This is a genomic window from Micromonospora sp. NPDC004540 (assembly GCF_040610095.1).
GTDB lineage: Bacteria > Actinomycetota > Actinomycetes > Mycobacteriales > Micromonosporaceae > Micromonospora.
The window spans coordinates 1-57,671 of record NZ_JBEXLR010000005.1 but is presented as its reverse complement, the minus strand read 5'-3'; the positions used below and the strand labels follow the sequence as shown (position 1 = coordinate 57,671).

The following is a 57,671-nucleotide window of genomic DNA, read 5'->3' as shown; positions in this document are numbered from 1 at the left end:
GGCCGTCAGGTCGGCGGACGTGACCTTCGGGGCTGCCGCGGTCAGGCCTGCGCCGGCGGGCAGCTGCAGCCGATGGGCCAGTCCGCGCAACCGGGCCCGGAGCGGATCGTGGACATCCGCCGGCGGCACCAGCGTGTGCCGGTCACCACGTGCGTCCACGAGGACGGCGTGGCGCTGCCCGACGAGCAGGCACGCCGAGCCGCCGAGGCGCCAGCCGATCTCCCAGTCCGTGTCGAGATCCGGGGCTCGCTGCGGCCGGGCGCAGCTGCCGCAGAGGGGACCACCGGAGCGGCACGTCCGGCAGGCGTCCCGACCGCAGCCGCGACACGCCCGCACCGCGCGCTTGGGCCCGCAGGCGTCACACCAGTGGGTGTCGCAGGTTTCACACAACGACAACGCCGAGGTGTCGACGACGTGGGCGTCACCGCACAGGGCCAGCGTGCGAAGCGGTTGCCCGGTGGCCTCACAGGTCAGGCCGTGCTGGGCCAGGTTGCCGCTCCAGGGGTAGCGAAGCTCGCGGATGGTGCCGCTGGTGTGCTCCCAGCGTTCCACCACGACGAGCCGATCGGAGCCGTGCATCTCCAGGGTCAGCAGCTCGGCGCGCAGTTCGGTGTCGACGATCTTCGGCGCGGGTCGGCTGGCGGCCTCGATCGCTCGGGTGAGCTGGCGTTCCCGCTCGTAAATCTCGAGGTAGGCCTCGGAGTCGCCGCGCTTGCGGTAGGCCTTCTGCGCCGAGGCGAGCTGCTTTTCCAGGTTGGCGACGAGGGCTTCCTGGGCTTCCTGCTGCCGGCGCTGCTCGGCTTCCCGCGCTTCCCGGAGGGTCTGCCGCAGTTGCACGGCGGCCTGCTTGTCGACGACGTCGAGGACATCTTTCTCCGGCAGGGCCGCCGGCATGGCGGCCCCGTCGGGCAGCGGCACGCGGCGTCGCTTGGTGTCGACCGCCGGTCCGACGGCGACGGTCACCAGCTGCTGGTTGCCGCTTGTGGCGCCCTCCTGCACCCGGTAGGTGGCCCGGGCGGCCCACTCGTCCGCCGGCTCGATGTGGCGTTTCACCAGCTGCACGTCGGGGCTGTGCCCGAGGGCGGGCTTCTGGTGCACGTCGGGGATGGTGGCCACCGTGCCCGCCAGGTCGCCGCGTTCGCGCAGCACCTCCAGCAGTTCGTCGAAGAGCTCGGATCCGACGACGCAGAGCTCCGCTTCCGGATGGTGATCCAGAGCGGCGTTGGTGAAGGCCAGGAACAGTTCCCGGCGGCCGCCCAGGGCGGCCGCGAGGTCGTCCGGCAGGGTGGCGACGGTGAGCCCTTCGGAGGGTTGAGTGAGCGTCGCCCCTGCCGAGGTCAGGAATCGGCCGACGAACCGCTCGAGGTCCTTCTGCCGGCGGCGCGGGCGCTTGGACGCCTGCGGCAGCAGTTCCCGCGCCTCCGGCTGCGCCGCGCGCTTGCGCCGCTCCTCCTGCCGTTGGGCGAGCCAGTCGCTGAGCCCGGCGTCCGCGGTCATCATGGTCATGGCCCGGCTGCGGGCCTGCTCCAGCTGCGTTCCCAACTCGTCGAGCCGGCGCTGCATGGTGGCGTCGCTCTTGGCGTAGAGGGCTTCGAGGACCCGGTTCTCCATGCTGGAGTCCTGGGTGCCCTCCAGCTCGCCGAGGACCGTCACGACCTGACCGAAGAGCAGCTCGAACATGGCCAGCTTGTCGTGCAGCAGCCGGTAGACGGCCTCGTCGAGGGTGTTCCGGGCGAAGAGGTTCGCGATGTGCACGTCGCGGGTCTGGGTGAGCCGGTGCACCCGGCCGATGCGCTGTTCGACCCGCATCGGGTTCCACGGCAGGTCGTAGTTGAGCACACAGTTGCTGACCTGGAGGTTTTGCCCCTCGGCGCCGGCGTCGGTGGAGACGAGCACCTGAGCGCGGCCGGAGCGGAAGTCGGCGACGGACGTGCTCCGGGCGGCGTGGGTCATGCCGCCGTGGAACGGGGCGGCGTTGATGCCGGCGCCGTCGAGCAGCCGCAGGATGCCGGTGAGGGTGTCGGTGTGCTGGGTGAACATGAGCACCCGCCCGTGTTCGTCGAGCCAGCGCTGGACGACCTTCAGCGCTGTCTGCTCCCGGGACGTGTGCCGGATGTCCCCGGCCAGGTGACCGATCTCGGTTAGGACCTGCCGCAGCTGCCGGTCCGATTCCCGCTCGGCCATCCGCAGGGCGCTGCGCGACACCGCCTGCGGGGACGCGGTCAGGCGCAGCGCGAGCTGCCGGCGACGCATGGTGTCGGCCGGCCCGGTCATCCGGTGGCGCAGCGTGTCCAGCAGGAGGTCATAAAGCTGGCGCTCCGGCGGGGTCAGCACCACACCGTGGTCCTGCGGGGGCATCCGGTGCACCCGATCGACCCCGGCCTGCTGCCGGGTCGTCCGCACCACCACGCTGCTGATCAGCTTGCGCAGCTCGACGGCGTTGACCGGCCGGCGCGGATCCTGCCGGTCAACGAAGCGGCGGGAGAAGTCGTACTCGGAATCGAAGGTGCCGGGCCGCAGGAGTTCCACCAGCCGGTACAACTCCAGCAGGTTGTTCTGCACCGGGGTGGCCGAAAGGAACAGTGCCCGGGGCGCCTTGGCGATGAGATCGCCGACGGTCTCGCGGGTGCGTTTCGCGCCGGCACCGGACAGCCGGTGGGCCTCGTCGACGATGACCAGGTCGAACCGCTTGCGGAACCGCTCCGCGTTGCGCAGCACCAACTGCAAGGTCATGATCAGCCGGTCCTGCTCGAAGGCCCTGGCGTCCAGCCCGCTGGCCACCACGGTGAAGTCCTCGTCGAACTTGTCGCGCAGCTCGTCACGCCACTGGTCCCGCAGCGGCGCCGGGCAGATGATCAGAACGCGCTGCGCGAGGCCGCGCAGCATCAGCTCCTTGAGAACCAGACCCGCCTCGACGGTTTTGCCGAGACCGACCTCGTCCGCGAGGATGCCACGCCCGCCCATCCGGGTCAGCACGGTCCGGGCCGCCGCCTCCTGGTGCGGCATGTGCTCGATGTGCGCGGCGTCGATGGCCAGCAGCTCGTCGAACTGGTCGAGGGTGGCCAGGCGTTCCCCCTCCAACCGCATCTCGACCGCGTCGGCCGGATCCCAGCCGCGATTCTTCAGCGCGCCCACGGCGTGCTTGCGGGCGCTCTTGAGGAAGCCGATCTCCCCTTGCCAGGCGTACTCCTCGCGCTTCCGCAACCGGTAGCGACCGCCGGTGCTCGCGCGGCGCTGCGACCGGGCGGCGGCCGCCGTGGCGGCGGCGCCCTTGGCGACCGGGGCAACCGGCGTCGGGACGACGACGCCGGGCAGCCGGGTGGCGGTCGACAGCTGCGCCCCCGGGGCGGTGACCACGAGCCGCAGCGCATCCTCGCCGCGACGCTCCAGCCGCAGCAGACCACCCACCCGGGCCGTGTCCTGCAGGTACTCGGCCAGCGCCTCTCCGTGCAGGCGCCGCCGGCCGGCGATCCACGCCACGGGGAGCGACTCGTCGTTCACTACGACAGTCAGGTCGGCGGAGTGGCTGGGTAGCCCGAGGCGGGTGTGTTCCACAGGTCCCAGGGAGATCTCCCCGGTCTCCAGCAGCTGTTCGGTGATGACCCGCTCGACGCTGACCAACTCACCCACGACGGCCCCCCAACCGTTCCCGCCCGGCATCCGTGATCGCCAGGCTCATGTAGCTCCTGCTGTCCCTGCTGACCTCGTCCCGCACCAGCAGCCCTTCGGCGACCAGGCGAGCAGACGCCTGGTCCCACCGCCGCTCGGCACCACGCACGTGCCGGAGCGCCCCGAACTGCGGGCACCGGCGCAGCCCGGCACCGATCGGGTGTCCCCCGGCCAGCACCTCCGCCCCCAGCACGGCCGCCTTCAACCCGACCGCGCCGTAGCGGCCCGTACGCAGCGTGGACGCCCACGCCACGGCCTGCAGGACGGTGAGCTCGACGTTCACGAGGTTTTCCGGATCCGGCACCGCTGAAGCGGGAAGATCATGCCACGCCGACCGTCCCCCACAGGCGTCGCACGGCTCGCATTGATCACCACAGGTGTACGGGGGAAATCCGAAGTACCGCACGATCGCGGCGCGGCGGCACTCCATGCCGCCGACGTAGGAGATGACGGCGTCGAGCTGCTCGCGCTGCCAGGCGTTCCACCGACGGATCTCCCGGCTCAGCAGTGCCGTGTCCACCTCGCGCGCCCGCAGTCGCAGCCGGCGGTAGCGCTGCGACGAGGAGAAGGTGATGAGTCGGTCCAGCGACCAGGCGACCAGATCGTTCTCCAGTTCGTCCGGGTCGATGCCCTGCTCCTGTTCCAGCCGGTCGAAGTCGATGCGGCTGCCGACCTGCGGCCGCATTCGCAGCAGCACGGACATGTGCCGGAACCGGCGCCGCTGCTGCTCGTCCTCCGGCTCCCGCACGCCCACGTGCACGGTCCCGCGGGCCGAGCAGTCCGGCAGTTGTTCCACCGCGCCGGCGCGTTCCAGCCAGCCCAGCAGGACGTTGAGCTCGTCCGCCTCGACACCGGCGGCCTCGGCCAGCTCCTCCGGGTGGAACACCACGTCCCCGCCGCGGCGGCGCTGCTCGCGCAGCAGCGTCAGCACCCGCTGCGCCTGGGAGCGTCGGTCGCCTTCCGCCGTGTTGGCCACCTGGGCGCGGCGGCGGGCGATGTCGCCGCCGCTGTAGAGCAGGACGCAGTCGCCGCGCAGCTGAGCGGCGCGCGCCGCCCGACCGGCCTCCTGCACGTACGCGTCGAGCGACTCGGGCAGGTCGTAGTGCACCACCCAGCCGACGTCCGGCTTGTTCACGCCCATGCCGAATGCCTTGGTCGCCACGATGATCTGGGTGGTGCCGGCGAGGAAGTCGTCCTGGACGGCCTCGCGCTGTTCCGGCACCATGCCCGCGTGATAGTGGCGGGCCGCCAGCCCGGCGCGCCGCAGCAGCGCCGCGATCTCCTCGGTGACCGCCCTCCGCGACGCGTACACGATGCCGGGCGTGGTTCCCATGGCGGTGGCGATACGCAGCAGCTCCCGGGCCCGCTCCCGTTCGTCGGCCACCTTGGTGACCCGGAAGCGCAGGTTCGGACGGTCGGAGGGCCGGGTGACCGTGACTGGGTCGCGCAGCTCGAGGGTGGCCACGATGTCCTGCACCACGGGACGCGTGGCGGTGGCGGTCAACGCCATCCGCGGGGCACGGTCGAGGTGGGCGACAGCGCGTGACACCTGGCGGAACTCCGGTCGGAAGTCGTGCCCCCAGTCGCTGACGCAGTGCGCCTCGTCGACCACCAGGCCGGCCAGGTCCTGACGCTCCAGCGCCACCCGCAGCACCGGATCGCGCACCAGCCGCTCCGGGGACACGTACAGCAGCCGTACCTTGCCCTCGGCCAGATCCCGCAGGATCTCGTTGCGGACGGCCGCCGGCGTGCTGCCCGTGATGCCCTGGACACCGCGCAGGCCCCGACGACCCCGAAGGTCGTCCAACTGGTCCTTGATGAGCGCGACGAGAGGACTGACGACCACCGTCGCGCGATCCTGCGCGCGCAGCAACGCCGGCAGTTGGAAGCACAGCGACTTGCCGGTGCCCGTGGGCAGCACACCGACCGTGTCGAGGCCGGCGAGGTGGGCCAGCATCAGCTGCAGCTGCTCCTCCCGCAGCTCCTGCACCCCGAACAGCAGGCGCGCACCCTCGCGTAGCTTAGGCTCCGGGTCCTCCCCCGGCGTCAGCCGAAGCCGCTGCACGATCGCATCGACCTCGCTACCCGCCAACGCCAACGCTGCGCTCAGGTCCGGCTCCTCACCGGTGACGAAGCGAAGGGCGTAGCGCCAGGCGTCGTCCCGATCGACTGCGTAGTGAAGCTCCGGACCGGGAAGCGTGGACAGCAGCAGGCGGTTCGCGCTGCTCGGCGACTGCATCCGCCGATCGCAGACCAACGCCACACCGCGGTCCGACTCCCTGCGGATCAGCCGCCCGAAGCCCTGCGCGAGCAGGACGGCCGTCTTGGGGACCACGTACTCCAGGAAGGGGTCACCGCCGCGGTCGGCGATGGCGCGAGCCCGGGCGCCGACCACGGCGTCGTCGGGGTGGGGATAGGGCGGCTTCTCGATGACCAGATAGCTCAGCGTGTCGCCGGGGGCATCAAAGCCCTGCCAGTAGGAACGCAGCCCGTACACGACGGTGCCGGGATCGGCCCGGAACCGGTCGGCGATCTCCGTACGGCCCGCCTCACCCTGCACCAGCAGGCGCACTCCACGGTCGGCGAGGGCGTCACCCTGTTGCCGCACCAGCTGCGCGACCGCCTCCATGCGTCGGCGTGCCGCGAACAGGGTCATGGATCTGCCGCCGGTCAGGGAAAGCAGCCCCACCTGGTCACGGGCGAGGTCCTCGACGAACTCCCGCTCCTGGCTGGGTACCGGGACCGGTAGGTGACTGGTGAGCACCACGGCCGACTGCGCGGCGTAGTCGAAGGGGCTGGGCAGCTGACGGCCGTCGAATACCCCGGGCTGGCTGCTGCCGGGCTCGACCCGGATCCCCAGGCGGGACGCGACGTAGTCGAACGTGCCGCCGGTGGTGAGGGTGGCGCTGGTCAGCGTGACGCTTCTGGCGGGGCGCACGACGGCGTCCGCGAAAGCCGGACCGACATCGACGGGGATGCACTCGAAGGTCCAGTCCGGCTGCGGGTCAGCGGCCTCGGGGCTGGCCGGGGAGTCAGACGGCGGGTCGGCGGAGAGCCGGTACACCCACAGGTGTTCGTCGGGCAGGTCCCGCAGCCGCCCCAGCACCTCCGCGGCATCGGTCACCGCGTGGGTCAGCCCGCCGAGGCGGGACACGACGCTTCGCAGCAGCGGATGGCCGTCGCCCAGCTCCGCGAGGCGGGCTCGCGCGGCCGTTTCCACCGCCGTCAGTTCGGTCAGCAACTCCCGCAGGCCACGGCCGGTCTGGCGGACCTCTTCGACGAGCTGTCGATACTCGTGGCGCCCGTGCACCACTCCGCTGCGGGGCACGGCCGAGCGACTCGGCCCGCCGTACTCGTGCAGGTAGCGCAGGACGGCCGACGTGAGGCTGTCGCAGTCCCGCCGCAACGATCGGGCCATCGCGGGAAACCGGCGGCCGGCACGTAGGTCAATGCCCGAGACCACCAGTCGGCGCAGTTGACGGTCGAGGCCGGACCGCCCGTCCAGCCGGGTGGCCAGAGCGAGCAGCTCCCGACGGCCGACGGCCTCCGTCCAGGCCGCCGTCAGGGAGTCCTCCAGCTCGTGGGCCTCGTCGAAGACCAGGTCGCCCGCGCCGTCGGCAAGCACGTCGCCGGGACTGCGCACCCCCTGCTGAGCGAGCCGCGCCCAGGCGGCGATCAGAGCGTGATTGACGGCCAGGACGCCCGGACGCTCGGCCATGCCGGCGAGCCGCTTGAACAACGGACAGGTCGCCACCCACGCGCACCGCTGCCGCTCGCAGGATCGGGCATCAGTGCGCAGCACGTCACGCGCCGTGGCGTAGGCCGGACGGCCGCGGCTGAACGCACGGTCGGAGATGTCGTCCCACACCCCGATCTGGCTGACGGCGAGACCCCGGATCGCGACGGCGAGCGCCAGCCACTGATCCGGATCCGTCTCGTCATCCCCTGCGTCGAGAGCAGCGGCGATCTCCCGCGGGCAGATGTAGTTGGAGACGCCGAAGAGCTGGCGCAGCGGGACGGAGAAGAGCCCTTGCTCCCGCAACCGCGTCACGTCACGGCGCAGTTGCTGTTGCAGGACCTTGGTGGCGGTGGCGACCACGACGGGACGGCGCGCACCACCGGCACGGCCGGCACTCGGCGTGAGGTAGGCGAGCGACTTGCCGGTGCCGGTGGGTGCCTCGACGGCGAGCAGTCCGCCGGCGTCCAAGACCTCGCCGACCGCCGTGGACATCTCGCGCTGGGACGGCCGCGCGGCGTAGCCCTGGTCCGTCAGCCGGCCGAACACCTGACGCACCGCCTCGAGCGCCGACCGGTGACCCTCGCCTGAGGAATCGAGCAGCGGATCCGGTGCGCAGGTCAGTCCGTCACGCGCCCGCTCCGGCAGCGGCCCGTCCGGAAGCAGGCGTGCCACCGGTGAACCCGCCGCCGCCAGGCACACGCGGGCGAGCTGCCAGGACGGCTCCGAGTCGTCGATCTGCTCCAGGATCAGGCGCAGGCAGGCAGCCGCGGCACGAGCGCCGGCGGCAAGGTCGTCACCGTCGCGGACGACCCCCCAGCTCTCGCACAGCTCGGCCAGCCGCCCGCCGTGCCGCGTCGGCTCCTGGAGCAACGCCAACAGGCGCAGGTCGATGTGCAGGTCGGGCAGACACTCCGCGACGCGCTGCGGCAGCCGCGACCAGTCGTCGTCGTGCGTCACCACACACGCCGCCTCGGCGGTGAACAGGCGTAGCTGATTGCCCTGCTCCGCCCCGCTGGGAAAGACGAGGCACTTCCCGTCGTTCATCCGCACGGCTGCCAGCGTCACCTCCCCCCGCGGATCCGGCAGTGACACGGCGAGGACGACACAGTCGGCCACCGAGAGGGTGGCGGGGAGCGGCGTTCGACGCCATGCCGGAACCCGCGAAGGGCGGCGCTCGATCGGCGGATCGGCCGCATCCGCGGAGGTCTGGGAGGGAACGCCGAGACGGCCCTGCTCGTCGAGAACGAAGGCCTCCGGGAAACGCTCCGGCAGTTTCGCCAGCCGGGCCGCCGTGAGCACGATGCCGCTAGCCCGCAGGAGGGTCACGACCTCCTCCGGAGGCAGAGGTCCCCGCTGCAGCAGCAGATCGTTGGCCGCCGTCAGATTCGGCGGCATCACCCGCGACGCCATGTGCTTCTGATCTCCCCCGTACTGCCCGACGTGCGGCAGCGGTGGATCGGAGACAGTGGCTGGCGGACCCGAGCGGGGTCTCCGCCCAGGCTTCGGCCGTTGTCCGAGCCCTACTGCCGACTTCCACCTGGCCGACGAGGCGGAGCCGCGAGCAGCCTCAACGTAGCTGACGACCCGTGAGCCGACACCCTCCGGATGGACCTTGTTCAGGTCCTTCATGAGGTTGGCGTCGCCGTGGTGCGGCAGCAGCTTCCCGAGCAACGCGACCAGGGCCGCTCGGCGGCCGAGACCGGGGTGAGCAGTTCGTCCTGAACAGTGTCGAGCACGCGGTCCAGCCGTCGGAGCTGTACGGCGTACACCGTCAAGAGGCGCTATCGTGTGGCCACCGCTTCCTGGGAAGGCGGCGCCGGGTCCTGACCAGGGAGGCAACCCGCCGATGTTCAACACCGCACGCCTGCAGGTCATCCTGGAGATCGCCCGCCACGGCACCATCGTCGCCGCCGCGGAGCGGCTTGCACTGAGCCCGTCCGCGGTCTCCCACCAGCTCGCCGCGTTGGAGCAGGAGGCCGGGGTGGCGCTGGTGGACCGGGGGCCGCGCAGTCTGCGGCTCACCGTCGCGGGCCAGCGCCTTGCGGACTACGCGCAGCAGATCTCCGATCTGATGTCGGCCGCCCGCGACGAACTGTCCGCCCACGGCGAGGGCCGCCAGGGACTGCTGCGGATCGGGTTCTTCGCCACCGCCGGCACCGAACTGCTGCCGCGCGCGCTGTCGAGCTTCACCCGGGAACATCCGCAGGTCGAGCTGGCGCTGATCCTGGGGCAGCCGCAGGAACTGCTCCCCCGCCTCCATCAGGGTGAGCTGGACCTGGTGGTGGTCTTCGACCATCCGCTGAGCCCGGCCCAGGAGTCGCCCTACGCGAAGGTCGAGCCGCTGATGGTGGACCCCCAGCTGGTGGTGCTTCCTCCGGATCATCCGCTCGCCCGCCGGCGGCGGCTGCGGCTCGCCGACCTTGCCGCCGAGCCGTGGATCACCACCCTCGGCGTGCAGGGCGAGGTGTCGGTGCTGGAGCTGGCGGCGCGGGCGGAGGGCTTCGCGCCACGGATCCGCTGCCGCAGTGACCATTACGAGGTGGTGCTGGGCCTGGTTCGGGCCGGTGTCGGGGTGGCGCTGGTGCCGTCGCTCGGCCTGCGCAACCCGGGCGGGGTGGCGGTGCGGCAGCTCGCCCACGCCAGGCTGTACCGGGAGATCGGTGTGGCGCTGCGGTCCGGCAACCCCAACCCGGTGGTCGGCAGCTTCGTCGAGCGGCTGCGCGACGCGGCGGCGGCGCTCAGTCAGGAGTTGTCGGAGCGATGGGGTTCGGCGAGCCGGTCGACCGCCGTACCCCAGCGGCGCAGTTCGGCGACGGCGGCCCGCTCCTCCCCCGGCGGGAACGCGGCGATCACGGCGTAGACGACGGTGTGCCGGCCGGACACGATGCCGGTGTCGGCGCGTACCCCGGTGTCGGTTCCGGTCTTGTTCTCCACCCGGACGCCGTCGCCCGACCAGGGGTCGTGGCCGATCGAGTCGGCGACCATCGTGCGGTCGGTGTTCCCGGCGAGCCAGCCGCGCAGCAGCTTGCACGCCTGCGGGCTCTGCCAGGTCCCCTGAGCCACGTCGGCGAGGAAGGCGCAGAGTTCGCGGGCGGTGCCGGTGGCGAAGGTTTCCGGTACGCCGGGGCCGCGTTCGGCGCGGATCCGGTCGTGCACGGTGGTGTCCCACATCCCGGTGCCGCGGGCCAGGTCCCGCACGGCGTCCAGGGTCACCAGCCGCAGCAGGGCGTTGGTGGCGGCGTTGTCGCTGACCGTGGCGACCGCCGTGACCAGGTCGGCGATCGTCCACCATCGGGGCGACAGTTGGCCGAGCAGGCCGGTGCCGCCGAGCTCCCGGTCGGTGTCGAGCAGCTCGATCGGCTGGCCTGCGGCAAGGGTCCGGTCGGCGAGCCGGCGGGCGACCTCGCCGAGGAGCAGCACCTTGCCGACGCTGGCCAGCGGCAGGACCAGGTCGGGGTCGGTGGAGAGGGTGTGGCCGTCGTCCAGCCGCCACACCATCGCCCCGATCCGCACTGCCGGGCTCATCGCGGTCTCTGCACGGCGGGCTGCCGATCCGGTACGGCCAGCACCCGGCCCGGCCGCGCGTCGGTGACCGCATCGGCGTCCACGACGACCCGGCCGCTGACGAGCACGCACCGCACCCCGTGTGGTGGGGCCAGCGGGTCGTCGTAGGTGGCGCCGTCGGCGACGCGCTGCGGGTCGAGGACGACCAGGTCGGCGGCGTACCCGTCGGCGAGCAGCCCGCGGTCCCGCAGGCCGAAGCGGGCCGCGGGCATCCCGGTCATCTTGTGCACCGCCTCCGCCAGATCCAGCAGTCCCACCTCGCGAACGTAGTACCCGAGCACCCGGGCGAAGCTGCCCGCCCACCGCGGGTGGGGACGGCCCCCCTTCGGTACGCCGTCCGAGCACAGCATGGTCAGCGGGCTGGCCAGCACCCGGCGTACGTCGTCCTCGTGCATGGAGTGGCTGAGGATGGTGACGTCGCCGTGCTCCGCTGCAAGGAGGTCGCAGGCGTAGTCGACGGGGTCGACGCCGCGCGCGGCGGCCAGGTCGGCGATGGTGTGCCCTTGCGCGTCGGGGTTGTTCGGGGCGGACGCGACGCGGATCAGGTCCCAGCCGCCGTTGCCGACGGTGTTCTCCCAGCCGGGCACGCCGGCGACCAGGTCGTGGCGGATCCGGTCGCGGACCGCAGGCTCGGCGGCGGCGGTGAGCATCGCCGGTACGCCGTCGGCGATCAGCCACGGCGGCAACATGGCGTGCAGGGCCGTGCTGCCCGCGGTGTACGGGTAGACGTCGCAGGTGACGTCCAGCCCGTCGGCGCGCGCCTGTTCGAGTCGGGTGAGGGTGCGGACGGTGGCGCCCCAGGCGCGCCGGCCCGCGGTCTTGTGGTGGGAGACCTGCAGCGCTGACCCGGCCGCGGTGGCGATCTCGATGGCCTCCTCGAGTGCGGCTTCGACCTGGGACATCTCGTCACGCAGGTGCGTCACGTACGGCTTGCCGTGTGCGGCCGCGACCCGGGCCAGCGCGATGACCTCGTCGGTGCCGGCGTTGACGCCCGGGGAGTAGATCAGGCCGGTCGACAGGCCGGCCGCGCCCGCAGCGAGGGCCTCGTCGAGCAGGTGGCACATCGCCTGGATCTCCGCGGGGGTAGCCCGCCGCTGGGCGAAGCCGACCACCGCGGCGCGCAGCGTGCCGTGGCCGACGAGGGCGGCGAGGTGGTTGCGCCGGGCCACGCCCTGGGCGTCGGCGAACTCGGCGAACGACCCGTGCGCCGACGCGGGTGGCCCGAACGTCGCGGCGATCAGTTCCCGCACCGGTTCGGCGCGCTCGGGCGGGACCGGGAAGGGGCTGATGCCGCAGTTGCCGCAGATCTCCGTGGTGACGCCCTGCAGCAGCGGCGCCCGCCGCAGCACCTCCCGCTGCTCGTCGTCTCCGGCAAGCAGGTCGGAGTGGGTGTGCACGTCGATGAAGCCGGGCGTGACGGTGAGGCCGGTCGCGTCGATGACCTCGGCGGCGGGGGTGCGGCTGGCCGGTGGCAGCAGCACGAGCCGCCCTTCGCGGACGCCCACGTCGGCGGGTCGGGACGGCGAGCCGGTGCCGTCGACCACGTCCCCGCCGGTGACCAGCAGGTCCAGCTGGGCCATCAGAGCACCTTGGACAGGAAGGCGCGGGTACGGTCGTGCCGCGGCGCGGAGAGCACCTCCCGTGGCGGGCCCTGCTCCACGATCAGGCCCTCGTCCATGAAGACGAGGTGGTCGCCGACCTCGCGGGCGAAGCCCATCTCGTGGGTGACCACGATCATGGTCATGCCGCTCGCCGCGAGGTCCTTCATCACCTCCAGCACCTCGCCGACCAGTTCCGGGTCGAGCGCCGAGGTCGGCTCGTCGAAGAGCATCAGCTTCGGTGACATGGCCAGCGAGCGGGCGATGGCCACCCGCTGCTGCTGGCCGCCGGACAGCTGCGCCGGGTAGTGGTGGGCGCGGTCGGCCAGTCCGACCCGGTCGAGCAGGTCTGCGGCGCGCCGCCGCGCGGCGGCGGCCGGGACGCCCTTCACCGCGACCAGGCCCTCCATCACGTTTCCCAGCGCGGTGCGGTGCGGGAACAGGTGGAAGCGCTGGAAGACCATGCCGATCGACTCGCGCTGGCGGCGCAGCCGCGCGTCCGGCAGGGGCCGCAGCCGGCCGCCGCGCTCTTCGTACCCGATCAGTTCGCCGTCGACGTAGACGCGGCCCGCCTGCGGCTCCTCGAGGTGGTTGAGGCAGCGCAGCAGGGTGGACTTGCCGGAGCCGGACGGGCCGACCACGCAGACCACCCGGCCGCGTTCGATGGTCAGGTCGATGCCGCGCAGCACCTCCAGCCGGCCGAAGCTCTTGCGCAGGGCCCGGCACTGCACCATCGGCGGGGTCATCGGGCGCTCCCGGTGAAGCGCAGGTTGCGGGCGACCCGCCCGCGCAGGGTTCCCGGGGCGGTGGCGCCGAAGCCGCGGCTGAACCGGCGTTCGACGTAGTACTGGCCGATGCTGGCGACGGTGGTGAGGACCAGGTACCACAGGGACGCGACGATCAGCAGTGCGATCACCTCGAAGTTGGTCAGGTAGAGCCGCTGGGCGACGGTGAGCAGGTCGGCGCCGGCGATCACCGAGACGAGCGAGGTCGTCTTCAGCATGGAGATGAGCTGGTTGCCGGTCGGCGGCACGATGATCCGCATCGCCTGGGGCAGCACGACCCGCCTCATGATCTTCATGCGGGACATGCCCAACGCCGCCGCGGCCTCCTGCTGGCCGGGGTCGACCGCGCGCAGGCCGGCCCGGACGATCTCGCTCATGTAGGCACCCTCGTTGATGCTGAGCCCGAGCAGCGCCGCGACGAATCCGGTGACCAGGGTGTTCGTCTCCCAGGTCATCAGCTTCGGGCCGCCGAACGGCACGCCCAGCCCGACCTCGGGGAAGATCAGCGCGATGTTGAACCAGAAGATCAGCTGCACCAGCAGCGGCGTGCCGCGGAAGAACCACACGTAGGCCATGGCGCCGGTGCGCAGGACGCGGCTGTCGGAGACCTGCATCAGCGCCACGACGACGCCGAGCACCACACCGATCGCCATGGACGCGACCGTGAGCTGAACGGTGACCCACAGCCCTTCCAGGATGACCCGGTCGAACTGGTACCTGACGACGATGTCCCAGTGCAGGTTCGGGTTGATGGCGATGGTCCAGGCCAGCCAGGCCAGGATCAGGGCGGTCACCCCGGCGGCCAGCCAGCGCCCCGGCCGCAGCGGGTGGCTGATCCGGTTCACCTCCGGGCTGGCGGGCCCGGCCGTAGCCGGACCCGTTGCGGTCGTGTCCACCGGTGTGCTCACTTCTTGTCGTTGACCGTCGCGGTCTGCACACCGCTGCCCTGCACGCCCCACTTCTCCAGGAGCTTCGTGTAGTCACCCGAGTCGATCAGCTCCTGGAGGGCCCGCTGGACGGCGTCGCGCAGCTGGCTGTCCTTCTTGTCGATCGCGATGCCCCACGGGCCGGCCTCGTACTGGGCCTCCAGCACCTCGTACTTGCCGCTCTGCGTGGCCAGCATCTTGGCCACCGGGTAGTCGACGATGGTGGCCACCGCGCGCCCGGCGTCGATCTGCAGCAGGCCGGTCGGGGCGTCCTCGCTCTGCGAGATGGTCATCTTCTTGGCGCACGAGGTGTTCTGCTTCTCGCCGATGGCGAGGTTGGAGCTGCCCTTGGCGAGCACCACGGCGCGGCCGCACAGGTCCGCCAGGTCTTTCACCCCGGCCGGGTTGCCCTTGGCCACCATGATGGCGCCGCCGGCCTGGAAGTAGTCGACGAAGTCGACGGCCTTGCGGCGCTCCTCGGTGTCGCTCATCGAGGACATCGCCAGGTCCCACCGGTCGGCCTGCAGACCCGGGATCAGACCGGGGAAGCTGGCGTTGGTCATCTCCAGCTTCAGGCCGAGCCGCCCGGCGATCGCCGCCGCCAGCTCCGGGTCGACACCGATCAGGTCCTGGGTCCCCTCCTTGTACATCTCCATCGGCGGGTAGCCCTCGGCGGTGGCGACCCGCAGGACGCCCTTCTCCTTGAGTGCGGCCGGGACCATGTCGGCCGCCTTGGCGTCGGCGGCCACCGAGGCGGAGGCACCGGCCTGCGGCGTCTGGCCACTGGTCGAGCGGCCGCAGCCGGCGACGGCGAGTGAGAGTGCGGCGAGACCGACGACAATGCGAAGCGCACGCTTCCTGACCACCGGAAACCTCCTGCCTGAGACGATGGCGGGGACCCTATCCGGGATCGGTCAGCATGAACAGCCAGAATGCTTTGCGGGGTGAGCATCCAAATACTCGATGCTCACCAGTGGAGTGAGAGATGGCAATCCGGCCGTCCGCTCCCCGGCCGCTCGGCCAGCGGCTGGTTGGCAGCGTGGGAAGCCGGCGGCCAGTTAGGGACGGCGAGGTGGAACGCCCTCCGGGATCTTGCTGTTGACGTTGCCGGACACCGGCATGCACCGCTAACCCCAGGGGCTTCGACATGGCGCAGATCCGAGAGGTCTACCTGACTGTGGCGTCGTCGGCGGCGAAGCTGCTCGCTACTCCGCAGGTAGCCGCTGCCTGGCATGAGCCGGTGGAGGGCGAGGCGGGGATCGGGAAGAGCCGACAGCTGCGGGAGTGGTTGGCCGCGCCGGACCAGCACACCGCCTTGGTCTCGGTGTGCCCACCGCTTCGCGAGTCGCTGACGTTGGGGCCGATCGTCGACGCGTTCCGTCGGATCGACCGGCCGCTGTCCCGATTGCGGCTCACCGAGCTTGCGGGTGCGTTACGACCCCTGTTCCCTGAATGATCGTCGGACCTGCCGCCCGCCTTGCCGCCCTTGCGACTGGAACAGGGCGTCGTACCTTCGATCCCGGCCCGCGTGGAGGCGACCTTCGTCTTCCCCTCGTAGCCCTACGCCCCCTTGTCGGCTGCCGCTGACCCAGCCGTCGGCGAGCCGGCCCGCCCGGCGCAGCGCTGCGGGCGCCTGGCCGCCGAGCAGGATCGGCGGGTGCGGGCGCTGCACCGGCTTCGGCGCGAGACGCGTCGGCGGGACCTGATGGAACTCGCCGTGATGCTCGGCGACATCCTGCTGCCACAGCGCGCGCAGGACCGCGAGGAACTCATCGGCCCGCCGGCCCCGCCGATGCTTGCTCACGCCCGTCGCCTGGTTTTCCTCGTCTGCCCGGCCGAGACCGAGCCCGAGGTCGAACCGGCCGCCGGCGAGGATGTCGAGGGTCGCCGCCCGCTTGGCCAGCACACGAGATGCCCCGCTGCGTCGTTGAGCTCAGCCAGCAGGTTAAGGCGTCGCCGGGGCCAGCTGACCGAACGGGCGTACGATCAGCGGCGCAACATCCGGCGGATCCGGTTGCCGACCGCCTTGCCGAGCCGCTCGCGCAAGTGGTCAGCGCGCCGCGACTCAGCGGCCTGCTGGAGCTTCCGGTTCTCGTCTCGCAGCCACTGTATGCGCGGCAGCAGCTCCTCGGGGGTGTACGCGGTGACCGGGCGAACTGCCGGTGGGTAGACGGTCTCGCGGACCTGCTGGTCGAAGCGGGTGGCGCTGTCTCCGTCGGCGAACGAATGAGCGAGGTCGTGCTTGGCGAGGAACGCGGCGAGCGTCGCGAAGCGCGCCTTGTGGCCCTCGTTGAGCGCCGTGTAGTCGGCTTCCTCGTAGAGCTGGGCGGCGTCGATGTCGGCCGGCACGTCCCGCATGATCCGGTGCGGGATGCCGAAGTAGCGGGCGAGCTCCAGGGTGCGTGAGTCGTGCGCGAAGAGGTAGCCGGGGGTGCCGGAGATCAGCGCGGTGATGGTGCCGTGGATCCGGGTGCCGAAGGCGAAGTCGAACCCGGACAGGTATTCCATCCAGGTCCACGGGTCGACGAACATCCGCACCTTGTCCTCGACGAAGAGCGGGTGTGAGGTGTGGACGGGGATGTCGTGGCTTTTGCCGCGCAGGTGCGGGGCGTCGCCGTAGAGCAGGGTGCCGAGGGTGTTCAGGTCCTGCACCACGTAGCGCAGGTTCGGGTAGCGCTGGTGGTGGTGGCGGACGATCGCGGCCATCGAGGTGACGTAGGGCGAGAGGGTGAGCGCGATCCGGTCGTCCGGTCTCAGCGTCGCCTTCGCCTTATCAATTTGGAGGCTGTCGCCGTGCAGGAACATCGACGGGCAGCCGATCTGCTCGACCGCGGAGAAGCCGAGGGTGCGCAGGTAGCTCTCGGTGACCTCGCCGCGTACGCCGATGCTGTGCGAGCGGTCGAGCACCGCCCGGCAGAAGGCGGTGACCGCCTCGTCGATCGGCCGCAGGAACTCCCGGTTGCCGTCGACGTCGGTCTGCACGCCGACGCCGAGGACCACCACCGGGATCTTCAGCCGCTCGATCAGCCGGGTCATCGACACCAACCGGTCCGCGAAGCTGCGGCGGAACGCGTTGGCCAGCGGAATCACGAAGACGTCGTACTTCTCGTTGATCTCGTCGGCGTCGCGCGCGTTGGTCCGGAGCCGCGACGGTGTGATCTCCGCGGTCGAGGTCGCCAGCAGCTTGTGCGCGGCGTGGCTGAAGACCAGGTTTCCGCTGTTCTTGCCGATCCAATCCCGCTCGTAGGTTTCCTCGTGGGAGATGACGTGGAACGGGCCCTTGCGGGCGCGCAGCAGGATCCGCTGATGCATCCCAGTTTCCACCTTCCGTAGCGGGCATGGTGTGCCCCGACGGGACCCAGCCAGCGAAGATCGCCGCCCCATACAAGGGTGAGAAGTTTAGGTCATCGGGATGCACGACGGGTGCCCTCAGGGTGGCCCGCCGGTGGAGGGTTTCCGGGGTGCCAGCGGGTAGGGCGAGCACGAGCGTCGACGGGGCGCTGTCGCGGCCGACCGCCAGTCGCGAGCCGACGAGTGGCCCGAGAACGAGTGGCGCGGGCTCCTGACCCTGCTAACGGTCGCGCTGCGACACGACGAGACCCTCTGGGCTAGGCAGTGTCTTCAGGATCTTGGTGTCGGATGAGGTAGCGCCTGAGTCGTCGCTACGGCTCCTGGCAGTCGATCTATACGAGAGTTCGACAAGCAGCATGTCTCACGCCTTCGCGGCGTCCATGAGGGCGTCGATCAGCGCGCGCAGTGCGGGCTGATCGAGTGAGATCTCCCGGAAAGCGGCGTAGATCGTCCTTACCGGCTCGGGTCGGCGGACCGGGCGGATGATGACTCCTGGGTGACGGGTGCTCAGTCCGAGTCGAGGGACCAGGCTGATGCCGAGGCCAGCTGCGACGAATCCCTGAGCCGTGGCGTAGTCCTCCGATTTCGCCACGAAGTCCGGGGTGAAGCCCGCCGCGGCGCAGGCGTCGAGTATTGGCTCCAGGCAGGGGCCGGGCGGTTCGCTGCCGACCCAGGGTTCGCCGGCGAGGTCAGCCAGGTCGATCACCCGTTGCGCGGCGAGCGGGTGACTGGTGGGCAGCACGGCCTGGTACGCGTCGTCGAGCAGGTGCATCAGGCGGATGCCCTGACGGCTTTCGCCGCTCGTTGGGCGGACCACGATGGCCAGGTCGGCGGTTCCTTGCTCCACGTCTGGCAGTGGATCATTGGGATCGGTCAACTTGGGGTCGATCGTCACGCCCGGGTGCTCGCGCCGGAGTCGGGCGAGGGCGGGTGCCAGCAGGGTCGGGCCGACCGAGGCGAAATAGCGGATCGTCAGCCGGCCCGTACGCCCGGCGCGCAGGTCGGCCAGCGCGGTCTCGGCCTCGGCGACTTGCTGGCTGATGATGGCCGCGTGCCCGGTGAGTAGTCGTCCCGCCGCAGTGGGCCGCACGCCCCGGCCGACCCGTTCGAGCAGCGCGATCCCGGCCTCCTTCTCCAGCGCCGCCACCTGCTGGCTGACGGCTGAGGGGGTGTAGCCGAGGTGCGCCGCCGCTGCGGTCACCGACCCGCTGGCGACCACCGCCCGCAGCACCTGCATCCGTCTCACGTCAAGCATGTAGCAGAACTTAACGTACGTGCAGAACCTTTTGCTTGTCCTTCCAGGTTGGGTTCGGCACCGTTCATGGGGACGGATCGAGGAGATCAAGGTGAACGGTGTAGTGGGCAGGACATGGGCGTGGGCGCGGGTGGGCGTGCTCGCCCTGCTGTGGGGATCGACCTTCCTCTGGATCGAACTGGCCCTGGCCGCATTGACTCCGGTCCAGGTCACCCTCAGCCGGTGCGTACTCGGATCGGCCGCCCTGCTGGTCGCATGCCTCGGCTCGGGTCGACGGCTGCCTACGGATCGAGCGACCTGGGGTCACATCGTCGTGGCCGCCTTCTTCTGCAACGCCCTGCCGTTCGCCATGTTCAGCATCGGCCAGCAGACCATCGACTCCGGGGTGGCCGGCGTGCTGAACGCGACGACCCCGCTGTGGTCCGTGCTGATCGGGGTCGCTATTGGCTCCGAGCGCGGACTCCGGCCGGTCCGGCTGGGCGGACTCCTGCTCGGGTTCGCCGGGGTCGTGCTGATCTTCGCTCCGTGGCAGACGACCGGGCCGGTCGGCTGGGGCGTGCTCGCCATCGTCGCCGCGGCGGCGAGCTATGCCGTCGGCTTCGCGTACATGGGCCGTAAGCTGGTCGGCAGGGGTATCCCCACCATCTCGCTGTCCGCGGCGCAGCTCATCGCGGCGACCGGCCTGACCGCGCTGACCCTGCCGGTCGGCGGTCTGACATCGATCGAGATCGGCCCGAAGACCGCGATCGCCGTCGTGATCCTGGGCGTCGTCGCTACCGGGGTCACCTTCCATCTCACCTACCGGATCATCGCCGCCGAGGGCGCCACCAACGCCGCGACGGTCGGCTATCTGCTGCCGGTGGTCTCGGTGGCGCTGGGGGCCATCGTGCTCGACGAGGGTTTCAGCCTCCGGATCGCCGCTGGGATGGTGGTCGTGCTCGTCGGGGTCGGCCTGACCCGCCGGCATGAGCGGCCGCCGTCGGCACCGGCGTCGGCGGAAACCCCGGCAGCGTTGAGCGCGCCGAGAGCCTGACCCGCATTCCGCGAAAGAATGAACAGGACGTACGACAGTGATCGGCAGCCGCCACCCGGACGACCGGCCGACGAAGGATTCCGCGGCGTCCGCTTTCCGACCAGGGGATCCAGCCGCGGATCGACGATCTGAAGCACGTTCCCGGTTCATCGCCGAGTTGGCCACCACCGCGGACGACTCCAGGGTTTCGTCCCCGAAAGTCGTGGTCTAGAGGAACGATGCTTGCCGGATGCTGGCGTCTCGTCGACAAGTCGAGCCCTTCGGGCGCAAGCCGGAGCCGGTGGGATGCACGCGCTTGGCAGAGTCACTCGTCGTGGTCGCTACGTCCCAGAGGCCATGTACGCGGCGAGGACGTAGTTGGGATGTCGGACCGCCCGGTCGATGGCTCTGGTTACCCGCTGGCGGGATGAGGATGAGGACGGTTTTAGCGCGCAGGCGCAAGGCGTACGCCGCGAAGCGGATCTGGTAAACGCCGGCCGCCCGTTCTGGGGGAAAACGGGCGGCACCGGCGACGAGCATGTCCGGACCGAGGTTTGGACGGAAGGCCGGGGTCGTTGCCCTCGGCGGTTTACTGCCTGGGGCGGCCCGGTGCAGAAGTCCTTCGGACCCCGACCTTCCGCGCGGTGAAGAGTATCGGCGCCCCCCGACACTCGACTGCCGGTTATGGCGGACTTAATCCGCCAATAAGCCGTCGATTAGCCATAGCCGTTCGTTCATCGAGGAGGTGCGTGGTGTGCCGAACGTGGAGCGCCGCGGCTCCACGGCTGGTGAATGAAGTGGCTGTTCTTGCAGCTCAAAGACCGAACCGCCACCGGCGTGGAGGCTGTCATCGGCTGGCAAGAAGGCCGGCGGGAGCGCCGGCACGGCGCTGGATGCTTCGGGTTGGCTTGGTCGGCCGCCTGTGCAGCGCCCATTCGACGACGGCCAGGTTGATCACCCAGCCGGCGAGCATCAGCAGCGCCCGGCCGATCCCGCTCGGCTGGCCGGCCAGCAACATCCAGGGCAAATGGGTCAGGACCTGGGTGCCCGCACCGAGACCGATCGCGTAGCCGCGGGCCATCCAGGCGCGGTGGCGCGGAATGTCCCGACGCCGGATGGCGGCGAAGCCGAGGACGATGCAGCAGAACATGGCGGTGCCGAAGACGAGCCGCATCGGGGTCACCAGCACGTGGTCGATCGGCGGGCGGGGATAGAACAGGGTCATCCACAGGCCCGACAGGGCAGCGGCGAGCCCGCAGGGGATCAGCACCCGTCCGGCGAGGCGGTGCCAGCCGGGCCGGCGGCGGCGGAAGCCGGGGGCGAATTGGAACGCGCCCAGGAGGCAGTACAGGCTGGCGCCGACGATGTGCACCAGGACGGGTGCCGGTGAGGCGAAGAACCGGGCGTTGTCCGGGGTGACCGTCGCACCGCCGGTGAGTTCGGCGGCCCGGGCGGCGCCGGCGATCACGGGAACGGCGCTGAGCATGATCAGGCCGGCCGGTACCAGCCACTCTCGCTTGGCCGAGAGGGTCATGGCGGATCCCTTCATCTTCTGGTCATCCGTCCAGCCGGCACTTCGCCACTGCGCGGAGGTGTACGTCGTACACCTAGTGGTGAGAGTAGGGTGTACGGCGTACACCGTCAAGAGGCGCTAGCGTGTGGCAACTGCTTCAAGAGGGAAGGCGACGGATGGTTCAGCAACTGGACGGCGCACGCCGGGCCCCCCTCAACCGGGACCGGGTGCTGCGCGCCGCCGTCGCGCTCGCCGACCACGCCGGCGTCGACGCCGTGAGCATGCGTAACCTCGCCCAGGAGCTGGGCGTCGTACCGATGGCGCTCTACAAGCACGTAGCCAACAAGGAGGAACTCCTCGACGGGATGGTCGACGTCATCGTCGGCGAGATCGACCCGCCGGCCGACGGCGCCGACTGGAAGTCAGCAATCCGGCAGCGCATCCTTTCGGCGCGACGCGCCCTACTGCGCCACCCCTGGTCGTCACGCGTCATCGAGTCCCGCCCGAAGCCCACTCCGGTCGTGCTGGACTACCTGAACTCGATCGTCGGCATGTTCCGTGCCGGCGGCTTCTCCGTCGACCTCACCCATCACGTGATGCACGCTCTCGGCAGCCGGGTGTGGGGATTCACCCAGGAACTGTTTCCCGCCTCACCGCTGCCCGAGGACCCAGAGGTGCAGGCGGCCGCGTTCCGCGAACTGGCCGGCAGGTATCCCCACATCGCCGAGATAGCAATGGCCGCCGCTCACGAAGACGAGTCGGTCGTCGGCCAAGGCTGTGACGACGACTTCGAGTTCGCGTTCGCGCTCGACCTCCTGCTCGACGGATTCGAAACCCTCCACCGGCAGGGATGGACGTCTCGCGGCGCCCTGTCCTGACCCGCCGCCAGGCATTCGCGCCCGCACGGCTGAAGCTGAGGTTAGGCACCTTCCAAACTGACGGTGGCCCGCTCAGCTCACCCGCCCCGCATACCGGAGCGCAAGCCGTCGGATGATGGCCTCCCCGTCGGTAGCTGGTAGCCAGCTCGCTTCCTCATGTGGCTCGCTCTCCTCCCACTCAGGGATGTCGGCAGGGTCCTCGCCTCCGATGCCGAGCGATACATCGCTGTGACGGGCACGGAAGTAGAACCGCTCGCCACTCGGCAAGCGGCCTTCCACCTGCACCGGAGCTGCCTCACATGTCACCTGTGCCTCCCAGCCCTCGCTTTGCAGGGTGGTGGCGAGGCGGAGCCAGGAGGTCATGTGCTGCTGCATCCACCGCCGTCGTTCAGTCTCCTGGTCCATGGGGTCATAGTGCCGCATCACCTGGGGACCTGGAGCACGGGACACCTGGGCCGGATGAAAACCCGAGAGACAAGGTGAACTGGAGGCGTTTGGCCTCCTGGATGAGGACGACTGATCCGAGCGCTGCTACCCAGCTGTCGACAGCAGCGGTGACAGCAACAGGCGCGGACCGAGCGACCCAGTGAGGACCGACGCCGGACAGTGACCCGAGGCCAGGGACGCCGCCGGACGCCGCCGGACCGAGCGCCCAGAACTTACAAACGAAGGCCGACCTGGGCCGTCTCCGGGCCGTCTGGGCCGTCGCTGGGCCGCCAAGCGCCGACCAAAGATGACCGAGGACGCCCAACAGCGCCCAAAGAAACAGCAGGTTAGCCGCCATGTGAGAGCGGCTGACCTGGTGGGCGACGGACGAGTCGACCTGTACGCCGGATTAAGATCATCGCACCCGCGCTGATCTGGGGCGGAGCCTGGCGACAGCGCTGTAGGCCTTCGCCAGGCCGTCAGGCGTCGCAGGTGCGAAGATCGCATATCGTCGGTTGTCACACGGACGGGTCCCAGGCGGCGAGCTGATCGAAGATACGACGGTCGCCTTCGAACTTAAGCGAATCCAGCGGTATGCGGGCGTAGAAGAACAGGACCAGGTCACTGGCCGTGCCCCGGGCGGAGGCGTCGGCCGTTTCGGAATCCTCGCCGGCAGCGGGCGTGAAGCGGGCGACCTGTGCGCCGTCGCGGGAAAGCCGAAGGCGCCAGGAGTGGCCCTCGGTGGCGTGGTAATCGACGATGGCGGGGTCGTGTGGCCAGGCGACCGTCGTCGCGCAGAGGGTGAACTGGCAGTCGTCGAAACCGTCGAGGGCGACCTCGTCTGGAAGCGGCTGCGGGGCACCCAGGGTGAGCTGGGCGTCGTAGGTGTACACCGCGATCTCGGGAACCTGGCGCCGCGCCCAGGCACCAGAGGTTTGCGGTGACGGCGAGTCATCCCACCACGTCCAACAACCGCGATCCGGGCCGGCCTCACGCAGCACGCTCGTCATTAGCTCGACGGACTCGGTCCACCAGGCCAGCAGTGCCTCGCGTTCCCGAGGCGCACCCATGCTGTCATCCCAAGCCGACTTCTCCGGGGGTGCGTCTGCGGGCCCTGCGGCGACGATGGCGGCCGATTTGCGGCGGGCCATGCCCACGTGTTGCACGAGATCGAACAGCGTCCGCTCGGGATGGGTCGGCACCTGCATGTCGAGACTGGGTGCCGCGGCGACCGCAGCGCGGAAGGCGGTCGACCGTTCGTTGATCAGCCGCAGATGATCAGAGAAACTGAGAATTTTATGCACCCGGCTTCCTACCACTGTGCTCCGACGACCGGACAGCGAATTTCGCAACCGATCGCGCCGGCCGCCCCGGCACTGATAGGTGCCCTTGGTTCACGCGCGGAAACTACTACCCCAATGGCGCGCACGCCCCGAGCCCTCACGACGGCTCGCTCGCCGGCTCGGCTTCTGCGAACTTGGTGACCAGTTGAGCATCAGGATCGCGCCCCACCAAGTCGACAGCAACCGGCCGGGACGTGGGCGGCCCTAGACGGCGGCGAGCGGCCAGTTGCCCGAGGTCGTACACGCGGACGAACACCGCCGGACGAAGCGCCCAGAACTTGTAAGCGAGGCGTCAGCATGCATCGACTTGCCGCAGGTTCAAGCCGGGGCGGTCGTTAGGGCGCTTACTGCGGGTCTTCGGGGAGAGGCTGCCCGTCTGTGATCAAGTTCCACAGCCGGTGGCAAGCATCGTGCTCGGAGCGGTAGCTCTCTGTGACGTAGCACCGCTGGCCACGTTCGCTGCAGTACACAGTCCACCCACTGCCGTCGTGATCCACGCCAAACCCGCCGTTCGGTGACCCGCCGCTCAGGCTGTACCGCCGCGCTGACACACCTCTCCGATCCAGCGCGGTTTTCAGCTGGGCGAGATCCATCTGCCCCTACCTCTGTAGTGAGGAACTTCAACGAAGTACCGGCCATGTCGCCTGCTGGAGTGGCGAGTCAGGCAGCGAGGCAGGAAGAAGGCAGCGCCAGCGTCGATGCCGGGCGGTACGGAACGCCGGCCGACGGCATCTAACACGTGCTCGTTGACGCGGACGGTCGCCAGCTGACAGCCGCTGACAGCTTGGAACCGCATCCCCCGACGGGGGTCGTCCCTTTCCGGGCTGAACGCTCCGCCGCAGGTCATAGCCCCTCCTCGTCCTCGTCGAGAACGCTCTCTGACGGTGATTCCTCGGTGAGGGGCAGCAGAGCCGTCAAATGCGGCCAGGACGCGGGCGGCATAGTCGTCCGGGGTGTGCGTATAACGATTGAGCGTCGTCGACACCTGCTCGTGTCCCATGACCCGCTGCACCAGGTTGATCGGGACGCCGTCCGTGACCAGCCAGGTCGCGTAGGCATGCCGCAGGTCGTGGAACCGCATCCCGCCAGCCGCCTTGGCCGCCACGCACGCGACCGCCTCCCGCTCAGTGGTGAACTCAGCCGACCACTCGACGCCTTCACGGTCCGGCCAGACCGCGCGGTAGCGGTGCGGACCGACGTTGATGACCTGGCCGAGCAGGCCGGCGGGGACCAGGGAGGGCAGCCACACCCGGCGCCGGAAGTTGGAACGGCGCAGCGGCCGGCCGGTCCGGTCGCGGAAGACGAGGGTGCGCCGGTCCGCAGGAGGGTATCCGGCTGGGCGTCGGAGGTGAGCCCAGGCCGTAACCCCTTGCGGGCGCATGGAGCAGCTCTGCGGAGTCAGGCGTCCTCGTGGAACACTTCGCCACCTAGCACCGACGCCACAGCCTGGCACGCCTGCTGATCCGGGCAGCCCACCGTCCAGTTCCGGCCGAGCACCAGGTCCACCGGTGCCACACCCTTCAGCAGTTCCGCCTCCATAGCGGGCTGGGCCCTGGCATCCGACGCTGAGGCGTAGATGCCGACGGTGTACTCGTCGCCATTGACGTGGCAGTTGCCGCGGGCAACTGCGCCTCGCGGTTGGGCGATTGCCGAGTAGCCGGTGCAGTCGATGCCGCCCTTGCGGAGCGCGTCGACCAGGAGGAGCGGGCTGTCGTAGGTGCCGCCGTCCACGGGCGGGCCACTGGTGGCCGGTGCGGTGCTGCCGAGCGGGGACGCGTACTGCGGCTGGGCGACGTTATTGGACCTCTTCGGCTGCGGTTCGCTGGCGCAGCCAGGCAGAGCCAGGAGCAGGGCGGCGGCTGCGATTAGGTGGCGGGTGCGAACCATGCCAGGCACCATACCGATCCACGCCTACGCGATGCGGCCCTCTGTCGTCGGGCGAGTGGGCCGGCCCTCCGGCGGAGGGACACCCCTACGCGCGCTTCGCCGGTCCCTGGCTCCGCGAAGCGTCACGCAGGTCCTGATACCGGCGTGTCACGCAGGTCCCGAGACCGGACAGGCTGGCTGCCGGCTGCCTAGTCCCACCACATGCTTGACAGATCCGTCCCAGCACATGAATTGCACATCGCCTAGCAGGTCTGCAGGAGGCGCTCTACGTCCGCGCCCGCTTGGACGACCACGGCGTCGGTGCGAAGTTCCTCGGGAAGGTGGTGCCGCTGCCCTTCGTGCGCGAGCAAGGTGGGGCAGCCGGGTGGAAGCACGACGGCATCAGCGAGCCCGATGTATTCGACGAGCATGTCGAGAACGGCACCGGCGGAAAACCGGCTGATCATGAGACTGTCGAGCGTGCCGCCGGCAAGGGCTGCGTAGAGGTCTGCCGTACCACCGTCATCGGCGCTGATGTGCCAGTAGCTGTGTTGAGGTTCCCGACGGTCGACGCAGGGCTCAAAGACGGCCAGAAACGCCTCACCTGCCATCGGCGCTGCATCGCCCTGCTCGAACCGCTGAACGAACATGTCGTAGCTCATGCGAGGAAGCTAGCGCCTCGACCAGAACGATCATGTCAAGCGTCTGGTGGGACGCGAGTGTCAAGCATGTCCCGTGACGGGACACAGGCTGGCTGCCGGCGTGTCGGGCTCCACTTGACGCGTTACACATCAGTTCCACTTGACGAGTGACAGGGCCCGGCACGGTGGGCCTCTGCTGTCACACCGAGTCACTGTCGGCCGGACGCCTCTGGGTGTCTGGTCCGACGGCGTCCGTCAAGGGCACGACCAGCGGCGCTTATCACGATTCGGTGATGGCGGCTGGGGGTGATATGAAGCGGGCGATGATCGGCCGTTAGGCACGGACTCGGGGGTGGATGTGGATCAGCGTGCTTGTCGAACCGGACCGAGGGTGCGGGCCCACGTTGCGCGTGCTGTCGGTCGCGCCCAACATGTGCTGTTGGACTTTGACGGTGTGATGTTCGACGTGCGGGCCGCGATGGGTTCGGAAGCCCGTGAGCAGGCGATCACGGGCTTGCTGATGAGTCGCGAACCCCGGCCCCGATCAGTGCCGGTCACGTTGTCATTCTTCGGGGTTTACCGGACGCTGGAGTATCTCGCGAAGCGCGAACCTGATCACGCCGTTGAGGCGGAGGCACTCATGTCGGGTCTGGAGGTGGACGCGGCGCTCACCACCAAGCCGACGCGGGGCTTGGACCAACTCCTCGCCGTCTGTGCTGCCGCCGGGCGCAAGGTAGCGGTGATTAGCGACCTGTCCGAGGACGCGGTGTTGGCCACGCTCCGAGCGCACACGCTGGATAGGTACGTCGCTGCCGTCGCCGCTCGGCGGGGACTCGACCTTCCCGGGATCGACGCCGGGTGTACAGCTGAACGCGCGGCCGATCTGCTCGGAGTGCCCGTCGCGTCCTGCCTTGTCGTGTGCGGTTCGTACCTGCGGCTGTACCAGGCCCGACGTGCGGGTGCGATTTGCCTTGGCTGCGAATGTGGACGCGATTCACGCAAACACCTGGCCTTTGACGAGACCCCAGTCGTTTCGAACCTTGCCACCCTGACCCAGGCATTGCTCGCTCCGTAGCGCCAGGGCCCGGCGCCGGAGACTCGATCACTAGGGACACTCCAGTCAACATCCGCAACCAAGCCCGTCGTCCGCCCGACAGCAGAAGTGGATCGACGAGCTACCGCACCATGTCTCCGAACGCCCCACGTTCACAGCGTGTAGCCAACGAGTCAGGGCATCGCGTCACGCATCAACTGAAGCCACGACGTAACGCATCATCCGGAGTCGGACACGCGCGTGTCGGGCTCCACTTGATCCGTTACACATCGGCTTCACTTGAAGGGTGACAGTTGATCGACTCCCCCGGGCTCGGCTGTCACAGTGTGTAACCGGCGTGCCGCCTTCGCTGGGGCGTGCGATTCTCGATGCCGGTCAAGACGCGCGGTCAGCGGCTACTTGTTTCATTGACCTGCGACCGTGGCCCGGCCAGGCTTCGGTCGAGGCGCCCGGGCTGTCGCTCTCTTTGCGGCTGCCCACGCTGGTCGTGTGGCTCTCATCTGGCCTGCGCGGCCCGGGCGTCGCCCCAAGGGCGGGGAGAGGCTCAAGAGGGGTTTGCTCGGCTCGAAGTAGCGTTGCCCTCCCGGCTCGACAACCCAGGTGGATCGAGCATCGGAGGACCCGTTGAGTGTCACGTCAGATCGTGTGGTGATCGGGATGGACCCGCACAAGCGCTCCGCCACGATCGAGGTCATGGCCGGCGACGAGACCGTCGTCGGCGCCGGCCGCTTCGACACCAGCCGGGACGGCTACGCGGCGATGAGGAAGTATGCCAGGCAGTGGCCGAACCGGGTCTGGGCGATCGAGGGCTGCCAGGGCATCGGCCGGCACCTCGCCAACCGGCTGCTCGCCGACGGCGAGCAGGTCGTGGATGTCCCACCGAAACTGTCCGCCAGGGCGCGGGTGTTCGCCACCGGGCAGGGCCGCAAGACCGACGCCACCGACGCGCACTCCATCGCGCTCGTCGGCACCCGCATGGGCGGGCTGCGCCCGGTGATCAACGATGAGCAGCTGGCCCTGCTGCGGATTCTGGTCGACCGGCGCCGCTCCCTCGGCGAGGACCACACCCGGATGGTGTCCCAGCTGCACCAACTGCTGCTGGAACTGATTCCGGGCGGGGCGAAGAAGAGTCTGTCCGCCGCCCAGGCCAAGGCACTGCTGGCCACGGTCAAACCCCGGGACGCGGTCGGCAAGGCCCGCCGCCGGGTCGCCGCGGAGCTGATCAGCGACCTCGAACGTGTCTACCTACGCTCCAAGCAAGCCGACAAGGAACTGAAGGAACTAGTCGCCTCCACCGGCACCACGTTGATGGATCTGCACGGCATCGGACCCTCCGGCGCCGCCCGGCTGCTGGTCGAGGTCGGTGACATCACCCGGTTCCCCAACCGGGCCCACTTCGCCTCCTGGAACGGCACCGCCCCCATCGACGCCTCATCCGGCGACCAGGTACGCCACCGGCTCTCCCGCGCCGGGAACCGGCAGATCAACCGGGTGCTCCACATCATGGCGACCGTCCAGCTGCGCAACCCCACCGAAGGACGCGCCTACTTCGACCGCAAGACAGCCGGCGGCAAGACATCGATGGAAGCGATGCGCGCCCTGAAACGACGCCTGTCTGACACCGTCTACCGGTGCATGGTCAACGACGCCGACGCCACCATGGCGGCAGGCCCGGGAGGACAACGGGGAACGACTACTGACTCCAGCGTGACCAGCTCACATCCCCACGCCGGCTCTTCGGAGAAGTCACTTCCCGGACCCGCCGACACCCAGCTTAGAACCCCGCTCCCAGCCGTGTCTTGACACAGAGGGGAGCCAGATGAGCGTCTTGCTTCGGTCACGCGTGCGCGCTGATGGAAAGTCAGTGGCTAGCCTTGGCGCCTGCCGCAAAGATCTTGGCATGGCTTTGCACCAGAACGAGGTCCCGGTCGACGAGGGACTTATCAGGTCACTGCTGAATGAGCAGTGCCCGCAGTGGTCCGGTCTGTCGCTGTCACCAGCGGGTGCAGGCACCGACAACATCATGTACCGGCTGGGCAGCGATCTGCTCGTGAGGCTCCCGCGAACCGCTGACAAGGCGCGGTCCCTGCGCAAGGAGCAGGAATGGCTTCCCCATCTGGCACCGCTGGTGGCGTGTTCGGTCCCAGAGCCATTGCATGCCGGAATGCCCACCACCGCGTATCCGCTGCCTTGGTCGATCTACCGGTGGATCGACGGCGACGAAGCCCAGCCGGACACAGTCCAGGACTGGTCCGCCTTCGGCACCGATCTGGCGGCCGTCGTGCGTGACCTTCACCGTATCGACCTCATGGGGGCAACCCGCACGGGCGACCTCAGCTGGTACCGCGGGGGACATCTGCGGGCCTGCGACGAATGGATCAGCAGGTGTCTAACGGACTGCCGGGCCACCGTCGGCGGGGAAATCGACGTCGAGACCCTGGAACAGTTGTGGCGCGAAGCGCTCGCCCTGCCCGAACCTTCCGGACCTCATGTGTGGCTCCACGGCGATCTCAGGCCCACCAACCTCCTGGTACAGGACGGCAGGTTGCACGCGATCATCGACTTCGGCGGCCTGTCGATCGGCTTGCCCGACGCCGAGCATTCCACCGTCTGGGACCTACCGCCCCAAGCGCGACACGCCTACTGGGACGCCGTCGGCCTCGACGACCTGACCTGGACGCGCGCCCGCGCCTGGGCCATCGCGGTCGGTGCCAGCGGCATCTCGTACTACTGGCACACCTACCCCGCATTCGTCGCCGAATGCCAAAGCCGCCTCCAGGCGATCCTCACCGACGCCGCCACACGCTGAGCACAGTCGCACGCACACGCACTGTCATGGGCAGAAGCGGATGACTGGCACACCAGCCGTCGTGGATAGCCAGCGTCACGGTTCGTATCCGGCATGGTCAGGGCCCGTGTAACCCATCAACTGAAGTCACCGTGTAACGCATCAAGCGGAGTACGACAGGCTGGCTGCCGGCGATGTGTTCAAAGTTTCTGTACGTCTTCAAGGCGGCCCTGAACGGGCCGCACGCGCCGCCGCCTGGGCGCGCGTCGGCCGCTGCCGCTCTCGCTCTGCGGCCGTCACGCCGGACGCCCGGCGGCTGGCGCGGACAGCGGGAAGCCCGGAGGTCCGCCGCAGCACGACAGGACCTTGAGTGGTGGGTGGTGGGCCGGCAGCCAGCCGGGCCGCGCGGCCACGAGCCCGCGCAGCGAAGGAGAGCGCACGCCGGCCGCGTCGGCGAGCTGGCGGCACTCGCAGGGTTGCGGCTACTGCGCCTTCGGCGGGGCCGCCGACAGTCGCCCTTACCCCGTCAATGCCAAGCACAGCAGCAGCTCAGACGCCAAGTCGTCCCCTTTGATCGACTACACCCACACCCTTGATCAATACAACGCCAAGTGACACCTTCACGCTGCCTGAGCTGAATCGCGCGTGGTGGCCCCCGGCGCTGGGTCGCCTCCCGGCTTCCACCGCTTCAGCCGGGCCGCGCCGAGGGCGTTCAGACCTACGCCCCAGGTCAGGAGGACGATCAGCCACTGGGTCCATTTCACCGCGCTCATCTGGCCGGAGAGCAGGTTCCGGACTGTGGCGTACGGGGTGAAGGCTTGCGCAGGCTCGAGGACGTCGACTCCGCCCAGCACGGCCCACAGGCCTAGCGGCAGCACGATGGTGGCAAGACATGCGACGACAGCAGACCGTATTAGCAGGCCCAGCCCGGTGCCGACCAGCTGGGCGACGATCTGCACCAGTACGCCGCCCACCGCGATTGTTGCGGCGTGCCGCCACGGGTCCGGGGCGGTCTCCGACGGTGCGAGCGCGAGAGCAGCGGTGCAGACCAGGACCCCGAAGAGTCCGACTGCGGCGGCCAGGAGCGTCGCCGCCAACAGGGTGGGGGCGAGCCGGGCCGTTCGGGGTGTCCGGCGCAGGTCGTGAGCCAGCAGGACGCCGAGGAACGGCACCGTCACTGACATCAGGCTCTGCGCCATGTCCGAGAGGGTGGAAAACGTCAGGTCGCCACCCTGCCCTGCCGCGGTCATCGCCACGGCGGCCAACAGGCCCAGCAGCAGAGTGGTCGCGACCAGCCACCGTCGGGGCCGCGTCCCGACGGAACGCCGGAGCGCGTTGAGAGTGGCCTCACCAAAGCTGGTCGGTACCTCGTCGGCCCCCACAGTGTACTGCGTCAAATCCCTGCCTCCCATTCCGCCCTTTACGTCAGGTTCCCCCATCCGGATCAAGCAGCGCTGACCCGAACCCGGGATCGTGGTCGAACCGTTTCCTATGTCTCTTGACCTGCCTGCCAATTCTGCTGACCGTGGCCTGGACGCCTCGCATACAAGCTCTGTGCACCGCGTCCGCCCTCGTCCGGCAACGGCTGCAGGCTCGAAGCTTCGTCCATGCCAGCACTCGTCAGTGTGCCGCCGTCCGGCGGCGTTGCTGTCAGCGCTTTTGTCGACAGCGGTTTCGCCGCCGATCAGGCCCGACCCCTGCTGGGGGATACGGTCTCAGGCTGCCGTCTGACTGCCGCGTGATGGCGGCCCGCCTCAGGGAGCACGTACAGAGCCTCGTCCGTTGCCGTCCGCGTCCGACCCTCGTCAACGCTGGCGCTGCCTTCTTGCTGCCTTGAGGCCGCTACGGGTGTCTTGGTCGTCGAGGGTTGTCGCCCCTTGGGATCTCCACACCAGTCCCGTGATGGACGAGGCTCCGAGCGTGCAGCCGTTGCCGGACGTGTGCGGACGCGACGCACAGAGCTTGTAAGCGAGACGTCACCAGCCGCTATGAGGGCAAGCGAATCGACCAACCTGCTGGATAGCCCGCCTATGATCGGCACGTGCTTCGCTGGCGGCCGGGCAGGGTCCGGGTTTTCTACGAGCTACCCCTGTTCGTGCCAGTCGCTATACAAGTTCGCGCCCACGACCTGATCGAGTCAGGCAGCTTTCGCCAAGCAGTGCGCGTGCTTCGGAAGCAGGCTCAGCTTGATCGATCCGAAGCCAGGGATGCCGCATCGCGCCTTCGATCTGGCGAGGTCCTACCGGATTTCCCGATGCCCGGTGGACCTGATCTGGGCAGCCGAGTGCGGGATCTCAGGGACAGCGGACGCCGCAAAGAGGCGATCTTTGCAGTCCGTAGCGAGCGGAACGTTGGTCCAGCGGAGGCTGCCACCTTCGTCGACTCCGCCTAGCGAGCGCGTCGGGTGTGACGATCGCCCAGTAGCGGTAGAGGCAGCAAGGAGGCAGCGAACGCTGTGGCCAAGGCTGTGAAGCATCGTCATCGAACCGCTGGCACCGGGCGAGATCCAGCCTTGCATGGCACCCGACCTCACCGGTCGACAGCCTGTGCCCGCTTCCCCCCGCCGGGGGTCGTCGCGTTGTTCGGTGAGCGTTCCGCCGTGGTCACCGCAACCCGTTTCGCGTCGAGCGGCTGCGAAACAGGACGACCGCCGCAGCGAGAAGGCAGCCCAGGTGACAGAGCACGGTGGCGATGAGGAAGGGGAAGTACCACCACCCGTAGAGGTCGTGGGTGTACTGCTGGTGGGCGAGATCGATCGGCCCGACGAGCGGCGTGCAGAGGACGATCACGATGATCAGCGCGGCAGCGGGAAGCGCCATCGCGACGTGGTCGTTGTGGTAGGCCCACCCCCTGAGCAGGTAGCCCAGCGCAGCGGTGGTGAGGAAGAGAGCGACCAGGGCGCACCCGAGTAGAAACGGCAGCACGGACTGGTCACCGGCCTCGCCGGTGAAGGGGAACGCGCGGCCCTGCGACACCGCCGAGGCGAAGATCTCGTCCATTCGGGCGACCAGCACTCCGGTCACCGCCACCGCTGTCCCGGTCAGGGCGGTTGCCAGCCAGACCAGTCCCAGGCCCACACGGCGGGCACGATGGGTGCGTTGAGGGGACGCCGGTACGGTGACGGGCACCGATCGACGCTAACAGGGCGGTGTGGGGTGCGCGATCACATGCGATCCGGGTCGAGCGCACTTCCTCCGGGCGTTGGTTCGTGCCGGTTCCGCTCGTCGCGGGAGCGGGAAGCAGCGGGACGTGACATCAGTGGTTGACATCAACAGTGACGGCCGAGGCCGGACGAGCGCGGACGGGTGCTTGCCTCCGACCTGAACGCCGTGGACGTCAGCGGACACTGCGACCTTTGCCGAAACCGCCTTGTAATCGAGTCGTCAGGAGCCACCGAGCGGTGGGCGTATTGGGGGCGTCAACCGAGGGTCCCCTCGTGTCGTTGTCGATCTCGCAGGCGGAGCCAACGACGGAACAGCACTCTCGCAGCGACGAGGGCGGCAGTTGTAGCGGCGGTCGACAGGACGAGGACACCCGCAGGGCCCCGGAGCTGCCAGGCAAACACAATTCCTGCCGCAGCCGCTCGTTCGAGGACTGCCCAGACCTCCGTCAGAACGGCGGCGATCGGCCGCTCGGAGGAAATCAGACGACCGGTCTTGATCAATTCGCCGAGCCCTCGCCGCCACACGAATGGAACCAAGAGCATCAGATATGCCACCTCGAGCACCGCGAGGACTGTGGCGATCCGCCACGCCCCGGCGACCGGCGCCAGCCCCTGGAGTAGATCGGGTGCTGCCACGGTGAGTACGGTCAGCACGACGACAGCTGCGAGCCCCGCGATGATCGCGTCGAGGACCACCAAGGAAGCCATCAGGACCGCTACGAAGGCCGCCCTGCCCTTCCTGCTAACGAGAAAGTCGTCGGTGTCCGTCACCCGTCGATGAAACATCGACTTCGGGTGATCCGTCCAGAGTCGGTTCGCCGGGCGGACAGAACACTGCCTGTACTACGTCTGAGGAGACTGGCTCCGGCCGTCCGACTCGCATCATCCGGAGGCGGCCGAGGCTCGCCGAGCAGCCAAGTGAGCAGCCAAGCCGACGAGCATCAGCGGACGGCCGCGGACGCGGCCGCCAGATCAGGCATGAGGACCAAGCCGTGGACCAGCACCAGGGGACCGACTCGTAATGCGTCGGTCAGCGGCCGACGCGGATGCGGTCGGCGGCGTGCAGCTCCCGGGAGCCGTCAGCGCGGAAGATCACGATGACTGGGACGCCCTCGCCTATCTCCAGTTCGCGTCGCTCCGTCGGGGTTGGCATCCGGGCGGAGGCGGTATCGCCCTTGAGGAGAGTCACCGTTTCGGTCGGCTCCAAGGCGCGGACGAAGGTGCCTCGCGGGGGTTCCACGATCACGAGCCCTTCCGACCGAAGTAGCGCTATCGCTTGTCGGACGCTCGTTCGGCTCAGCCCGTACTCCTGAGCTAGCCGCAGCTCGCTCGGACGAAGTAGTCAGGCTCCTCCAGCCCTCCGGTGGTGTTTCCGTGCGTAGATGAAGGCAGCCAGACCAAGGATCGCCAGAGCGCCGGCGATCCATGCTGCGACCTGAAACCTCTGCTCGAAGGCGAGGGCTTCCGCGTTCTCCTGCTGGATGGCCTCGGGTGTCGGGTCCTGATCGGGCAGGGTGATTCCGTTCCACAACGGAAGGCAAGGAAGCAGACAGGCGGCCAACATCAGGAGGACCCCGAGGACCGTTAGCGTGCGCGCACGGGACACCGCGACAGGCTCCCACAGCCTCGATCGTCACGCTGTCCCGGAGGCTCCTGAAACCGGATCGGTCGATATCCCGGTTGGGTCAGTGCGCGGCGCATGCCCGCTTCCGGGCGACGAGGGCCAGGTCCAGGCCGTCACCAGGCCGTCGGAGGCCGATCGTGGGTGACCAACGACGACCACTGGTGACGACGTCTGCCCAGGTGACAAGGCGTGGCCGGCCCAATGACTAGGCCGGCCGGGTCTTCCTTACCTGTAGTTGGTGAACTGGTGGCAGCCAGATCAGGGCGCGTAGCTGGGGTCGGCGACGGTCTCGGCGATGCGGGTGAGCCAGTGCATGTCGTTGGCTCGAGATTCTGGACTGGCCTCGGGGTTGAGGATGCTACGGAGAAATACGGCGACGTCGTCGAGGTGCCGCTCGCTGCGGTAGTAGCTCAGCATGGTCTGGTCCGGTTCCAGCGGCCCATAGCCTCGGCGGAAGAGTCCGGCACGGTGCGCGTTGATCGGGTGGTCGCCGAAGTCTCGGCTGTAGATGAACACCAAGTCCCGCTCGCGCGGCGCGAGGATCGGCGCATCCCAGTCCACGACGTGCAGTGGACCGTCGCCGTCAGCGATCAGGTTGCCGGGGTGGATGTCGGCGTGGCAAATGACGTGTTGAGCTTGCGTCACGCGGGAGGCCAGGTCATCGACTGTCTCCGACAGCCGATGCAGCGCGGCGCTGTACCTGTCCCAGAAAGCGCCGAGGGCCTCGCTCGCCGCAGCCTGCCCGCCAAGGGTTCTCAGCCGCTCGCCCGCGCTCGATCGGTAGGTCTCGACCGGCAAGACGGCGGCGATGTCGGCGCTCGGCGTGACCGCATGCAGCCGACCCAAAAACTCGCCGTACTCGATCCACTGGCGGTCGGTGAGACCGCGGCCCCACAGGCTGCCGCCGTGGTGGAACGGGTAGAGCAGCAGCTGGTAGCCCCCGAACCCGTGGCTGGCTCCGCCGGCTGGCAGGTCGATCGGTGCTACGACCTGCCCGACGCCCTGCGCTCGGAGGAACCCGGGCAGCAGGACGGCCGACGGGGTGAACTCGCCGCGGCGCATCTTCAGGAAGTAGCGCTCGCCGTCGGACGTGTCTACCCGGTACGCCCATGCATGCCCGTCAAGCCCGACCGGCATAAACACGAGATCGGCGACGTTCACGGCCCAGGCCCCGGCCACCTCAGCCGCCAGCACCCGCTCGTCAACGCCAGGCTTGTCGATCATTGACGGAGCGTTGCAGTTCGCAGTCCGGCCGGCAACGGATTTGCCACCTGTAACCGGAGTCAGCAGCGAACCCGAACCACGACCCTGCCGGGGTCGGCCTGGCTCGCCAGCGGAACGGCCGTCGACAGCAACGTCACCGTATGGCGGCACCCCGACGAGCGCTGGCACGGACGAAGCTCCGAGCGTGCAGTCATTGCCGGACGCGTGCGGACGAGGCGCACAGAGCTTACGAGCGAGGGTCGCAGGTCGTCACTCACGCTGCCTCCTACCTGCTGCATGACGGCAAGGCTCGACCACCGAGCACGAGGAGAACGCTGGACAGAACGGGGATGAGGGACGAACTCGTGCTCCTGATCAGGTCACCGCGCCGGCTCGTGCAGGTGCCGAGGTGTCCCGGCCAACCGGGTCGACGGGTCCACATGAGGGCACGGAGCCAGTTCAAGGTCGCGTCAGGCCCGGCCGGCGGGGACACCCTCCCAGAATCCCGTTCAGAGTCCTGAGCCGTGGTCGCGGCCAAGTCCCGCGTCGCGGCCCTTGACTATCGCCGCCGCACGGTCCGGCACCTGCAGCTTTGTCAGCACGGTCGAGATGTGGTTGCGCACCGTCTTCTCCGACAACACGAGCCGCCTGGCGATCTCGTGGTTGCGGCAGCCGGCCGACATCAGGTCGAGAACCTCCCGCTCGCGCGGCGTGAGGTCCGGGAACACCTGGGCGGAGAAGTCTTTCTGCGCTCCGGTGAAGAAGGCCATGATCCGGCGGGCGACGGCAGCGCCGTACACCGCGTCGCCGGTCGCGACGGCCAGCACGGCGCGGACGATCTCATCGCGCTCGGCGCCCTTCACCAGATACCCGTGCGCGCCGGCGCGGAGCGCCCCGAAAACCGCCTCGTCGTCCTCGTGCATGGTCAGGACGAGCACCCGTACGCCGGGCCAGCGTGCCCTGATCCGTCGGGTCGCCGCGGCGCCGTCCACCCCGGGCATCGCGAGATCGGTGAGCACGACGTCGGGTTGGGTCCGCTCCACGAGGGCGATCAGCTGCTCGCCGTCCGGCGCCTCCCCCAGCACCTCTATGGAGTCCGCTCCGCTCAACGCCGAGCGGAGGCCGAATCGGAACATCGGGTGATCGTCAGCAATGACAACCCGGACCGGCGGGCGGTCTCCGCTTCCGCCGACGTGCGGGCTCACGACGCGTCCTCGATCGGGAGGCGGGCGACGACTGTCGTGCCACCCCGGCCGGAACGCACCTCGAGGCTGCCGCCGACCGACTCTGCCCGCCGGCGCATGGACGGCAGGCCGACCCCGGTCCCCGCCCCGGGGCCGGTCATTCCGCTTCCGTCGTCGGCGATCGTCACGACGAGTTCGTGCCGGCCGGTCGGCAGTTGCGCTCTCGTCATCGCCACGCTGGCGGTTCGGGCGTTCGCGTGCCGGACGACGTTGGTCAGCGCTTCCTGGGTGATCCGGTAGGTCGCGGCTTCGACGGGAAGCGTCAACGTCGGTAGGTCGTCGATGTCCAGGGAGACCTCGACGGCCCCGTTGACCGAGTCGGCGTGCCGGCGTACGGCATTGACGAGGCCGAGTTCGTCCAGGGTGACCGGACGGAGGTCGTCGATGATCCGGCGGACGTCGTTCACCGTGGTGGTGACCTCCTCCCGCAACCGACCGACGATGGCCTGCGCCGTCGTGGCGTCGGCGGCGGTGATCGCGTCGTCGATCGCCTGCAGTCCGAGTCCGATGCCGGCCAGGGCCGGACCGAGCCCGTCGTGCAGGTCCCGACCGAGACGCTGACGTTCCGATCGGGTCGCGGCAACCACCCGGTCGCGCTCCACCTGCAGGGCCTCCATGAGGTCGACGGCGCGCAGCACCACCGCGACCTGCGGCGCCAGCAGCCCGAGCACGCGGCGGTCGTCGGGCGTGAACGGCGATGCGTGGTGCCGGTGCCCGACCTGCAGCTCACCGATGCGCTGACCCTCGAGGAGAAGGGGTATCGCCTCGTGGCCGCCGGCGACGACGTCCACCTCCCCGGCGGCATAGCCACGGTCCGGGCGCGCCACCGCCACCGGCCGGCCGTCCACCGCGACCACCGCCGCCCACGGGGCCCGTACGGCATCCGCCACCCCGGCCAAGACCCCGGCGAGCGCGTCGCCCTCGGCCGCGACGGTGCCGCCGACCCGGGTGACCGCCTCGAGCGGGTCCCGGCGGGCTCCGTACACGAAGCGGTCCACGCCGAGCTGCAGGCGGTCCCGCAGCGGGGTGATGCCCACCGCCACCAGGGCGGCGGCCACGACGCCGGGCAGCCGGCCGTGGTCGAGCAGGCTTCCGGCGAAGGCCGACACGCAGAAGTACACCCCTACGACGGCGGCGGTGAGCGTGCCGTAGGTGAGGGCGGGGCGCAGCACGATGCCGAGCAGGCGGTAGCGGATGACGCCGACACCCACCGCGACCGGTACGAGGAGCGCGACAACGGCGAGCACGGGCCGCGGCAGCGGGACGAAGAACGCGCCCAGGGTCAGCGGGATCACCGCGGCGACGAGCCAGGCGAGTTGCACTCGCTGAGGACCGCGAGCCCGTACCAGCCGCACGGCTGTCGCCACCCAGATCGTGACCGTGCCGCAGATGATCGTCGCGAAGCAGGCGACGACGCCGACCGTTGTCCACCAGCCGGTGGGCAGGACCGCCGGGGCTTGGCCCGCGCCGACATCGTCGTAGGAGTCCTGGCTGAACGTCGCACCGACGGTGAGTACGGCCATGGCGATGACGACGCCGAGCACCGGCCACCGCCACCAACGGGCCGGCAGGCGACCGGTGGGATAAAGGGCCAGCAGGACGTTCGCCTGCAGCAGCAGCGACGGGAAATAGATCATGACGGTGAGCAGGCCCACCCAGTCGGCGTACGGCCAGGGCGGGTCGGCCCGCGTGCCGAACGCGCCGTAGGTGTTGCCGCTGTTCGAGACGGACTGCAGCGCCCCGACCAGCACGAGAAGCCAGCCGATCCGGTTGCGCGGGCGCAGCGTGACCAGCAGCGCTCCGGTGACGACCCAGGCCAGCCCGGCCACGGCGACGGCCGGGACCGGATCGAGGCCCTCCCCCAGCGGCGGCTGCGTGCTCGCCCAGCCCACCAGCGCGGCCATGGCGACGGACGCTGCCACGACCAGCCACGCGAGCAGAACGGGCACTCGCGTCCCACGCACGCGGACCGAGCCAGCGGGCTCCACCTCATGGTTCACGCGCTCATTGTCAGTCAGCGGTTGTCCCGCACAACACCACCGATGTCCCGGATCAGCCGGGCAGTCGTCCCGGGTGCGATCGCGACCGCGGTCCCATGCGCCCGACCGTCCGGGCGCCCGAGTCTCACTGCCACAGCCGTCGCCCGACGGCCCGCTGCGAGAGGAACTCCGATGACGACTCACCTTGACAACCCGACCGCCACTTCCGCCGAGCGCCGGCCCAACCTGGCGGTCGTCGGGGCCGTCGGCGGTACGGTCGCCGCCCTGCTCGCGGTGATCTCCACGACCGTCGACACCCCGTTCCGTCCGAAGGAGGGGCCGACCTCGGGCCAGTGGGGAATCTTCCCCGACGCCTCGGCGGGAGAGATCGCGGCGCACGCCGGCATCGCCCTGCTCGCCGCGGTGGTCGTCTTCGCGGTGGCGGCGCGGGTCGCCCTGCGGCGTGAGCCCGGCTCGACCGCGGTGTGGTCGCTGGTGCTCGCGATCCTCGGCCTGCCCACCGGCATCGTCGTCTACTGGTCCGGGCTGCCGGCCGCGCTCGGCATCGCGGCGATCGTGTTGGGGCTGGACGCGCGGCGCCGCCTGGGCCGGCTCCCGGTCAGCGCCGCCGTCGGGATCGGGCTCGGAGCGGTCGTCCTGCTCGCCAATTCGATGCTGGTCTTCGCGAGCTGACGCACGTCACGCCATGATCGCCGCTCCGGCAGCGGCGATCATGGCGTACCTCCGGTGCCCGTCGCTCCCCACCAAGCCGCCATCGAAGCCGTCGGGGGCTGGCGAGGTCACGGTGTGCGAGGTCGTCCGGTGCATGGGTGGATCCTGTCGGACTCCGCGAGCCGCGGGAGCCCCACGTGACACCAACCGGTTGGGCCTGACCGCTGTCGGCTTGGGCCGAAGTGGCAAGCTGCCGTGGTGTTTGCGGAGCCGCGCGGCGACTACACCTGGCTGTTCAACCTGGTAGCGACTGATCCGGTCAGCCGCAACCGTGCGCTTGCCCGTCATCAGGCAATGCTCGCCGCGGCGACCGACGCACTGCACCTGTCCAATGGCCTGTGGGCCGCGCACTACCGGTCGAGGTCCAGCCAGACTCGCCTCGGTGCGGCATTGGACCAGGCACGCGCCGACTTCCGGTGGCATCAGGAGCAGACGATCTACGGTCCTCTGCACGCCTTCCGGGACGCCGGGGACGGTGACGATGTCGCCCGTGCGCTGTGGGCGCCGTTCGCCGTCCTGTACCTGCGGTGGGAAGCGGAATATCCCGACGAGTGGGGAGCGCCGGAGTCGTGGATGTGGTCCCGCTGGGGAACCAAGGAGGCGATTCTTCGCCGGCTCGATCGCGGCGGTCTCCCGGAGGACGTCCAGTCTCAGATCGCTGAGCTGATCCTCGCGGCGCTGGGGCGACCGTATCGGTGCAAGGACTGGATGTATGCCTGCCTGGTCCGCCACCTCGACGACCCGTTGTTCCTCAACAGGGTGGAGATGCTGGCTGCCGCCGATGACCCGTTGGTCCGGCTCCGAGCGCAGTTCGTTCTGCACGTGGCCACGCACCGCGAGCAACGGACGACCCGCACGAGCTGGCGACGGTGGCTCAACGCAGCCCCCTGACCTGCCGGCTGCTGGCAAGCGCAATTCGACGGTACGGGCGGCCACCCTCCAGCGTCAGCCGTGCCGCGTCCCCGGCCGTGCTGATCGCCACGCAGGTCCTAGGGGTGTCGGGAAGCCAGCCGACCGGGCGGCAGCTGCGCCCACCGTCGGGCGTCGGCCAGCCCTTGCTCAGCAGGTGGTCCCACATCCGTCGGGCCACCTGTTCGGCCGACTCGCCCGCCCGGCCGGCGACGCGGTAGGAGACGGCGCAACGACCGGTGCCGCACTCCGCGACGCCGCCCGCGCCCCGAACGGCGAGCCCGCCCGGCAGCGGACCGAGTTCCTGCACCGACGGTACGAACCGGTCGTCGTTGAAGTCCCAGGCCGCGGCCGGAATGCAGCCCAAGGCGACGAAGGGCAAGGGCGGCTGGTCGGTCATCGTTGCCTGGCGGAAAGGGTTCCGATGAGTTTCCGCCCCGCCAGTCGTCCATCTCTGAGCACCAACCCCAGTCACACACGTTCGACGCGACGCAGACCACCGGCGGGGACGCGTAGCTTGTGCCGGCGTCCCCGCGCCACCAGTCCACGACGCCGCCCTGGAGGTTCATGATGTATCCAACGGTCCACTCGTTGCGCACGTCCGGCGGCGTCATCGCGACGGCGGAGGCGTGATGACGACGGTCGAGGCGGACGGCGTCACGCTCGGGGTCGAGCACTTCGGCGACGTGGGGGCGCCGCTCGTTCTGCTCGCGGGCGGCACGACCATGCTCTCCTGGCCCGATGCACTCTGCGTGGCGCTCGCACGCCGCGGGCGCCACGTTGTCCGTTACGACCTGCGCGATTCCGGCGCGTCGACCACCGTCGATCCGGAGGCTCCGGCGTACACGCTGCGCGATCTTGCAGCCGACGCCGCGGCGCTCGCCCGCGAACTCGACGACCGGCCGGCGCACCTGGCGGGCATCGGCGTTGGCGGGATGGTCGCCCAGGTCGCCGCGCTCGACCACCCGGACGCGTTCTCGGCGCTCACCCTCGCCGGAACGCGGCCTGTCGCTCCAGGCCCGGTGGACGACGACCTGCCTGACCATGACGCGGCGACGATGGGCCGGCTGTTCTCGCGTTCGATGCCCGACTGGTCCGACCGCGCCGCGGTGGCCGAGTTTGCCGCCGGAGGCGCGGAGATCCTCGGTGACGACCCCGTCGCCGCGCGCGCGACCGCCGAGCGCAGATGGGACCGCGCGCCGGGCACGGAACCTGCGGTGCAGATGGCCAACCATCTGGGCATGGTGTTCGCCAAGCTCGACTGCACGCCGCGCTGGCGCGAGCGCCTGTCCGAGCTCGCGATTCCGACGCTGGTGGTGCACGGTCGCCGCGACCCTTTCTTCCCTCTCGGCAACGGCAAAGCGCTCGCCCGCGAGATCCCTGGTGCGCGGCTGCTCGTGCTCGAACGGGCGGCGACGGCGATCCCTGATGCGGCCGCCGGTGAGGTCGCGGCGGCGATGCTCGCGCTCCAGGATGTACCCGGCCGCCACCTTGGTTGCTGACCGCCTTCTCACGGAGGATCGGCGCATCGGCTTGCCACACCACCTACCCGCGGCCGCTCGCCCTGCCGTTGGTGGTGTACCTGGCGCTGCCCTGCACGGGCCCGGTCGGGCAGGGCGATTCCGGTCCCGCGGCACGTCACCCTCGCCTACCCTGAAGCTCCGCGGGGCGGTGCTCGCTAAAGGTCCGGCGTGTGGTTCCGACACGTCCGGTGCGCCTCGCACCGGGTCTGAGACAGGAGCCAGACATGCGTGTGGCCGTCGCCGGCGCATCCGGCAACATCGGGTCCCTGACCGTGGCCGCCCTACGCCGCCATGGCCACGATCCCGTCCCGATCAGCCGGTCCCACGGTGTCGACCTGGTGGCCGGCAGCGGGCTGGACGCGGCGTTGACCGGGGCCGACGTCGTCGTCGACGCGATCAGCGCGCCGGCGGCCGACCGCGAGGCCACCGTGGCGTACTTCGGCGCCGCCACCCGGAACCTGCTGAGGGCCGAGCAGGATGCGGGGGTCCGGCACCACGTCCTGCTCTCCATCGTCGAGGTGCACCGCATCGCCGGAACCGCGCACTACTCCGGCAAGCGGGAACAGGAGCGCCTGGTCTCGGCCGGAGACGTGCCCTGGACCATCGTCCCTGTCACCCAGTTCTTCGACTTCGGCGCGACGGTGGCCACGTGGACCGAGCGTGACGGCACAGCCTACCTCGCGCCGCTGCTCGTCCAGCCGATCGCACCGGCCGACGTCGCCGAGGTCCTTGCCGAGGTGGCCGGTGGGCCGCCGCAGGGGCGTCACCGCGACGTGGCCGGCCCCGACCGTCACGATCTCGTGGACATGGCCCGCCGGACCCACCGGGCGCTCGGGCGCGAGATGAGACTCGTCCCCACCTGGGAGGCGATCCTCGGCGCGGACATGGCGGGCAACGTGTTGCTGCCGGGACCGGACGCCCGCATAGCGCCCACGACCTTCGACGACTGGCTCGCGGACCAGGAGGCGGGCCGGGCGCGGCCGCGGTAGCGACCGTCCTGCTCGGGGCACGACCCCTACGATTTCCGGGCGACGGCGACGGAGCCTTTCCCACGGGCGTGATCCGCGTAATCTACGCGTCCACGGCGGCACCCGCGAAGGTCGGCCTGACCTCGCTGACCCTGCCGGCCGGTGGCCTGACATCGATCCAGTCGGACCCGAAGGCCGCGATCGCCGTCGTGGTCTGGGGCATTGTCGCCACCGGGATCACCTTCCACCTCACCTACAGGATCATCGCCGCTGAGGGCGCCACCAACGCCGCGACGGTCGGCTATCTGCTGCCCGTGGTCTCGGTGGCACTGGGGGCCATCCTGCTCGACGAGCGTTTCAGCCTCCGGATCGCCGCCGGGATGGTGGTCGTGCTCGTCGGGGTCGGCCTGACCCGCCGGCACAAGCGGGCGCTGTCGCCAGCGGCGTCGGCGGAAATCCGGCAGCGTTGACCGCACCGAGAGCTTGACCCCATTCCAGCGAAAGAAGGGACGGGACGCAGCCGGCGTGTGATCGCACCTCCACCATTGAGCGAGCGGAATGCGGCAGATCCGGATACGGCTACAACCGTCCTCGCGCGCGACTGTTACCCGAGCAGCGGACAACCTGGCGATAGCAGGGTTGTACGCCTGTGCCCAAGATAGCCAACGAAGCCGTTAGCGATCGGCGAAGAGGGCAGGAGTCGAGAGCGAGACCCGCTGAGTTCCAGGGGCGGCCAGACCGACCAGGCGAGGGCGACATCATGGCCGGCGTCGCCCCGAGGAACACCAGGACTGCAGGGACGCCGGCAGTGAACCACGTGCCGGGCGGGCGGCGAGGCCGACCCAAGCACGTGGTCCACAGGCGGCGAGTGTCAGAGCTGCCGAAGGATGGCCACTTTGTCGTAAGCGACGGCGACGACGTCCGGCTTCCCGTCCCCGGTGACGTCACCGATGGCCAGGGAGTCCGCCTGGGGGCCGACCCCGTCGACCCTGTTCGTCGTGTACCCGCCGAGCTGTCCGGTCGACCGCTGCAGATAGACGCTCACCGCGAGCCAACTGTTGTGCGCGACGACCAGGTCCTTGCGGCCGTCGCCGGTCAGATCGCCGACAGTGAGGCCAGAGGCACTGTCGTAGGCGGGATATCTGGTCGGCGTCGTCGCGAGCCCACCGGCGCCCTGCGCGAAGACCTGGACGGCGGCGTCCGGAGTGTTGCCGTCAACGCTGGTCACCAGGTCGGCCCGGCCATCGCCAGTCACGTCACCGACCGCCGCGCCTTGGCCGACACGGCGGAAGCCGCTTTCGTCCGCGGGCGTCCGGTAGGTCGTCGCCGGCCCGAAGGAACCATCTGCGCGGCGCAGCCGCACCCACGTGCCGTGGCCGTAGAATTGCGCGATGTCGATGCGGGCATCTCCGTTCAGGTCGGCGGCGAACACCTGGTCCACTGGTATGCCCGCGATGATCGGGCCGGTAATCGTCCGATATGCCTGGAAGGCATGCGCCGCAGTCTGCCTGTAGATCCTGACCTCGCCCGGCCGTGCGCCGACGACAAGATCCGGCCGTCCGTCCCCGGTCATATCCGCGATCGCCACGTCCCCGGCGCCCCCGGAGACCAGCAGCGGCGCGGCGAGGCGCCCGCCCCGCTGAAACAGCACATCGACGCCAGCGGACGACGACATTGCCACGTCCGTGCGGCCGTCGCCGTCGATGTCGGCGACCGCGAGTTGCACGTTGCTGTTGTAACCGCCGTGCGCCTTGATCCTGGTGGGAGCGCCGTAAGTGTGGTCGGACCGCTGGGCGAAGACCAGCACAGAACTCGTCTGCGTGCCGTCGACGGCATCGATGCCGACGACGATGTCGCGTCGCCCGTCACCGGTGACGTCGGCGACAGTGACGGCGCTGGTCGCAGTCGACCCCGTGGCAAGGTACTTGGCGGCCGCGAATGTCCCTCCACTCGCCGCCTCAGCGGGCAGCGGCACCGCCACCCCGACCGCTATGGCGAGCGTCGCGGCGATACCGACTCTTACACCTCTGTCCATTGTGCCCCCGTCATGTCCTGGCCCTCGATCGACGACCGTTCACGCGCCACGTGCCCTGATCACCTACGTCGCAAACCCCTGCCACGCCAACCTGTGGACAGGCATGCACGCCCGCGCGTGCTGAACTCCTTGTCAATCACCCGCCGATCATCACTGAGGCTCGCAACATCCGTGCCGTTGATGAAACGGGAGGTGACCTCTTCGGACACGCCGAAGAAATCACCAAGCAAGAAGCCCTGGCCAGGAGGTTGCTGGTGGGATTCGAGTCTCAGCCCCCCCGGGATCTATACCGCCAGCAACACGGCCGGCCCCAGAGGCGTACGCCGATGCGGCAGACTCTCTTGAGTGGCGTCAGCGGGCCACGACGACAGCCGGCACCGGCCAGGCGGGGAGCGTTGAAGGCTGACCTCTTCGGTCTTCTCTGGGAGGTCACGCCGGACGGCTCGCCCGCATCATCGCAGGTCAGAGCCCTCCGCTCTGCCCGGCCTCGGTGAGCCATTCGGGCACAGTGACCACTTCGCCAACCTGCACCCAATCTGCTCCCACTTGCAAGGCCAAGGCACTCAGCGGCTGCTTACCGCTCTGACCTGTGCATACTCCCCTGTCAGGGGACATAGATTGCGCTCGACTGCTGCTCAAAATGGCTGAGCACTCCGTGTGAAGCGGGACGCTGCACCGGCTCTGACCTGCGGTGATGAGAAGCCGCAGGTGGGGGCGGGTGCAGTTGAGCGCCGTTGCGTGCTGTTGGATGCGGTTGAACGCGGTTCAGCGCGCCCCACTGCTCCCCACGTGCTCCCCGATCCTGGCGCACGAACGCGCGGTCGCCCGGGCGCCTCGGCACTTCGCTTCGGCACGTCTCCAAAGAGCAGCACCGAGGCTGACGTTTACTCAGCGTGGCCGCGCGCTGAGACACGACGCGCACGGTCGGGGGCATGACCGTGTGCCACGCGGACAGCGGCATGTCAGTGCATTGAGGGACGCCAGTAGGGACGCCCCGATGGGCGTTACGGCCTGAAGCGCGTGGGGCCAGTGGCGCAGAAGGACGTGGTTACCGCTTCCCCGTCGGGCAGACACTGGCCATCAACCAGCGCTCTGTCGCGCAGCGGCTCACCGAGATTGACCTCGTAAGAAACCTGATTGTTGCCGGGGCACGCTGCCGCACCGGGCGGCTTCAGAGCGACGCTGAAAGTCACGACGACCTCAGACTCGCTCATGTGAATCTCCGGCGCCAAGACCTGCCCCGTGACCCCGCCGTTGCAGCCCAGTCGCGAAACGAGGGCAACGAACGTCGTGGACGATCTCTGAAGGCGCTGGCCCGGACTGAGATCCCAGACAGCAGCATCGCCACCCGCGCTCGTCTGTGTCGATGAACTCGACTCGGCCCCAGAAGTCTCAACTGATCCTGCGGTAGCTGGTTCGGTTGTGGCGCCGCATGCCGTCAGGGCCGTCAGGGACGCCCACATCAGCACCGAGCCAAGCCGAAATCGGGTCATCATGTCGATGAGACCTAATACCGCCTCAATCGGTTCCCCCCAACCTCGGAACGCACGGATCCCGGCATGATCGGACGCTGACCTGGCGCGCGGTCAGCGGCAGAAGCGGGCGTCTTTCGGGAGCCGATCGCCAATCTCCGTGGCTGCATGGCGTCGGGCTGGCGGTGTGTCGTGCGAAGATCCGCCTGTGACGGTTCTTCTTGAACACGGCGGCCGACAGTTCCAAGTCATGGCCTACCACGACGCGATTCGGCATGACGGTCCGGCGCTTGAACTGGCCGAACTGGTAAACGGCGAGCTAAGGGACGTCTCGTAACCCCGGTGTCTGTCTGCTAAGGACGATCATCAAGGATGCCTGACGTGCAGGTGATCTCCGCAGCGCGCGCCGAGTGGATCTTCCCGTTCACTGGCCTGCAGCCGGCCCAGTTCCGCCGGCTGGTCCGCCTGGTCGCCGAGCGTGGCGGGGACGCCATCGCAGATGGCCGGCCGGGGAGGCAGTGGGCCCTTGACCTGCCCGACCGGGTGCTGCTGGTGGCGGCGTACTGGCGGACCAACCTGACGATGCGGCAGATCGGTCCGCTGTTCGGGGTGTCGCACTCGGCCGCCCATCGGGTCATCGACACCGTCGGGCCGCTGCTGGCACTGGCGCCGGTCCGCCGGCGGCCGGTCGACCAGATCGCGATCGTCGACGGCACGCTGATTCCGACGCGGGATCACCGACTTGCGGCGCCGAGCAAGAACTACCGCTACTCGACGAACCTGCAGGTCGCCATCGACGCCAGCACCAGGATGGTCATCGCCGTCGGTGACCCGCAGCCCGGCAACCGCAATGACACGATCGTGTACCGGACCAGCGGCATCGACCAGAAGCTGGACGGGCGGCCGGTCATGGCCGACGGCGGCTACCGCGGCAACCCCGACGTGATCATCCCGTACCGCAAGCCCAGCGACGGGAGCCCGCTGTCGGAGTGGAAGGAAGACCTGAATGCTCAGCACCGCACCATCCGAGCGCAGGTCGAACACGCCCTGGCCAGGATGAAGTGCTGGAAGATCCTGCGCGACTACCGCCGCGCCGCCCGCACATTGACCCACACCGCTTCCGGCATCGCCCACCTGCACAACATCGCCCTCGCCGGGTGAGCACCAACCCGGTCGCGGGCAACGCCTTCATCGAGTTACGAGACGTCCCTTAGGTCCGGCTCTCGTAACGATCCTGTTCTCCGACGACAGCAGCGGTGCGGACGAGGTTCTGCTGATCGACTGCGGCCTGCCGTTGCAGATCCTGACAGCATTTATGGAGGAAATCGCGCAAGAAGGACGTCGCATGCGCGGGGCGGATTCGCCCACGATCCGAAGAAGCGCCGCGATGTAGGCGGACGATACGCCAGCTCGTGTTCGGCACCGAGCCGTTCGACGAACGCACGCTTCTCCGCATGTGCGTGCGCCGATCGCGCTCGGATCAACGCGCGACTCGCGGCAAATCCGGATCCCCTGCCCGCTCGCCGTCGCGCAAGCCAGGGAGCAGGAGCTCGCGTTGGAGCGGCCCGGCGGCACCATCCGTTACAGGGACTCCTGCGAGCCAGGGCCTCACGAACCCGCCTACCGACACCTGGCGCGCACCGGCGGCGGCCAACACGCCCGTCAGCTCCCGGCATCCAACGCTCCCGAATCGTCGCCTGGCCCGGCCCGCTCGAACACGCCCCTGCCGTTCACGCGCCAGTTCGCCTGGATGCCGGTTGGTCGTTGGAGCCGTCGTCGTACCTGCTCCACGTCGTCCAAGCGGAATGAGTCCGGCATCCGGAAATAGACGATGCCGTCCACGACCGTCGGGTGGAGCCCGAGGTTGGCCAGCGATTGTGTTGCCGCGTCGCAGGTATCCGCGGTTGGCACAACGTATGCGCGTCCATCTTCATTCTCGCAACAGCTCCGCGTGTCGCACACAGCCCACAGGCTGGCCAGCAGTCCGGCAACGCCTCGATCCACGCACGCCTCCTTGCCGTACGCTCGGAGATGAACCTGGCGGTGCCTGACTGCGATCAGTCCGCCGTTCGTCTTCCGGCAGGCCGGACATAGTGGATAGGGCCCAAGTACGACCGGCATCACTACCCCCAAGCCGAGAAGATCAGGCGTCGAGTTGCCGACTCGCGACTCGCGCCCGAAAGCGTAGCGGCTGCCCCCAAGCACCTACCGCCGCGCTCCCTCCTGCTTTACCTTGCCTTGCCTTCCCTGTCCGGCACCCGACCAAGATCGGGTGCGCGCTCATCGGCAGTTTCGAGCAGCGGCCCACCGACGTCGAGTCACGCTGCGTGACACGCGGATCGCGGCAAATCCGTGTACCCGATCACGGTGCTCGCCGGCCCTCGGCGAAGGTGCGGCGTGCTCGTTGTCTGCGGGTCAGCCGACCGCGCCGCTCATCAGTCACGGATGGGGACGGAGGCAGGTGCGCCCCGGGCTGACCGAATGGGAACACAGGGTGCACCACAACGCCGGTACCGTCTCGTGAACTGTTGCCCCAAAGACCCTGGGGTTGGCATCGGCCGCCTGAGCCGGCGATCGGGCAAAGTACCGCACGGTCCACTCGTCGCGTTCAGGCGGCCAGGCGCTCAGGTTGGCTTGGACGGCTACGCCGTCATCCTCGTCCAGCCACCAGAGCTGGGTTGGGCCGGTCGCCTCGGGTACGCGTTGCGGCAAGTGCCGCTCGTCCCCCACGGGGATGACGTCACGCGGCGTGTAGCAGGCGAAGGTCCGGTGAAACCAGCCGCAGACCGATACGAGCAGTGCGTGGCTTTCCAGACGCTGGTCGACGGAGCGGTCAATTACTCGATACGACCACCGGCCGGGTCCCATAGCGGTCCGGCCGTCGGCGAGAACGTCAACGGGCCAGGTCCAGTCGCCGTCCAGGATGCCAGTGAAGGCCAGCCCGAGCGGGCTACGGCGAACTACCGCACCACCGTCGAGGCCGTATTCCATACCGTTAGGGCCGAGGACGGGGTACCAAAGGCCGCCGTAGCGCTCCTCGAACTTGACCATCGCTTCGACCAACTCGCTGGGCGCTGCCTCGATCCGGTCGTCGATGCGGAGTACGGCCGTCGAGCGGATGTCGGTGCCGGCCATGCACGGCATCCGGCGGGACCGCTGCGCGAGGACAGCTCGGGCACGTCCAGACATGCTCGGATCATCAAGAACGAATACCCCGACAACCTACCACCGACTCTCGCCCATAGGCCTGCTTGCGACTTCTGGCCCGAACCAACAACGCACTCTCCTCGGCATGACGACGCGCGGCGCCAGGCGCAACTGACGCGCGGACAGCGGCATGAGCCTGCATCGCCGCCGAGGTCTCGCGGACGCCTGGGGGGGTACGTGACGATGTTGTGCTGTCTCGGCGTAGATTCCCCCGGTGAGTGCGTACGACACCTCCGCCAAGCTGCCTTCCATCGGCGTGCTGCGGGACCGTTGCAAGGCACTCGCCGTGCTGGAGTGCATCCTCGACGGTGGTGAGCCCTACTACGCCTACACGCGCGCCTGGGGTGACGACGAGGCGGCGTTGATGAACAACGGCAGCGGCGACGAGTGGGCGGTCGTGTTCACCGCGGGGGGCGCGTTCATCCGTGTGTTCGACCACGAGTCGGCGATGGCGCCCTACCGCAATCCGGACCGGGAGCTGTGGCCCGGACTGCTCGACGGCATCCCGGCGGTGTTCCGTCCGCAGATCGAGGAACCAGCGTTCGGCGACGAGGAGGGACGCTTCCTCGCCACCGCTGTACTGTGGCGGCTCTTCGGTGACGACCGCTGGCACGCCGGCGAAGGAATCACGTTCCCCCCGCTCCGCGGACCGTACGACGACAACGCCTCGGACGGCTCTGGGTTGCTCGAGATCCTGCTCGACGACATCGTCGACCGGTACGTCACGTTTGCCGAGGACTACTACGAGATCGAGGTGGATCCGACGGTGGTCGAGCACGTTGTCGCGCACCGCCCGCTCACTGACTTCGTTGTGCAGGCTTTGAACCCAGAGATGACCGTTGCCAGGCTGCACGAGGACATCGCCGCGATTGGGTATTCGATCGTGGCCGCGTGACGTCAGTCCCGTACCTGGACCCCCTAGGCAGCACACTGGTCACTCAACGCAGTACCGGAAGCTGAAGCAATGACTGATCGGTTACGGCCTGTGACGCCTGATCGGCGGCAGTTGAGCGCATCTGGTCGTGGCCCGCGTAAACGCTTCGCTGGAATTAGTGAGCGCCCCCAGTGTTGACTCTCCTTGATGCCCTAGGCGCATGCCATGCAGAAGCGAGCGAACGGCCGCGCGGCGAGCCGTTCATCGCCGATCGGCTGCCCGCATCGTTCGCAGACGCCGTAGGTCGCCGCGTCCACCCGACGCAGCGCGTCGTTAACGTCGGCGATCCGCCCCCGCGCCCCGGCAAGCAGCGCGGTCAACTGGGCGCGTTCGAAGCCGATGGTGGCGCCCTCCGGGTCGTGCTCGTCGTCGGCATTCGAATCCCGCGATGCCAGGAACAGCGCCTCCAGATCCTGGGCCAGCGTCGCCGCCTCAGCCTCCGCCCTCGCTCGCAGCCTCAGCAGTTCATCCCGGACCATGTGTGTAGCCTAACGGCCTCCAGCCGGCACAGCAGGCCATGGAGGGGACGTGCACGGGTGGCGGCAGATCAGTGCACAGGCGGTGGCAAACGATCTGACTCTTGGTAGTTGAGCGATTTGCGCATCTGTTGTGTCACGACGTGATAGCCGGAAGTCTCATACAGCCGGATCGCCCGGGCGTTGTCGCGGAAGACGTTGAGCTCTAGGCGACCCACGCCACGGGAGCGCACTGCGTCCTCGGCAGCAGCGAGGAGCGCGCGTCCGTAGCCGACTCCGCGGTACGTCTCATCGATCTCGATGTCGTAGATGAACGCGCAGTCGGGCGCACCGCGCGGGTGCGTCAAGCCCAGCCACAACACGCCAACATAGGTGCCGTCGGGAAGCACGGCCTTCAAGAACAGCATTCCTGCAGTCGCAAAGCCATCCGGCAACAGGACGTCGTTTGCCTTGGTGGCCAACGCGAGGGCCTCGTCCGTGGGCCAATTGCCGGCTGCTACCTGCTCATCAGCGAATGATCGGATGGTACGGTCACGCCACTCCTCGAACTCGTTCCTCGTCATGTCCCGCACGATCAACTCAGGCACAGCGTGATGGTCCCACACCAACCGATGGGCGGCTGTCCCCGTTGTCCACGCGAGCATCACGTCGGCCGCATGCACTCATCTCGGCTACTTGTTTCATTGACCTGCGACCGTTGCCCGGCCAGACTTCGGTCGAGACACCCGGGCTATGTGACCGATGAGGCCCATACGAGGCAACGTTTTCCCCAAGCTGACGGCCTACCTCGAGGACAATCCGTGGATTGAGCGTCCGTGGGAACGCGCAGCCAGCTGGCCACGCACGCACTCATCGGCCGGACGCGACCGAGCGGCGTGACGTCGCGTAGCGCGCGCCTCGCGCGGCTGGAACGGGCCCGGTGGGTCGCCGGGGCTTCGCGCGGGCCGGGAGCGGGTATCGAACTGGATCGTCACGAGGGCGCGAAGGTGGATCGTCATGGCAGGGACCCGGCAGATCCTGTTCATCCAGGGCGGCGGCGCAGGCGCGCACGACGAATGGGACGACAAGCTGTTCGACAGCCTGAGACGGGAGCTCGGGGATGGGTACGAGGTCCGCTACCCGCGCATGCCCGACGAAGACGACCCGAGCTACGCCAGGTGGAGCGCGGCCATCCGGCGTGAGATGACGGCCTTGGACGACGACGCAGTCGTCGTCGGCCATTCGGTGGGCGCGACGATCCTCATCAACGCGCTCGCCGAGCGGCCACCGGAGCCGGAGCTCGGGGCGATCGTGCTGGTCGCCGCTCCGTTCGTCGGTGCGGGCGGCTGGCCCGGCGACGAATTCGAGTTGCCGCACGACCTCGGAGCGAGGCTGCCACAAGGCGTGCCGGTTCATGTGTTCCATGGGCTCCAGGACGAAACTGCCCCACCGTCGCACGCTGACCTGTACGCCCACGCAATCCCGCAGGCACAGCTGCACCTGCTGCCCGGACGCGATCACCAGCTGAACAATGACCTGAGCGAGGTGGCGAAGACGATCGCTCCTGACGACCTCGGATCCGCCACCCAGGAATAGCCTCGGCTGCTCCGTCGTCCTAAGGGACGTCTCGTAACCCCGGTGTCTGTCTGCTAAGGACGATCATCAAGGATGCCTGACGTGCAGGTGATCTCCGCAGCGCGCGCCGAGTGGATCTTCCCGTTCACTGGCCTGCAGCCGGCCCAGTTCCGCCGGCTGGTCCGCCTGGTCGCCGAGCGTGGCGGGGACGCCATCGCAGATGGCCGGCCGGGGAGGCAGTGGGCCCTTGACCTGCCCGACCGGGTGCTGCTGGTGGCGGCGTACTGGCGGACCAACCTGACGATGCGGCAGATCGGTCCGCTGTTCGGGGTGTCGCACTCGGCCGCCCATCGGGTCATCGACACCGTCGGGCCGCTGCTGGCACTGGCGCCGGTCCGCCGGCGGCCGGTCGACCAGATCGCGATCGTCGACGGCACGCTGATTCCGACGCGGGATCACCGACTTGCGGCGCCGAGCAAGAACTACCGCTACTCGACGAACCTGCAGGTCGCCATCGACGCCAGCACCAGGCTGGTCATCGCCGTCGGTGACCCGCAGCCCGGCAACCGCAATGACACGATCGTGTACCGGACCAGCGGCATCGACCAGAAGCTGGACGGGCGGCCGGTCATGGCCGACGGCGGCTACCGCGGCAACCCCGACGTGATCATCCCGTACCGCAAGCCCAGCGACGGGAGCCCGCTGTCGGAGTGGAAGGAAGACCTGAATGCTCAGCACCGCACCATCCGAGCGCAGGTCGAACACGCCCTGGCCAGGATGAAGTGCTGGAAGATCCTGCGCGACTACCGCCGCGCCGCCCGCACATTGACCCACACCGCTTCCGGCATCGCCCACCTGCACAACATCGCCCTCGCCGGGTAAGCACCAACCCGGTCGCGGGCAACGCCTTCATCGAGTTACGAGACGTCCCTTAGCTAAGGTCGTCCGCATGGCTGACGCTGTCGTGCTCCCCGGCGGTAGGTACGGACCGGGCGCTCCCCTGCTGATGTTTGCCGGCGATGTGGCGGAGCAGCGGGGCGCGACGGTGCATCGATACTCGTGGTCCCAGGAGTTCCCGAAGCCCGATCAGCCAGAAATTGCGCGCTGGGTCGGCCGTGAGGTCACTCCGCTGATCGACACCGTTGGCGGTCGTCCACTGCTGATCGCCAGTCGCTCGGCACGAATGCGGCAGCGATTGCCGCCGAAAGATCCTTGCCCGCCGTGTGGCTCACGCCCTTGCTCACCCTGCCGTGGGTGGCTGATGCGTTGGGCCGTGCCACCGCGCCCTTCCTGCTCGTGGGTGGCACCGCCGACAAAGTGTGGGCCGGTGACACCGCCCGCCGGCTGTCACCCCATCTGCTGGAGGTGGAAGGCGCGGATCACGGCATGTACGTACCCGGCCCGCTTACCGAGTCGATCGCAGTGCTCAGCCGAGTCGTGGTCGCCGTGGAGGAGTTCCTCGACGCGATCCGCTGGCCGAGCTAGACCCCAGCCGTCAGGCTGCTACCCAGTCCCGGGTATTCCTCGCCACAGGTACACCGGTCGCGGCCTGCGTGGTGCAAGTTCATTGGGCGGCCCGCAACCTACGCAGCACGAAATCAAATTGCCCGCCTCGAGCAGCGGAAACGCCTCTCGACATCTCACACCACTCCCCCGCCGACCGTCGACCTCTTGCGGACCATGCGGGCTTGGCTGTACGGATGGCTGTACGACAGGCCGCTGCTGACCATCTGATCCGTAGGAGCATCCACGCTCGGTTCCTCCCCCGCTCGCCTCGGCGGCAGCTCTGCGCCGATGTTCCCTTAATGGCGGCCGGTTGCGCTTCGCTGGGTCAAGCTGGGGTCACCTGACCCTGCCGAAGATCTCGCTAGTTGTCCTCGGCGACCACGTAGGGCGTGTAGCCGATGGGAAGCTCCGTTACCTCCAGTTCGCTGAAGATCAGCGTAAGGTTGTGGACGTTCATCTCGATGCGGACCTCGTGGAAGTCGATCCCGACTCGTTCTGCCCAGTCCTGAGCGCGCCGCGAGTCGGTGATCAGTTCCGCCCCGGGATAGACCGATTGCCACCTCACGGCCCACACGTGGCCGTCGAGATCCGGCCCGATCTCCGGGTCCGTCAGCCGTTCGTCCAACGACTCGCGCCAGATCTGTGGGTTCAAGGCGGTGCGCGTCTCAGCCTCGACGCAGAACCTAAAGAGGTATCGGAGGTGCGTCGGCTGAATACCGGCGCTCGGGGCGGCCGGCACGTAGACGATGACCTCGTAGTCGCGCATGTAGTTGGTGAAGGCGTGGTACAGCACCGCCTGGTCGAAGACGTCGTCCAGGTCTCGGCGCAACTGGGTGATCTCCACGCCGCCTGTTCTATCAACCTGCTCGGCAGGGCCGCTGACCAACGGACGTCACGCGGTTTAGGAAGTGTCGATACAGCTGGTAGCGGCACGGCATTGATCTGGCTTGACCTGCGTCGTCACGCCCGCGGCCACGTCCAGGAGGTGACCGCCGTTGACCCCTCGTCTCCCGCCCGATCGGGCACGCAACGGGCACGGCGGAAACCCGTCTGGTCGCGCCCGCACCGTCAGTTTGAAAGCTGCTTGATCACCGGAGTTCATGTTCGAACCGGCTGGTCGGTCAGGAGCGATGCTGTGGTGACCGCTCGTGTCCGTTCGCGACGTGGTCGGATCCGGCTACTGGCACATGGATGGCACGTTCGAACAACCATCGCAGCCAGGTGAGCACAATCGTGGCAATGTGGCGTCATGACGTCGGATGATGCACCTCTGGCTCCCTATGTTCCGGCACACGGAAAGGGTGTCGAAGGTGACTACCTGGTCTGGTTGGCCTACAACGAGCCCTCCGCAGAGATCTTCCTGGCTCGAGCAGGCATCGAGGCTGGACAGGTCTACCGGACATGGGACGCCGGGTTCGGTGCCGTCCTCACTGGTGAGCAGGTCGAGGCGGTGCGCCGCATTCCCGGCGTGGCCCTGGTCGAGCAGGACACCGAGGGGCGACCCACGCCGTACACGAGAGCCACCCCTGGCGAGCGTGTTGACGGTTCCTACATCGTCGAAGTCGCGCCGGGCGCAGATCCGACTGTCGTAGCGGCGCGCTTGGGAATCGCACCGACGGCCGTTCTCAGGCATGCGCTGCTTGGCTTCGGTGCCGAGATGAGCGATGTCCAACTTGATCGGGTCCGCCGTGACCCTGAAGTGACGCACGTTTGGGACGACGCCCGTATGTATGTGGCTGATTAGGACTACGTGGCTCTCACCCGCACTGCGGTATCCGCATGTGCGCTGTCGGTCGGCGACTTGCGGACTAGATGCGGACTGCGGGTCCGGCGGCCCCGAGCGTCAGTTTGGAAGAGCGTGCTCAACCGGTCGTGATGCCTGAAAGGCCTACGGCCGCCGGCTGACCGGTTGCTTTTCGTGCCCGCTCGTGACCGCTGCGCGCCCCAGTTACTGGCCCACGGATGGCCCGGGCGGAATGTCGTTGACGGGCAGTGGACTCGAACCTAACGTCCGCTCGGTGACTTACCAGTTTCATCACATCACGCTGCGCGTAAGCGACTTGGAACGTTCTCGCCGCTTCTATGAGGGAGTCCTTGGGCTGCGGGTGGATCAAGACTTTCCGGGTGAGAAGCTGCGGTTCAGGCTGGGGGGCACCTCAACCAGCCTCGTGCTTCACCCGGCCCTACCCGGCACGCCTTCCGGCGACCGCTTCACCGAAGCGCGCATCGGCCTGGACCACATCGCCATCGGCGTGCCCGCGGGCGAAGTGGCACGCCTCGCCGACGTGCTGGCGGCGAACGAGGTCCCGAACAGCGGAGTGAAGGCGGACTCGAAGGGTCCAGCGATGATTGTCTTCCGCGACCCGGACAACATCCAGTGGGAGCTGTTCGAGGAGTTGTGATCTGGGCTGGCATCGCGAGCTGGGCGGATCTCCTCGTCGGGCAGTCGTAGACCGTCCAGCCTCCCCGGACGGGGACAAGGTGGAGCGCCTCACCAGCCGAACGACCTTGGCCCCGTCCGGGGAGGCTGGTAGCCCTTGTGGTGCCCGGCGAGGTGATCCGCTCCTGGCCGATCTCTGAGGAGGGCCGGGGTTCGGGGCGGAGCCCCGAGGTCTTCTACGTCATGGTCGTCCGTCAGCGTGGCCGGCCGGCCCGGCCGATGCCGGCCGAAGGTCGCCAGCAGGCCGGGGCCGGGCAGGCGCGGGCCCCCGGGGGGGGGGCGTGGGCGGGGGGT

At 69.1% G+C, this 57,671-nt stretch carries 50 protein-coding genes (1 of these 50 running past the window's edge); 19 read left to right on the top strand and 31 right to left on the bottom strand.

Annotated elements, in window-relative coordinates; all coding sequences use genetic code 11:
- Both ABZV78_RS03080 and ABZV78_RS03075 read right to left on the bottom strand, forming a co-directional pair.
- Positions 1-3,630 carry the 5' portion of an SNF2-related protein gene (locus ABZV78_RS03080; protein WP_355635107.1) on the bottom strand. Its footprint begins 2,973 nt before the window's first position, so only the first 3,630 of its 6,603 coding nucleotides appear in the window; its start codon is at positions 3,628-3,630; the stop codon falls past the left edge of the window.
- Positions 3,623-8,452, bottom strand: a complete 4,830-nt coding sequence (locus tag ABZV78_RS03075) for a RecQ family ATP-dependent DNA helicase (protein WP_355635148.1) — start codon at positions 8,450-8,452, stop codon at positions 3,623-3,625. Before ABZV78_RS03075 ends, ABZV78_RS03080 begins: the two co-directional genes overlap by 8 nt.
- Before the next feature lie 802 nt (positions 8,453-9,254).
- On the opposite strand from ABZV78_RS03075, the gene ABZV78_RS03070 reads away from it, so the two are divergent.
- The gene (locus ABZV78_RS03070; RefSeq protein ID WP_355635106.1) at positions 9,255-10,268 is read left to right on the top strand and encodes a LysR substrate-binding domain-containing protein; all 1,014 of its coding nucleotides are present in this window, start codon (positions 9,255-9,257) and stop codon (positions 10,266-10,268) included.
- Here ABZV78_RS03070 and ABZV78_RS03065 read toward each other — a convergent pair.
- The 5 genes from ABZV78_RS03065 to ABZV78_RS03045 are packed head-to-tail and all read right to left on the bottom strand — an operon-like array spanning position 10,151 to position 15,147.
- A complete protein-coding gene (locus ABZV78_RS03065; protein WP_355635105.1) occupies positions 10,151-10,933 on the bottom strand; it encodes a serine hydrolase in 783 nt (260 codons plus the stop codon). The genes ABZV78_RS03070 and ABZV78_RS03065 overlap by 118 nt on opposite strands.
- Positions 10,930-12,552 carry a D-aminoacylase gene (locus ABZV78_RS03060; protein WP_355635104.1) on the bottom strand — a complete coding sequence of 541 codons (1,623 nt, stop codon included), beginning with the start codon at positions 12,550-12,552 and terminating at the stop codon, positions 10,930-10,932. Before ABZV78_RS03060 ends, ABZV78_RS03065 begins: the two co-directional genes overlap by 4 nt.
- Positions 12,552-13,316: an amino acid ABC transporter ATP-binding protein gene (locus tag ABZV78_RS03055; RefSeq protein ID WP_355635103.1), complete on the bottom strand. Its 765-nt coding sequence runs from the start codon at positions 13,314-13,316 to the stop codon at positions 12,552-12,554. The genes ABZV78_RS03060 and ABZV78_RS03055 overlap by 1 nt, the downstream gene beginning before the upstream one ends.
- A complete protein-coding gene (locus ABZV78_RS03050) occupies positions 13,313-14,251 on the bottom strand; it encodes an amino acid ABC transporter permease (RefSeq protein WP_355635102.1) in 939 nt (312 codons plus the stop codon). The genes ABZV78_RS03055 and ABZV78_RS03050 overlap by 4 nt, the downstream gene beginning before the upstream one ends.
- An 8-nt stretch (positions 14,252-14,259) precedes the next feature.
- Positions 14,260-15,147: an ABC transporter substrate-binding protein gene (locus tag ABZV78_RS03045; protein ID WP_355635101.1), complete on the bottom strand. Its 888-nt coding sequence runs from the start codon at positions 15,145-15,147 to the stop codon at positions 14,260-14,262.
- 281 nt (positions 15,148-15,428) lie between these two features.
- Here ABZV78_RS03045 and ABZV78_RS03040 point away from each other — a divergent pair, with 281 nt between their 5' ends.
- Entirely contained in the window at positions 15,429-15,737 is a 309-nt protein-coding gene (locus tag ABZV78_RS03040) for a hypothetical protein (protein ID WP_355635100.1), read from the top strand.
- Here ABZV78_RS03040 and ABZV78_RS03035 read toward each other — a convergent pair.
- The 3 genes from ABZV78_RS03035 to ABZV78_RS03025 form a co-directional block, all read right to left on the bottom strand.
- Complete coding sequence (locus ABZV78_RS03035; protein WP_355635099.1) at positions 15,714-16,187, bottom strand: LLM class flavin-dependent oxidoreductase; 474 nt, start codon at positions 16,185-16,187, stop codon at positions 15,714-15,716. The two genes, ABZV78_RS03040 and ABZV78_RS03035, sit on opposite strands and share 24 nt — an antisense overlap.
- An 80-nt stretch (positions 16,188-16,267) precedes the next feature.
- A complete protein-coding gene (locus tag ABZV78_RS03030) occupies positions 16,268-17,593 on the bottom strand; it encodes a polysaccharide pyruvyl transferase family protein (RefSeq protein ID WP_355635098.1) in 1,326 nt (441 codons plus the stop codon).
- A 400-nt stretch (positions 17,594-17,993) separates the two neighbouring features.
- On the bottom strand, positions 17,994-18,869 hold the full coding sequence (locus tag ABZV78_RS03025) for a LysR family transcriptional regulator (RefSeq protein WP_355635097.1): 876 nt from the start codon (positions 18,867-18,869) through the stop codon (positions 17,994-17,996).
- Between the two features lie 109 nt (positions 18,870-18,978).
- On the opposite strand from ABZV78_RS03025, the gene ABZV78_RS03020 reads away from it, so the two are divergent.
- Positions 18,979-19,920, top strand: a complete 942-nt coding sequence (locus ABZV78_RS03020; RefSeq protein ID WP_355635096.1) for a DMT family transporter — start codon at positions 18,979-18,981, stop codon at positions 19,918-19,920.
- Between the two features lie 826 nt (positions 19,921-20,746).
- On the opposite strand, the gene ABZV78_RS03015 is transcribed toward ABZV78_RS03020, so the two are convergent.
- A complete protein-coding gene (locus tag ABZV78_RS03015; protein ID WP_355635095.1) occupies positions 20,747-21,433 on the bottom strand; it encodes a DUF2306 domain-containing protein in 687 nt (228 codons plus the stop codon).
- Between the two features lie 155 nt (positions 21,434-21,588).
- On the opposite strand from ABZV78_RS03015, the gene ABZV78_RS03010 reads away from it, so the two are divergent.
- Positions 21,589-22,290 (top strand): TetR/AcrR family transcriptional regulator, encoded by a 702-nt coding sequence (locus ABZV78_RS03010; RefSeq protein WP_355635147.1) that lies wholly within the window; start codon positions 21,589-21,591, stop codon positions 22,288-22,290.
- A 72-nt stretch (positions 22,291-22,362) separates the two neighbouring features.
- Here ABZV78_RS03010 and ABZV78_RS03005 read toward each other — a convergent pair whose 3' ends face one another.
- The 5 genes from ABZV78_RS03005 to ABZV78_RS02985 form a co-directional block, all read right to left on the bottom strand.
- Complete coding sequence (locus tag ABZV78_RS03005; protein WP_355635094.1) at positions 22,363-22,695, bottom strand: hypothetical protein; 333 nt, start codon at positions 22,693-22,695, stop codon at positions 22,363-22,365.
- A gap of 539 nt (positions 22,696-23,234) precedes the next feature.
- Complete coding sequence (locus tag ABZV78_RS03000) at positions 23,235-24,020, bottom strand: maleylpyruvate isomerase N-terminal domain-containing protein (protein ID WP_355635093.1); 786 nt, start codon at positions 24,018-24,020, stop codon at positions 23,235-23,237.
- Positions 24,021-24,633: 613 nt separating this feature from the next.
- Positions 24,634-25,308 (bottom strand): tyrosine-type recombinase/integrase, encoded by a 675-nt coding sequence (locus ABZV78_RS02995; RefSeq protein ID WP_355635092.1) that lies wholly within the window; start codon positions 25,306-25,308, stop codon positions 24,634-24,636.
- A gap of 149 nt (positions 25,309-25,457) precedes the next feature.
- Positions 25,458-25,946, bottom strand: coding sequence for a hypothetical protein (locus ABZV78_RS02990; protein ID WP_355635091.1), 489 nt, complete (start codon positions 25,944-25,946; stop codon positions 25,458-25,460).
- 242 nt (positions 25,947-26,188) lie between these two features.
- Entirely contained in the window at positions 26,189-26,587 is a 399-nt protein-coding gene (locus ABZV78_RS02985) for a hypothetical protein (protein ID WP_355635090.1), read from the bottom strand.
- Positions 26,588-27,005: 418 nt separating this feature from the next.
- Between ABZV78_RS02985 and ABZV78_RS02980 the strand changes: the two genes are divergently transcribed.
- The 3 genes from ABZV78_RS02980 (at position 27,006) to ABZV78_RS02970 (ending at position 30,429) form a co-directional block, all read left to right on the top strand.
- On the top strand, positions 27,006-27,641 hold the full coding sequence (locus ABZV78_RS02980) for a hypothetical protein (RefSeq protein WP_355635089.1): 636 nt from the start codon (positions 27,006-27,008) through the stop codon (positions 27,639-27,641).
- A 636-nt stretch (positions 27,642-28,277) separates the two neighbouring features.
- Positions 28,278-29,423 carry an IS110 family transposase gene (locus tag ABZV78_RS02975; protein WP_355635088.1) on the top strand — a complete coding sequence of 382 codons (1,146 nt, stop codon included), beginning with the start codon at positions 28,278-28,280 and terminating at the stop codon, positions 29,421-29,423.
- Between the two features lie 97 nt (positions 29,424-29,520).
- Positions 29,521-30,429 carry an aminoglycoside phosphotransferase family protein gene (locus tag ABZV78_RS02970; protein WP_355635087.1) on the top strand — a complete coding sequence of 303 codons (909 nt, stop codon included), beginning with the start codon at positions 29,521-29,523 and terminating at the stop codon, positions 30,427-30,429.
- A 599-nt stretch (positions 30,430-31,028) separates the two neighbouring features.
- Here ABZV78_RS02970 and ABZV78_RS02965 read toward each other — a convergent pair.
- The 8 genes from ABZV78_RS02965 to ABZV78_RS02930 all read right to left on the bottom strand — a co-directional run bounded on the left by ABZV78_RS02965 (position 31,029) and on the right by ABZV78_RS02930 (position 39,564).
- Positions 31,029-31,790 (bottom strand): hypothetical protein, encoded by a 762-nt coding sequence (locus ABZV78_RS02965; RefSeq protein WP_355635086.1) that lies wholly within the window; start codon positions 31,788-31,790, stop codon positions 31,029-31,031.
- Positions 31,791-33,011: 1,221 nt separating this feature from the next.
- The gene (locus tag ABZV78_RS02960; protein ID WP_355635085.1) at positions 33,012-33,536 is read right to left on the bottom strand and encodes a hypothetical protein; all 525 of its coding nucleotides are present in this window, start codon (positions 33,534-33,536) and stop codon (positions 33,012-33,014) included.
- A gap of 290 nt (positions 33,537-33,826) precedes the next feature.
- Entirely contained in the window at positions 33,827-34,342 is a 516-nt protein-coding gene (locus ABZV78_RS02955; protein ID WP_355635084.1) for a hypothetical protein, read from the bottom strand.
- A gap of 259 nt (positions 34,343-34,601) precedes the next feature.
- Entirely contained in the window at positions 34,602-34,895 is a 294-nt protein-coding gene (locus ABZV78_RS02950; protein ID WP_355635146.1) for a GntR family transcriptional regulator, read from the bottom strand.
- Positions 34,896-34,913: 18 nt separating this feature from the next.
- Positions 34,914-35,177 (bottom strand): hypothetical protein, encoded by a 264-nt coding sequence (locus ABZV78_RS02945; protein ID WP_355635083.1) that lies wholly within the window; start codon positions 35,175-35,177, stop codon positions 34,914-34,916.
- 276 nt (positions 35,178-35,453) lie between these two features.
- Positions 35,454-36,419: an aminoglycoside phosphotransferase family protein gene (locus ABZV78_RS02940; RefSeq protein ID WP_355635082.1), complete on the bottom strand. Its 966-nt coding sequence runs from the start codon at positions 36,417-36,419 to the stop codon at positions 35,454-35,456.
- A 488-nt stretch (positions 36,420-36,907) separates the two neighbouring features.
- Positions 36,908-37,603, bottom strand: a complete 696-nt coding sequence (locus ABZV78_RS02935) for a response regulator transcription factor (RefSeq protein ID WP_355635081.1) — start codon at positions 37,601-37,603, stop codon at positions 36,908-36,910.
- Positions 37,600-39,564, bottom strand: coding sequence for a histidine kinase (locus ABZV78_RS02930; RefSeq protein WP_355635080.1), 1,965 nt, complete (start codon positions 39,562-39,564; stop codon positions 37,600-37,602). The genes ABZV78_RS02935 and ABZV78_RS02930 overlap by 4 nt, the downstream gene beginning before the upstream one ends.
- 249 nt (positions 39,565-39,813) lie before the next feature.
- Between ABZV78_RS02930 and ABZV78_RS02925 the strand changes: the two genes are divergently transcribed.
- Positions 39,814-40,314: a hypothetical protein gene (locus tag ABZV78_RS02925; RefSeq protein WP_355635079.1), complete on the top strand. Its 501-nt coding sequence runs from the start codon at positions 39,814-39,816 to the stop codon at positions 40,312-40,314.
- Between the two features lie 237 nt (positions 40,315-40,551).
- Entirely contained in the window at positions 40,552-41,244 is a 693-nt protein-coding gene (locus ABZV78_RS02920; RefSeq protein ID WP_355635078.1) for a hypothetical protein, read from the top strand.
- On the opposite strand, the gene ABZV78_RS02915 is transcribed toward ABZV78_RS02920, so the two are convergent.
- A complete protein-coding gene (locus ABZV78_RS02915) occupies positions 41,228-41,662 on the bottom strand; it encodes a hypothetical protein (protein WP_355635077.1) in 435 nt (144 codons plus the stop codon). The two genes, ABZV78_RS02920 and ABZV78_RS02915, sit on opposite strands and share 17 nt — an antisense overlap.
- A gap of 232 nt (positions 41,663-41,894) precedes the next feature.
- Here ABZV78_RS02915 and ABZV78_RS02910 point away from each other — a divergent pair, with 232 nt between their 5' ends.
- The 3 genes from ABZV78_RS02910 (at position 41,895) to ABZV78_RS02900 (ending at position 44,223) form a co-directional block, all read left to right on the top strand.
- Positions 41,895-42,764: an alpha/beta hydrolase gene (locus tag ABZV78_RS02910; RefSeq protein WP_355635076.1), complete on the top strand. Its 870-nt coding sequence runs from the start codon at positions 41,895-41,897 to the stop codon at positions 42,762-42,764.
- 245 nt (positions 42,765-43,009) lie between these two features.
- On the top strand, positions 43,010-43,774 hold the full coding sequence (locus ABZV78_RS02905; RefSeq protein WP_355635075.1) for an NAD(P)H-binding protein: 765 nt from the start codon (positions 43,010-43,012) through the stop codon (positions 43,772-43,774).
- A gap of 68 nt (positions 43,775-43,842) precedes the next feature.
- The gene (locus ABZV78_RS02900) at positions 43,843-44,223 is read left to right on the top strand and encodes an EamA family transporter (RefSeq protein ID WP_355635074.1); all 381 of its coding nucleotides are present in this window, start codon (positions 43,843-43,845) and stop codon (positions 44,221-44,223) included.
- Between the two features lie 401 nt (positions 44,224-44,624).
- Here ABZV78_RS02900 and ABZV78_RS02895 read toward each other — a convergent pair whose 3' ends face one another.
- Positions 44,625-45,734 carry a VCBS repeat-containing protein gene (locus tag ABZV78_RS02895; protein ID WP_355635073.1) on the bottom strand — a complete coding sequence of 370 codons (1,110 nt, stop codon included), beginning with the start codon at positions 45,732-45,734 and terminating at the stop codon, positions 44,625-44,627.
- A gap of 1,907 nt (positions 45,735-47,641) precedes the next feature.
- On the opposite strand from ABZV78_RS02895, the gene ABZV78_RS02890 reads away from it, so the two are divergent.
- On the top strand, positions 47,642-48,421 hold the full coding sequence (locus tag ABZV78_RS02890) for a transposase family protein (RefSeq protein ID WP_355635145.1): 780 nt from the start codon (positions 47,642-47,644) through the stop codon (positions 48,419-48,421).
- A gap of 501 nt (positions 48,422-48,922) precedes the next feature.
- Here the strand turns inward: ABZV78_RS02890 and ABZV78_RS02885 are convergent.
- Together ABZV78_RS02885 and ABZV78_RS02880 are read right to left on the bottom strand one after the other, a co-directional pair.
- Positions 48,923-49,264 (bottom strand): hypothetical protein, encoded by a 342-nt coding sequence (locus tag ABZV78_RS02885; protein WP_355635072.1) that lies wholly within the window; start codon positions 49,262-49,264, stop codon positions 48,923-48,925.
- 435 nt (positions 49,265-49,699) lie between these two features.
- Positions 49,700-50,395 (bottom strand): hypothetical protein, encoded by a 696-nt coding sequence (locus ABZV78_RS02880; protein ID WP_355635071.1) that lies wholly within the window; start codon positions 50,393-50,395, stop codon positions 49,700-49,702.
- 286 nt (positions 50,396-50,681) lie between these two features.
- Here ABZV78_RS02880 and ABZV78_RS02875 point away from each other — a divergent pair, with 286 nt between their 5' ends.
- Positions 50,682-51,362 carry a hypothetical protein gene (locus tag ABZV78_RS02875; RefSeq protein ID WP_355635070.1) on the top strand — a complete coding sequence of 227 codons (681 nt, stop codon included), beginning with the start codon at positions 50,682-50,684 and terminating at the stop codon, positions 51,360-51,362.
- Between the two features lie 191 nt (positions 51,363-51,553).
- Here the strand turns inward: ABZV78_RS02875 and ABZV78_RS02870 are convergent, their stop codons facing one another.
- Positions 51,554-51,880, bottom strand: a complete 327-nt coding sequence (locus ABZV78_RS02870; RefSeq protein ID WP_355635069.1) for a TraR/DksA C4-type zinc finger protein — start codon at positions 51,878-51,880, stop codon at positions 51,554-51,556.
- A 68-nt stretch (positions 51,881-51,948) separates the two neighbouring features.
- Positions 51,949-52,464: a GNAT family N-acetyltransferase gene (locus ABZV78_RS02865; protein WP_355635068.1), complete on the bottom strand. Its 516-nt coding sequence runs from the start codon at positions 52,462-52,464 to the stop codon at positions 51,949-51,951.
- A 409-nt stretch (positions 52,465-52,873) separates the two neighbouring features.
- Here ABZV78_RS02865 and ABZV78_RS02860 point away from each other — a divergent pair, with 409 nt between their 5' ends.
- From ABZV78_RS02860 to ABZV78_RS02850, 3 genes are all read left to right on the top strand, one after another.
- The gene (locus ABZV78_RS02860; RefSeq protein WP_355635067.1) at positions 52,874-53,452 is read left to right on the top strand and encodes an alpha/beta fold hydrolase; all 579 of its coding nucleotides are present in this window, start codon (positions 52,874-52,876) and stop codon (positions 53,450-53,452) included.
- An 81-nt stretch (positions 53,453-53,533) separates the two neighbouring features.
- Positions 53,534-54,313 (top strand): transposase family protein, encoded by a 780-nt coding sequence (locus ABZV78_RS02855; protein WP_355635144.1) that lies wholly within the window; start codon positions 53,534-53,536, stop codon positions 54,311-54,313.
- Positions 54,314-54,685: 372 nt separating this feature from the next.
- Positions 54,686-54,916: a hypothetical protein gene (locus ABZV78_RS02850; protein WP_355635066.1), complete on the top strand. Its 231-nt coding sequence runs from the start codon at positions 54,686-54,688 to the stop codon at positions 54,914-54,916.
- A gap of 382 nt (positions 54,917-55,298) precedes the next feature.
- Here ABZV78_RS02850 and ABZV78_RS02845 read toward each other — a convergent pair whose 3' ends face one another.
- Positions 55,299-55,781 carry a hypothetical protein gene (locus ABZV78_RS02845; protein WP_355635065.1) on the bottom strand — a complete coding sequence of 161 codons (483 nt, stop codon included), beginning with the start codon at positions 55,779-55,781 and terminating at the stop codon, positions 55,299-55,301.
- Between the two features lie 405 nt (positions 55,782-56,186).
- Here ABZV78_RS02845 and ABZV78_RS02840 point away from each other — a divergent pair, with 405 nt between their 5' ends.
- Both ABZV78_RS02840 and ABZV78_RS02835 read left to right on the top strand, forming a co-directional pair.
- Entirely contained in the window at positions 56,187-56,681 is a 495-nt protein-coding gene (locus ABZV78_RS02840; protein WP_355635064.1) for a hypothetical protein, read from the top strand.
- A 274-nt stretch (positions 56,682-56,955) separates the two neighbouring features.
- Positions 56,956-57,339, top strand: a complete 384-nt coding sequence (locus ABZV78_RS02835; RefSeq protein WP_355635063.1) for a VOC family protein — start codon at positions 56,956-56,958, stop codon at positions 57,337-57,339.
- The last annotated feature ends 332 nt before the right edge of the window (positions 57,340-57,671 follow it).

What these genes read in the sequence shown, in the direction of transcription:
- ABZV78_RS03075 (WP_355635148.1), bottom strand. Translation starts at nt 8,452, where the DNA reads ATGAACGACGGGAAGTGCCTCGTCTTTCCCAGCGGGGCGGAGCAGGGC.
- ABZV78_RS03070 (WP_355635106.1), top strand. Translation starts at nt 9,255, where the DNA reads ATGTTCAACACCGCACGCCTGCAGGTCATCCTGGAGATCGCCCGCCAC.
- ABZV78_RS03065 (WP_355635105.1), bottom strand. Translation starts at nt 10,933, where the DNA reads ATGAGCCCGGCAGTGCGGATCGGGGCGATGGTGTGGCGGCTGGACGAC.
- ABZV78_RS03060 (WP_355635104.1), bottom strand. Translation starts at nt 12,552, where the DNA reads ATGGCCCAGCTGGACCTGCTGGTCACCGGCGGGGACGTGGTCGACGGC.
- ABZV78_RS03055 (WP_355635103.1), bottom strand. Translation starts at nt 13,316, where the DNA reads ATGACCCCGCCGATGGTGCAGTGCCGGGCCCTGCGCAAGAGCTTCGGC.
- ABZV78_RS03040 (WP_355635100.1), top strand. Translation starts at nt 15,429, where the DNA reads ATGGCGCAGATCCGAGAGGTCTACCTGACTGTGGCGTCGTCGGCGGCG.
- ABZV78_RS03030 (WP_355635098.1), bottom strand. Translation starts at nt 17,593, where the DNA reads ATGCATCAGCGGATCCTGCTGCGCGCCCGCAAGGGCCCGTTCCACGTC.
- ABZV78_RS03025 (WP_355635097.1), bottom strand. Translation starts at nt 18,869, where the DNA reads ATGCAGGTGCTGCGGGCGGTGGTCGCCAGCGGGTCGGTGACCGCAGCG.
- ABZV78_RS03015 (WP_355635095.1), bottom strand. Translation starts at nt 21,433, where the DNA reads ATGACCCTCTCGGCCAAGCGAGAGTGGCTGGTACCGGCCGGCCTGATC.
- ABZV78_RS03010 (WP_355635147.1), top strand. Translation starts at nt 21,589, where the DNA reads ATGGTTCAGCAACTGGACGGCGCACGCCGGGCCCCCCTCAACCGGGAC.
- ABZV78_RS03005 (WP_355635094.1), bottom strand. Translation starts at nt 22,695, where the DNA reads ATGGACCAGGAGACTGAACGACGGCGGTGGATGCAGCAGCACATGACC.
- ABZV78_RS02990 (WP_355635091.1), bottom strand. Translation starts at nt 25,946, where the DNA reads ATGGTTCGCACCCGCCACCTAATCGCAGCCGCCGCCCTGCTCCTGGCT.
- ABZV78_RS02985 (WP_355635090.1), bottom strand. Translation starts at nt 26,587, where the DNA reads ATGAGCTACGACATGTTCGTTCAGCGGTTCGAGCAGGGCGATGCAGCG.
- ABZV78_RS02975 (WP_355635088.1), top strand. Translation starts at nt 28,278, where the DNA reads ATGGACCCGCACAAGCGCTCCGCCACGATCGAGGTCATGGCCGGCGAC.
- ABZV78_RS02970 (WP_355635087.1), top strand. Translation starts at nt 29,521, where the DNA reads ATGGCTTTGCACCAGAACGAGGTCCCGGTCGACGAGGGACTTATCAGG.
- ABZV78_RS02940 (WP_355635082.1), bottom strand. Translation starts at nt 36,419, where the DNA reads ATGATCGACAAGCCTGGCGTTGACGAGCGGGTGCTGGCGGCTGAGGTG.
- ABZV78_RS02925 (WP_355635079.1), top strand. Translation starts at nt 39,814, where the DNA reads ATGACGACTCACCTTGACAACCCGACCGCCACTTCCGCCGAGCGCCGG.
- ABZV78_RS02915 (WP_355635077.1), bottom strand. Translation starts at nt 41,662, where the DNA reads ATGACCGACCAGCCGCCCTTGCCCTTCGTCGCCTTGGGCTGCATTCCG.
- ABZV78_RS02910 (WP_355635076.1), top strand. Translation starts at nt 41,895, where the DNA reads ATGACGACGGTCGAGGCGGACGGCGTCACGCTCGGGGTCGAGCACTTC.
- ABZV78_RS02905 (WP_355635075.1), top strand. Translation starts at nt 43,010, where the DNA reads ATGCGTGTGGCCGTCGCCGGCGCATCCGGCAACATCGGGTCCCTGACC.
- ABZV78_RS02880 (WP_355635071.1), bottom strand. Translation starts at nt 50,395, where the DNA reads ATGGCCGGCACCGACATCCGCTCGACGGCCGTACTCCGCATCGACGAC.
- ABZV78_RS02870 (WP_355635069.1), bottom strand. Translation starts at nt 51,880, where the DNA reads ATGGTCCGGGATGAACTGCTGAGGCTGCGAGCGAGGGCGGAGGCTGAG.
- ABZV78_RS02860 (WP_355635067.1), top strand. Translation starts at nt 52,874, where the DNA reads ATGGCAGGGACCCGGCAGATCCTGTTCATCCAGGGCGGCGGCGCAGGC.
- ABZV78_RS02840 (WP_355635064.1), top strand. Translation starts at nt 56,187, where the DNA reads ATGACGTCGGATGATGCACCTCTGGCTCCCTATGTTCCGGCACACGGA.